The following is a 57,228-nucleotide window of genomic DNA, read 5'->3' on the forward strand; positions in this document are numbered from 1 at the left end:
GGGGGGGGGGGGGGGGGGGGGGGGGGGGGGGGGGGGGGGGGGGGGGGGGGGGGGGTGGGGGGGGGGGGGGGGGGGGGGGGGGGGGGGGGGGGGGGGGGGGGGGGGCCCCCAATGGTTTTCGCCCCCGCCGCCCCTACCCGTCCCGTCCCTGGGGGCTGCCGCCCCCGGGCCCCCGCTGTCGGCCCTGAAAGGGCCTCGTCCTCAAACGCCGGACGGGCTGGGTTTGCCTGGGCCGGCATCGAGAGGCGAAGCCTCCGGCGAGGGTGAGGACAAGCCCCTACGGCACGACCACGATCTTTCTGCCCACGCCCGCCGCGAACTGCTCCAGTGCCTCGGGGTACCGCTCCAGCGGGACGCGGTCGCTGATGAGGATCTCCGGGTCCAGGACACCGTTGGCGAAGAGTTCCGCGGCGCGTTCGAAGCTGTGCAGGACGGCCATGGAGCCGGTGATGGTGATCTCCTGGTTGTAGATGCGGTACGGGTCGATCGTGACCCGGGTCGCGTAGTCCGCCACGCCGAACTGGAGGAAGGTGCCGGCCTTCGCCACCCGGTCCAGGCCGTCCTGGATCGCCGCCGCGTTCCCCGTCGCGTCGACCACCACGTCCCAGCCCCGCGGACGGTCCAGCTCGTCCGCGTTCACCGCCGCCGCCGAGACCCCCAGGCGACGGGCCGTCTCCAGACGGGAGGGGTTCACGTCCACCACGTCCACGCTCGCCGCGCCGGTCCGCTTCGCCAGCTCCAGCATCATCAGGCCCATCGTCCCGGAGCCGTAGATCAGGACGTGCGCGCCGAGCCGGGAGCGCAGGACGTCGTAGCCGCGTACCGCGCAGGACAGGGGCTCCACCAGGGCCGCGTCCTGGGTGCGGACGTGCTCGGGGAGCCGTACGCAGTTCGCCACCGGCGCGACCGCGTACCGCGCCGCGCCCCCGGCGGTGGTCACGCCGATCGCGGCCCAGCGTTCGCAGAGGTTGTTGTGGCCGGTACGGCAGTGGCGGCACTCGTGGCAGTACAGGGACGGGTCGACGGCCACCCGGTCGCCCACCGACAGTTCCGTCACCTGGGTGCCGACGCCGACCACCTCGCCGGCGAACTCGTGTCCCGGCACGATCGGCAGCTCGGGCGCGAACTCGCCCTGGAGGATGTGCAGGTCGGTGCCGCACAGGCCGCAGGCCGCGACCTCCACCACCACCTCGCGCGGTCCGGGCGTCGGGTCCGGGACCTCGGTGACCACTGCCTTGCCGACGGACTCGATGACGGCGGCCTTCATTTCACGGCTCCCAAGGACAGGCCCTGGACGAGTTTGTCCTGGGCGGCGAACCCCGCGGCGAGCACCGGCAGGGAGATGACGAGCGACGCGGCGCACACCTTCGCCAGGAACAGGCCCTGGCTGGTGATGAAGCCGGTCAGGAAGACGGGGGCGGTCTCCGCGACGACCCCGGTCAGGACCCGGGCGAACAGCAGCTCGTTCCAGCTGAAGATGAAGCAGATCAGGGCGGTCGCCGCGATGCCGGGCAGGGCTATCGGGGCCACCACGCGCGCCAGGATCGTCGGCAGGCGCGCCCCGTCGACCCGGGCCGCCTCGATGATCGCCACCGGCACCTCGGCGAGGAAGGACTGCATCATCCACACCGCGATCGGCAGGTTCATGGAGGTGTAGAGGATGACCAGCAGCCAGATGTTGTCGAGCATCCCGGTGTTCTTGGCGAACAGGTAGATCGGCAGCAGGCCCGCCACCACCGGCAGCATCTTGGTCGACAGGAAGAAGAACAGCACGTCCGTCCACTTCCGCACCGGACGGATCGACAGCGCGTACGCCGCGGGCAGGGCCAGCAGCAGCACCAGCAGGGTCGACGCCACCGATGCCACCGTCGAGTTGATCAGCGCGGGCCAGGGGCTCGCGCCACCGCCCGTGCCGAAGAACTCGCGGTAGCCGTCGAGGGTCAGGGCGGCCCCGAAGGAGGGCGGGTTGGTCGCCGCGTCCGCCTCGGAGTGGAAGGACGTCAGGGCCATCCATGCGATGGGGAGGAAGAACACCACCCCCAGCAGCCAGGCCAACAGACCCAGGCCGATGCCCTTGCGGCGTGCGGTCGTCGCGCTCATGAGCGACCCGCCTCCTCACGGAACAGGGACGACACCACGCGCAGGGCGAAGGTCGCGATGACGATCGAGCCGATGACCACCAGGACGCCCGCGGCCGAGGCGAGACCGTTCTCGTGGGCCTGGTAGAAGCTCTGGTAGACGGTGTAGGGGAGGTTGGCGGTGCCCAGGCCGCCGGAGGTGATCGTGAAGACCGCGTCGAAGTTCTGGACGATGTAGATCGAGCCCAGCAGGGCGCCCAGTTCGAGATAGCGGCGCAGGTGGGGGAGGGTGAGGTGGCGGAAGATCTGCCAGTCGCTCGCGCCGTCCACCTTCGCCGCCTCGATCTGCTGGGGGTCGCGGCTCTGGAGCCCCGCCAGCAGGATCAGCATCATGAACGGGGTCCACTGCCAGACCAGCGAGGCCTCCACCGCCAGGAGCGGGGTGCGGGAGATCCAGTCGGGCTGTGGGCCGCCCACAGTGTGCGACAACCCGTTGAGCAGGCCGTATTCAGGGTTGTAGAGCACATGCTTCCAGAGCAGCGCCGCCGCCACGGGGACCACGAGGAAGGGGGCGATCAGGAGGGTGCGGACCACCCCACGGCCGCGGAAGCGGCGGTCCAGCAGGAGCGCGAGGACCAGGCCGAGGACCAGGCTGACCAGGACCACGGTCGCCGTCAGCAGGACGGTCGTCCACACGGAGTGGCGCAGGTCGGCGTCGGTGAGGACCTGGCGGTAGTTGTCGACGCCCGTGAAGCGGCGGGCGTCGGGGTAGAGGGCGTTCCAGTCGAAGAAGGAGATCACCAGCGTGGCCACGAACGGGAGCTGGGTGACCACGATCATGAAGATCAGGGCGGGCAGGAGCGGGGCGCGGGTGGCCCAGGCGCGCAGGCGGGCCGACGGTGGACGGGCGGTGCGCAGGGGGGTCGCGGCCACGGGGGCCGTCGTGGTCGCTGTCATCGTCCCTCGTACTCCTCGGAGATCTTCTCGGCGAGCCGCTGGGACTTCTCCAGCGCCGACTCCACGGACTGGCGGCCGGCGATGGCCGCGCTGATCTCCTGGGAGACCTTGGTGCCGAGATCGGTGAACTCGGGGATGCCGACGAACTGGATGCCGGGCGCGGGGCGCGGCTGCACCCCCGGGTTGTCGGGCCGTGCGCCCTCGATGGCCTCCCTGGTCATCTCCTGGAACGCGGCGGCTTCCTTGACGTAGGCGGGGTTGGCGTACGTCGACGCGCGCTTGCCGGCCGGGACGTTGGACCAGCCGATCTCGTCGCCGACCAGTTGCTCGTACTCCTTGCCGGAGGCCCAGGAGACGAACTTCCAGGCCTTGTCGGGGTTGCGGGAGGCGTCCTGGATGCCCCAGGCCCAGGTGTAGAGCCAGCCGGAGGACCTGGTCTCCTCGACGGGGGCGGGCGCGTAGCCGATCCTGCCCTTGACGGGGGAGCCCTTCGCCTCCAGGGAACCGGCGGCGCTCGTGGCGTCGTACCACATCGCGACCTTGCCCTGGGTCATGTTGTTGAGGCACTCGGCGAAGCCGGACTGGGGCGCTCCCGACTCGCCGTGCTCACGGACGAGGCCGACGTAGAACTCTGTCGCCCTCTGCCAGGCGGGGGAGTCGAGCCGGGCCTTCCAGTTCTTGTCGAACCAGGTACCGCCGAAGGTGTTCACGACGGTCGTCAGGGGGGCCATCACCTCGCCCCAACCGGGCAGTCCGCGCAGACAGATGCCCTTCATGCCGGGCTCGGCGCCGTCCAGCTTCGCGGCCAGGTCGGCGACCTGGGTCCAGGTGGGGTGGGCCGGCATTTTGAGACCGGCCTGGGCGAACACGTCCTTGCGGTACATCAGGAAGGACGACTCGCCGTAGAAGGGCTGGCCGTAGAGCTTGCCGTCGTCGCCGGTCAGGGACTGGCGCATGGGGCCCAGGACGTCCTGCTCGTCGTACGCCGGGTCCTTCGCGACGTAGGAGTCCATCTCGCGCAGCCAGCCGTTGCGGGCGTAGATCGGTATCTCGTAGTTGGACAGGGTGGCGACGTCGTACTGGCCCGCCTGGTTGGCGAAGTCCTGGCTGATCTTGTCGCGGACGTCGTTCTCGGGCAGCACGGTGAAGTTGACCTTGATGCCGGTCTCTTCGGTGAAGCGGGGGGCGAGCTTCTGCAGCTCGGTCATCTGAGGGTTGTTGACCATCAGGACGTTGATGGCGTCGCCGCCCGACCCCGCCCCGCCGGCCCCGGCCCAGCAGCCGGAGAGCAGCGGGGCGAGCAGCGTCCCTGCGGCGGCCAGGGCGAGCCTCGCTCGCAGTGGCCGTCGTCGGCTCTGGGTTCGCATGGATCGCTCCTGGACGTATGGGGAGATTCAGGGCGCCCGGCTGGCAAGGGGGTGCCCTCGGTTGGACTTCTGGACTTCGGGGGACCGGGTGGGTTGGAAAATCAGACTCGGATGACCTGGGGGCCGAGCAGGGAGTAGCGGTGTGCTTCCGCCGAGGGCAGCAGCGTGCTCGTGACGATCGTCTCCAGCACGCCGATCTCCGCGAACCGGCAGAAGCTGACCGCCCCGAACTTGGTGTGGACGCCCACGAACACCGTGCGGCGCGCGGCCCGGATCGCCTGCGCCTTCACCTCGCTGACCGCGGGGTCGGGCGTGGTGAGGCCGTGTTCGCGGGAGATGCCGTTGGCGCCGATGTAGGCGAGGTCGATGACGAAACCGGCCAGCATCTTCGTCGTCCAGTGGTCGACGGTGGCCAGGGTGCCCGAGCGGACCCGGCCGCCGAGGAGGAGGACGCTGGTGTTCGGGGCCTCGGCGAGGGCGCCCGCGACCGGCAGGGAGGCGGTGACCACGGTCAGGGGGCGGTCCCTGGGCAGGGCCTCGGCGATGAGCTGGGGGGTGAAGCCCTCGTCGACGAAGACCGTCTCGGCGTCCGCGAGCAACTCGGCCGCGGCGGTGGCGATCCGGCGTTTCTCGGGGACGTGGCTGGTGGCCCGGAAGGCGAGCGTCGTCTCGAAGCCGGCGCTCTCCACGGGGTAGGCGCCGCCGTGGGTGCGGCGGATCAGGCCGTGGTCCTCCAGGGCGCGCAGGTCGCGGCGCACGGTCTCCTTCGCGACGCCGAGCTGGGTGGCGAGCGTGTTGACGTCCACGGCGCCTGTGGTGCGGGCGGCCCGCACGATCTCCCGCTGGCGTTCTTCCGCGGTTCTGGTCATTCGGTCACCCGCCTTCCTGTCACGGTGCCCGTTCGGGCCGTACGCAGGAAGTTCTACAGCGGGTGCGGGATGGTGACCAGGTCTGTTGCGGGGGCGATCCTGTCCGTGTGTGCCCGTTCGGGCGGAGCGTGCCTACGAGCTCGGGGGGTGTGGTCGTGGGGCGGCCGCGGGTGGGTTCGGGCTGGTCGCGCAGTTCCCCGCGCCCCTGGATGTGCGCTGTCGCGCCACATCCAGGGGCGCCGCTCGATGCCCGGACATGCCTGCGGGCGGGCCCGTTCGGTGCCCGCCCGCCCTGTGCGCCGGTCAGTACGGCCAGATCGGCGGGTCGCTGACGAAGTGGCCGCCCAGGTGGGCGTGGGCGACGTCGTCGGGGTCCAGCTCGCCCTGTTCGGCGATCAGCTTCTCGGCGTAGGGCTCGGAGTCGTCCCGCGGGTCGTAGCCGAGCGCCCTGGCGGTGCTCAGGTCCCACCACAGGCGGGTGTTGGCGGAGGAGCCGTAGACGACGGTGTGCTGGACGTCCTCGGCGGTCAGTGCCGCGTGCAGGAGCCGGGCGCCGTCGGCGGGGCTCAGCCAGACCGACAGCATGCGCACGCTGGTGGGCTCCGGGAAGCAGGAGCCGATGCGCACCGACACCGTCTCCAGGCCGTGCTTGTCCCAGTAGAGCTGGGCCAGGTCCTCGCCGAAGCACTTGGACAGGCCGTAGAAGGTGTCCGGGCGGCGCGGGGTGTCGATCGGGATCAGCGGCTCGTCGCCCCGGGGGCGCGGGGTGAAGCCCACCGCGTGGTTGGAGGAGGCGAAGACGATCCGGGGCACGCCCTCCTCGCGGGCGGCCTCGTAGAGGTTGTAGGTGCCCTCGATGTTCGCCTTGAGGATCTTGTCGAAGGACGCTTCCAGGGAGATGCCCGCGAGGTGGATGATCGCGTCGACACCCCGTACGGCCTCGCGCACGGCCTCCCGGTCGGCGAGGTCGGCGACGATCGCGTCCGGCTCGCCCTCGACGGGGACCAGGTCGAGCAGGCGCAGCTCGTAGCCGTACGCGGGCAGCAGCTCCCGCATCAGGGTGCCGACCCCGCCGGCGGCGCCGGTGAGCAGAACGGTGCGGGGCGCTGGCATCCTCGGTTCTCCTTGGGCTGCGGGGGAGGGGCGGTGGCGATCGACGGGCAACCGATGGCCGCAAGGGCGCACGGCATTCACATTCATGGACAAGCTAAGGATCATCGCCTGTCCTCGTCAAGGGTGGTGCGACACCTGTTCATAACCATAAACTTCAATCAGAACCCCGTACGCTTGTGCTGTCCGCACGCTTCCGTTCCTCGTCCCAGGGAGAGCCCGTGACGTCTGCCGACCTCGCCACCCGACTCGGCATCCCCAGCGGCCCGTTGTTCTTCCCCGTCACCGCCTACGCCCCCGACGGCTCCGTCGACCTCGACGCCTACCGCGCGCACGTCCGGCGCGGCGTCGACGCCGGGGCCGCCGCGGTCTTCGCCTGCTGCGGCACCGGGGAGTTCCACGCGCTGGCGCCGGAGGAGTTCGAGGCCTGCGTCCAGGCGGCCGTGGCGGAGACGGCCGGGCGGGTGCCGGTCGTCGCGGGCGCCGGGTACGGCACCGCGCTCGCCGTGCGGTACGCGCGGCTGGCGGAGGCGGCCGGGGCGGACGGACTGCTCGCGCTGCCGCCGTACCTCGTGATCGCCGGGCAGGAGGGGCTGCTGCGGCACTACCGGGAGATCGCCGCCGCCACCGCGCTGCCCGTCATCGTCTACCAGCGCGACAACGCCGTGTTCACGCCTCGGACGGTGGTCGAGCTGGCCCGCACCGACAAGATCATCGGGCTCAAGGACGGCCTCGGCGACCTGGACCTCGTGCAGCGGATCGTCAGCGCCGTGCGCACCGACGTCCCGGGCGACTTCCTCTACTTCAACGGGCTCCCGACCGCCGAGCAGACCCAGCTCGCCTACCGTGCCGTCGGCGTCCCGCTCTACTCCTCCGCGGTGTTCTGCTTCGCCCCGGAGATCGCCCTCGCCTTCCACCGGGCGCTGGAGACGGGCGACACCGCGACCGCCGAGCGGCTCCTGGACGGCTTCTACCGCCCGTTCGTCGAACTGCGCGCCGAGGGCCGCGGGTACGCCGTCTCCCTGGTCAAGGCCGGTGTACGGCTGCGCGGGCTGGACGTGGGGGAGGTCCGGCCGCCGCTGCACGAGCCGACCGAGGACCATGTGAAGCAGCTCGCGGGGATCATCGAACGCGGTTACGCGTTGCTGGAGGAGGGCGCGCGGACGGCGCCGGGAGAAGAGGGCGCCCACCTGGGGGCGCCGTCGGGAGGCGGCGCCCGGACGGCGGCGCCGCTGGAGGAGGGCACCAAGTGAAGGCGTCGGCATTCGTCTACCCCTGGGACGTCAACGGGGACCCGGAGGCCGCCGCGCGCATCGCCTCCCTCGGTGTGCGGCAGGTGACGCTCGCCGCCGCCTACCACTCCACGCGCGCGTTGACGCCCCGCCACCCGCAGCGCCGCATCGTCACCGCCGAGCACGCGTCCGTGCTGTACCCCACCGACGACCGCTGGCGGGGACGGGAGCTGCGCCCCTACGCGGCCGGTGACTGGGCCCCGGGCGACGCGTTCGGCGAGGCGGCGGCGGCGCTGACGGAGGCGGGCCTGGAGGTGCACTCCTGGGTGGTCCTCGCCCACAACTCCCGCCTGGGCGCCGAACACCCGGACACCTCCGTCGTCAACGCCTACGGCGACCGCTACCCCTGGGCCCCCTGCATCGCCCAGCCCGCCACGCGCGCGTACCTCGTCGACCTGGCCGCCGAGGCGGCGGTGCGGCCGGGCGCGCGCGGCACCGAACTGGAGTCCCTCGGCTGGTACGGCCTTCAGCATCTGCACGCCCACGACAAGACCGGCGGCGTCGGTCTCGGCGACGCCGGGATGTACCTGATGGCGCTCTGCTTCTGCGCGGTCTGCCGCGAGGGATACGCCGCCCAGGGCCTGGACGCCGACGCGCTCGCGGCCGCCGTACGGCAGGCCCTGGAGCCGCTGTGGCAGGGCGCGCCGGACGACGGGGGCTGGGCCGGCGTCGAGAAGCTGCTGGGTTCGCGGAACGCGGCGGCCACGCGCGCGTGGCGCGACGAGACCGCCCGCACCCTCCAGGAGGCGGCGGTCGGGGCGGTGCGCGCGGCGGCCCCGGAGGGCTTCCAGGTCCTGCTGCACGCCGACCCGGTGACCTACCACGTCGGCGCCAACGCGGGCGTGGACCCCGCGCACATCCTGTCCGTGGCGGACGGCGTGGTCGTGCCGTGCGCGGGCGGACCGGGCCTGCTGACGCCGTTCGCCGAGCAGGGCCGCGAGGGCGCGGTGATCGCGGCCAACTTCGGCGTGGTCTCCGGGATGGGCGGCAGCCCCGGCACCCTCGCCGCGGACGCGGCACGCGCGCGTGAGCTGGGCGCCACCGAAATGCGGCTCTACCACGCGGGGCTGGCGTCGGACGGCGACCTGGAGAGGGTCCGCGAGGCTCTCGCCGAGCTCTGAGAGGGCGGCTCCAGGGGGCGCGCGGGGCCGACGGCTTCCCCTGCGCGTTCCCTCGCGGCTGCCCTGCGGCTTGCCCGCGGCTCCCTGCGCGTTCCCCGCGGCTTCCCCGCGGCGACGAGTTCTCCGTACGCCGATGAGTTCCGGGGTCGCCGTCGGTCCCTCTTCCGAAGGGCACCCACCCCGACGGGTGCCTGTCCCGGAGGAGCACGCATGACTCTCGACCTCGGCCCTCAGACCTGCATCGTGGCGCGCCTCGCGCTGGCCGTGCGGGACGAGCAGCTGGCGGACCCCACCCCCTGCCCGGACCTGGCGGTCCGCAATCTGCTGGGCCACCTGCTGGGCCTGACCGTCGCCTTCCGCGACGCCGCCCGCAAGGACCTCGGGCCGACGACCGACACCGACCCGGCGTCGGCCGTGCCGGACATCGGTCCCGGCTGGCGCGAGGAGCTGCCCAAGGTCCTCGACGAACTCGCCGAGGCCTGGCGTGCCCCGGCCGCGTGGACCGGGATGACCCGTGCGGGCGGGGTCGACCTGCCCGGCGAGGTCGCCGCCGCCGTCGCGGTCGACGAACTGGTCGTCCACGGCTGGGACCTGGCCCGCGCGACCGGCCTCCCGTACGAACCGGACCCGGCGGCCCTGGAGGCCGCGTACGACTTCCTCCTCGCGGCCACCAAGGACGACGCGCGCGGCGGCGGCATCTTCGGTCCCGTGGTGCCGGTGCCGGAGGGCGCGCCGCTGCTGGACCGGGCGATCGGGCTGAGCGGGCGCGACCCGGGGTGGCGGCGACCGTAGGCACAGGTCGTATGCGTAGGCGCCGCGGGGCGCCGGCGCCTACGCTCCCCGCATGTCTCTCACCCTCACCGTCCTCGGCACCGCCTCCCCGCACCCCGGCCCGGACACGCCCTCCTCCGGCTGTCTGCTGCGGGGCGGCGGCGCCGAGGTGTGGGTGGACGCCGGGTTCGGGACCTTCGCGGAGTTGCGGCGGCACACCGATCCGGCGGGGCTCAGCGCGATCTGGATCTCGCATCTGCACGCCGACCACAGCGCCGATCTGCTCGCCGCCTTCTACGGCTTGGCCCACGGAGGGCTCACCCCGCCGCGGCCCGTCCCCGTGTACGCGCCCGCCGGCTGCGACCGGCGTCTGGCCGGGTTCCTCGGGCGGCCCGACACCGGTTTCCTGAACGGCGTCCTGGACTTCCGGACCTTGTACGACGGCCACGTCGTCCGGCACGGCGATCTCACCCTCACCTCCCGTGCCGTCGTCCACGACGTCGAGGCGTACGCGCTGCGCGCCGAGAGCGCCGGCCGCGTCCTCGCGTACTCCGGGGACAGCGGGCCCTGCGCCGCCCTCACCGAACTCGCCCGCGACGCCGACCTGTTCCTGTGCGAGGCCGACATCGACGCACCTCGCGAAGGCGAACAGGTTCACCTCACCCCCGAGGACGCCGGTCGGACGGCCCGCCAGGCACGGGTCGGCCGCCTCCTCGTCACCCACGTCGGCCCCACCCTCACCCCCGAGGACGCCACCGTGCGCGCCGCCGCCGTCTTCGGCGGGCCCACCGCCACCGCCCGCGTCCGCGAGACGCACGCCGTCTGACGGCAACCTCAACTTCTTCTGTCAGAAGCATTGACGGAACACGGCCCCCCTCCTAGGTTCAACGCGTCGTACTTCGTACGTCATATATGAGACGCGATACGCGAGATCTCATACGCGAGATACGCCCGCGAAGATCCGAGAGGCGCGCATGACCTCTGTGCCCACGCCGATCCCCTCCCGCACGCAGTTCGTGCTGGAGGAGATCAAACGCCGCATCCTCACCGGCCAGTTGACGCCGGGGCAGGCCCTGGTCGAGACCGAGCTCGCCGCACAGTTCGGGGTGTCCAAGACCCCGGTGCGCGAGGCGCTCAAGACCCTGGCCGGCACCGGGCTCGTCGTGATGAACCAGTACAAGGGCGTCACGGTGCGCATGGTGGACGCGGACATGGCGCGCGAGGTCTACGACGTCCGGCTGCTCCTCGAACCCGAGGCCCTGAAGCGGGCGGTGAAGCGCGGCGCCACCCTCGACGAGGCCCGCGACGCGCTCACCCGCGCCGACGAGGCGACCGACACCGCCGAACGCTCCCTGGCCAACCGGGAGTTCCACCGCGCCCTGTACCTGCCGTGCGGCAACCCGCTGCTCGGCCGGATGCTCGACGAGGTCCGCGACCAGGCGGCGCTGGTCTCCGCGGTCGCCTGGGCGGCCTCGCCGTCCTGGGAGCGGGAGGCCGGTGAGCACCGGGAGATCCTGCGGCTCGCCCTCGCCGGTGACGCCGACGGCGCGGCCCGCGCCCTCCACGCGCACATCGCGTCGTTCGTGCAACGGGCCTTCCCGGACGCCGGGTCCGAGGCCCAGGGAGAGGACGGTCAGGCATGACAGCGACGTTCGAGACCCAGCGGGCGGCCCTGGCCGACGTGGTCGCGATCCCGGTGACCCCGTTCGCCGAGGACGGCACCGTCGACCAGGACACCCACCGGGCCCTGCTGCGTCGTCTCCTCGACGGTGGGATCACGACCCTCACCCCCAACGGCAACACCGGCGAGTTCTACGCCCTGACCCCCCAGGAACGGCAGCTCGTCACCGAGTTGACGATCGACGAGGCCGGCGACCGCGCCGCGATCCTCGTCGGGGTCGGCCACGACGTGCCGACGGCCGTCGCCACCGCCCGGCACGCCCGGGAGCTGGGCGCGCAGATGGTGATGGTCCACCAGCCCGTCCACCCGTACGTCTCCCAGGCCGGCTGGGTCGACTACCACCGCGCGATCGCCGAGGCCGTGCCCGAGCTGGGTGTCGTGCCGTACATCCGCAACGCGCAGCTCGTCGGTGCCCGCCTCGCCGAACTCGCCGACCACTGCCCGAACGTCATCGGCGTGAAGTACGCCGTGCCGGACGCCGCGCGGTTCGCCGCCTTCGCCCGGGACGCGGGCCTGGAGAGATTCGTCTGGGTCGCCGGGCTCGCCGAGCCCTACGCCCCCTCGTACTTCTCGGCGGGCGCCACCGGCTTCACCTCGGGGCTGGTGAACGTCGCCCCGGCCATCTCGCTGAACATGATCGAAGCGCTCCGGGCCGGGGACTTCGCGGCCGCCATGAAGGTCTGGGAGCAGATCCGCCGCTTCGAGGAGCTGCGCGCCGCCAACGGCTCCGCCAACAACGTCACCGTCGTCAAGGAGGCCCTCGCCTCCCTCGGCCTGTGCCGCCGCGACGTCCGCCCGCCCAGCAAGCCGCTGCCCGAGGACGAACGCGCCGAGGTCGCCGAGATAGCCGCCGGGTGGTCCCTGTGAGCGCACCGAGAAAACGCCCCGAGGAACTGCGCAGCCACCAGTGGTACGGCACCGAGGGCCAGTTGCGCACCTGGTCGCACAACGCCCGGATGCGCCAGCTCGGTTACGAGGCCGAGGAGTACCGGGGCCGCCCGGTGATCGCCGTCCTCAACACCTGGTCCGACATCAACCCCTGCCACGTCCACCTGCGCGAGCGCGCCGAGGCGGTCAAGCGGGGGGTGTGGCAGGCGGGTGGCTTCCCGCTGGAGTTCCCGGTCTCCACCCTCTCGGAGACCTACCAGAAGCCGACCCCGATGCTCTACCGCAACCTCCTCGCGATGGAGACCGAGGAGCTGCTGCGGTCGTACCCGATCGACGCGGCGGTCCTGCTCGGCGGTTGTGACAAGTCCACGCCCGCGCTGCTCATGGGCGCGGCCTCCGCCGACGTGGCCTCGATCTTCGTGCCCGCCGGTCCGATGCTGCCGGGACACTGGCGCGGGGAGACCCTCGGGTCCGGCACCGACATGTGGAAGTACTGGGACGAGCACCGCGCGGGCAACCTCACCGACTGCGAACTCAGGGAACTCCAGGGCGGGTTGGCGCGGTCCCCGGGGCACTGCATGACCATGGGGACCGCCTCCACGATGACCGCGGCGGCCGAGGTCCTCGGCATGACCCTGCCGGGCGCGTCCTCGATCCCGGCCGTGGACTCCGGGCACGAGCGGATGGCCGCCGCCTCCGGGCGCCGGGCCGTGGAGCTGGCCTGGACCGGCCTCAGGCCCTCGGAGATCCTCACCCGGGATGCCTTCGAGGACGCCGTCACCACGGTGCTCGGACTCGGTGGCTCCACCAACGCGGTGATCCATCTGATCGCGATGGCGGGTCGGGCCGGGACCACGCTCACCCTCGACGACTTCGACCGCGTCGCCCGCACCGTCCCGGTGCTGGCGAACGTACGGCCCGGCGGACAGACGTACCTCATGGAGGACTTCCACTTCGCCGGCGGTCTGCCCGCCTTCCTCTCGCGGATCACCGACCTGCTGCACCTGGACCGGCCGACCGTCAACGGCACGCTGGGCGAGCAGCTCGAAGGTGCCGTCGTGCACGACGACGACGTCATCCGCACCCGTGAGAACCCGGTGGCCGCCGAGGGCGGGGTCGCCGTCCTGCGCGGCAACCTCTGCCCGGACGGTGCCGTCATCAAGCACATCTCCGCCGAGCCGCACCTGCTCAAGCACACCGGTCCCGCCGTCGTCTTCGACGACTACAGGACCATGCAACGCACCATCAACGACGAGTCGTTGAACATCACCGCCGACAGTGTGCTGGTGCTGCGCAACGCGGGACCCAAGGGCGGCCCGGGCATGCCCGAGTACGGCATGCTGCCCATCCCCGACCATCTGCTCAAGCAGGGGGTGCGGGACATGGTCCGGATCTCCGACGCCCGGATGAGCGGCACGAGTTACGGCGCGTGTGTGCTGCACGTCGCCCCCGAGTCGTACGTCGGCGGACCGCTCGCGCTGGTGCGCACCGGCGACCGGATCACCCTGGACGTCGAGGCGCGCGCTCTCCATCTGCACGTGGACGACGCCGAGTTGGAGCGGCGCAGGGCCGAGTGGACGCCGCCGCCGGTCCGTTACGAACGGGGCTACGGCGCGCTCTACAACGAGCAGATCACGCAGGCCGACACCGGCTGCGACTTCGAGTTCCTCGCCCGCCCGGGCACCGTGGCGGACCCCAACGCGGGCTGAACCACAGCGAACGGCGCACCGGCACGACCAGCACTGCTCTGCATATCGAGAAAGCGCTTCCTGACGCCAGGAACGCGTCGAGAACGCACCCCGAACGCACCACGCAAGCCGTACGAGAACGGAGAACTGTCATGGCCCAAGCCGCAGCCGTGGCGAAACCGCCCGCGCCACCCCGGCGGCGCCGTGCCTCCGCCACCCCGCGCAGGCTTCCCTACCTGCTGATCGCCCCGGCCGCCCTGCTCATGCTGGGCTTCATCGCCTACCCGGTGATCAGCGTCTTCTACTACAGCCTGCAGAACTACAACCCCACCAAGCCCTGGCGGAACGGGTACGCGGGCTTCGACAACTTCGTCCACGCCTTCACCGAGGACCCGATCTTCTGGGACACGCTGGTCTTCAGCGCCAAATGGGTCTTCGTCGAGGTCGGTCTCCAGCTGCTGTTCGGCCTCGCGCTGGCGCTCATCGTCAACCAGACCTTCGTGGGCCGCTCGCTGGGCCGGGCCATGGTCTTCTCCCCGTGGGCCGTCTCGGGCGTGCTGACCTCCGCGATCTGGGTGCTCCTCTACAACTCCCAGACGGGCATCACCCGTTACCTCGCCGACCTGGGCATCGGCTCCTACGGCACCAGCTGGCTCTCGGACACCTCCACCGTGTTCCCGGCGGCGATCGTCGCCGACCTGTGGCGCGGCGTCCCCTTCTTCGCGATCCTCATCCTCGCCGACCTCCAGTCCGTCTCGAAGGACCTGTACGAGGCCGCCGAGGTCGACGGCGCCAGCAAGATCAAGCAGTTCTGGCACATCACCCTGCCGCACCTGAAGGACGCGATCATCCTGTCCACGCTGCTGCGCGCGGTCTGGGAGTTCAACAACGTCGACCTGCTCTACACCCTCACCGGCGGCGGACCCGCGGGCGAGACGACGACCCTGCCGCTCTACATCGCCAACACCTCCGTCGACGCGCACAACTTCGGCTACGCGTCGGCCCTGACCACGGTGGCGTTCGTGATCCTGCTCTTCTGCTCGATGGTCTACCTGCGCCTGAGCAAGTTCGGAGGCGACGACAAGTGATCACCAAGGAAGCCACCCCGCTCGCCCCCGCCCCGCAGGCGGCCGAGCCCGCGCCGCCCCGGCCGAAGAAGCACCAGCGTTCCTGGGACGAGGTCCCCCGCTGGCACATCTACCTGCCGCTGTCGATCTACCTGCTCTTCACCCTGATCCCGTTCTACTGGATCCTGCTCTTCGCCGTCCGCCCGGCCGGCTCGACCTCACTGGTGCCCTGGCCGATCACCTTCGACCACTTCGAGAAGGTCTGGACGGAACGGCAGTTCGGCACCTACTTCGAGAACAGCGTCTACGTCGGGCTCGCCACTCTCGTGATGACCACCCTCGTCGCGCTGGCCGGCGGGTACGCCCTCGCCCGGTTCAACTTCAAGGTCAAGCGGGCGTTCATGCTCGGCCTGCTGTGCTCCCAGTTCGTGCCGGGCGCGCTGCTGCTGGTGCCGCTGTTCGAGATCTTCGCCGAGCTGAAGATGATCAACTCGCTGACCAGTGTCATCATCGCCGAGACGGTCTTCCAGCTGCCGCTGTCGATCATCCTGATCAGCAACTTCATCAAGAACGTGCCGTACTCCCTGGAGGAGGCGGCCTGGGTGGACGGCTGCAACCGCTTCACCGCGTTCCGGATCGTCGTGCTGCCCCTGCTGCGGCCGGGTCTGATCGCCGTCGGCTCCTTCGCCTTCGTGCACTCCTGGAACCACTTCCTGTTCGCCCTCATGTTCCTCAACAACCAGGACAAGCAGACCATCCCGGTCGGCCTGAACACCCTGATGGGCGCCGACAGCGTCGACTACGGGGCGCTCGCCGCGGGCGGCATCATCGCGGCCGTACCCGTCGTGATCGTCTTCGCCTTCATCCAGAAGTGGCTGATCACCGGGTTCAGCGCGGGGGCGGTGAAGGGATGAGCCTGTGTCGCACGACCGTGGCAGGCGGCTTCTTCGGATCGCCGGGCGCCGGAATCCCTGCCGGAGCGGGCGCTGTCCGCCGCGGCACGGGGACGGCCGGACGGGCACGCGGTCACCGGGCTCGTCCGATCACCGACGCCCAGACAGGGACGGTGGCGTGATGATGAGAGTCCGTCAGATCGTCGCCACGGCAGGGGTGTTGGGGCTGCTGTGCATCCCCGCCCACGCCGAGGACCGGGACATCAGCCGCGACCCGCTGCCCGCGAACGACGGCTGGGCGGCCGAGGGCGCGGGCACCACCGGTGGCGCCGCCGCCGATGACGCCCATGTCTTCACCGTCACCGACCGCGCCGAACTGGCCGCCGCCCTCGACGGCGGCAGCGCCACCCCGAAGATCATCAAGGTCGCCGGGACCATCGACGCCAACACCGACGCCGACGGCGACCACCTGGACTGCGCGGACTACTCGACCGACGGCTACTCGCTCAAGAAGTACCTCGCCGCCTACGACCCCCGCACCTGGGGCTCCGCCAGGCCCAGCGGCCCGCAGGAGGAGGCCCGGCAGGCCTCCGCCGCCCGGCAGGCCGAGCGGGTCACCCTCCCGGTCGGCTCCAACACCACGATCGTCGGCCTCCGGGGCGCCGTCCTCAAGGGCGCGAACCTCCAGGTCAAGAACGCCTCCAACGTCATCATCCGCAACCTCGACCTGCGCGACGCCTACGACTGCTTCCCCGTCTGGCAGCCCAACACCGGCGGGCTCGGCGACTGGAAGACGGCGTACGACACCATCTGGCTGACCGGCTCGCACCACGTCTGGGTCGACCATGTCACCCTCAGCGACAAGGGCCACCCGGACGAGAAGGAGCCGACCCACTTCGGCCGCAACTACCTGCGCCACGACGGCCTGCTGGACATCACCGGCGGCTCCGATCTGGTCACCGTCTCCTGGAGCCGGTTCCTGAGCCACGACAAGGCGATGCTCATCGGCAACAGCGACTCGGCCACCGCGGACCGCGGGAAGCTCCGGGTCACCCTGCACCACAACGAGTTCGACTCCGTCGTCCAGCGCGCACCCCGTGTCCGCTTCGGCCAGGTGCACGTCTACAACAACCGGTACGTCGTGCCCACCGACGACTACCGCTACTCGCTCGGCGTGTCGACCGAGTCCGGCCTCTACGCCCAGAACAACGCCTTCACCACCCTGGGCCGCATCGAGGTCGCCGACCTGGTCAAGAGCTGGAACGGCACCGCCCTGCACGACGAGGGCACCCTCTTCAACGGCTTCCCGGTCGACCTGCTGCCGATCCACAACGCCTACAACTCCGGCAGCGAGCGCGACCTCACGGCCGACGTCGGCTGGACGCCTACCCTGCACACAAAGATCGACAGCGCCGAGGCGGCCGACCGAGAGGTGGCGCGCGGCGCGGGCGCAGGGAGGCTCCCATGAGCACCGTGGACATCGTCCTGGCGGGCGCGCGCGGCCACGGCCGCTGGCACCTGGAGAACATCCGCCGGCTCCAGGACAAGGGGATCGTACGGCTGGCAGGCATCTGCGAGCTGACCCCGCTGACCGCGAACGAGATCCCGGACGGCCTCGGCACGCCCGAGCAGTCCGCCGACTTCGGGGCGCTGCTGGACTCCACGGGCGCCCAGGTCGCGGTGATCTGCACGCCGATCCCCACCCACACGGACCTGGCGCTCGTCGCGGCGGCCCACGGGGTGCACATCCTGTTGGAGAAGCCCCCGGCGCCGTCCTACGCCGAGTACCGGCGCATGGCCGACGGGGTCGCCGCGGCCGGGGTGGTGTGCCAGATCGGCTTCCAGTCGCTGGGCTCGCACGCGGTGCCCGCGATCCGTCGGTTCATCGCGGACGGGGCGATCGGGGAGCTGGTCGGAGTCGGGGGCGCCGGTGCCTGGGCGCGTCCGGAGGCGTACTACACGCGGGCCCCCTGGGCGGGCAGGCGGCGCCTGAACGGCGTCGACGTGATCGACGGCGCCCTGACCAACCCGCTCGCGCACGCCGTCGCCACCGGTCTCGCCCTGAACGGCTCCACGCGCGCCGAGGACGTCACCGGCATCGAGACCGAGCTGCTGCGCGCCAACGACATCGAGTCCGACGACACCTCCTGCGTCCGCGTGAGCACCGCCCAGGGCCGCCCGGTCACCGTCGCCGCGACCCTGTGCGCCGAGCACCCGGACGACCCGTACGTCCTGGTGCACGGCACGCGCGGCCGGATCACCTTCTGGTACAAGCAGGACCGCGTCCTGCTCCAGCGCGCGGACCACGGCCCGCAGGAGTACGAGTACGGCCGCACCGACCTGCTGGAGAACCTGGCCGACCACCTGACCGACGGCACCGGCCTGCTCGTCCCGCCGGACGCCACCGGCGCCTTCATGAAGGTCGTCGAGGCGATCCGCACCGCCCCCGACCCGGCCCCGCTGCCCGAGAGCGCCTGGCACCGGGTGCCCGGCGAGGAGCGCAGGGTGGTGCCCGGTGTCGAGGGGCTCGTCGCGGCCTCCGCGGACACCCTCGCCCTCTACTCCGAACTCGGCACGCCCTGGGCCGTGGACGGCCCACCGAAAGAGGTGAGTACCTGATGACGACCACCGACTCCCTGGTCCTGCGCGTCGCGGGCCGCCCGGTCGGCCGCTACGTCACCCGGCCCGAGCTGCCCGCCCGGCTCTCCCCGCGCCCCTATCTCCACCCCGTCACCACCCTGGCCGGCACCGCTGTCACCGAACTCAGCCCCGCCGACCACCTCCACCACCTCGGCGTCGGTGTCGCCGTTCCCGACGTCGAGGGGTTCAACTTCTGGGGCGGCCGCACCTACGTCCGCGACCAGGGCCCCACCGAGCTCGACAACCACGGTGCCCAGCGCCACAGCTCCTTCCAGCTGAGCGACCCGGACGGCTTCGTCCAGGAGCTGCGCTGGGTGGCCGCGGGCGCGGAGCTGCTGCGTGAGCGGCGCACCGTCGCGGCCGCCGAACTCACGGACACCGCCTGGTCGTTGGACTTCACCTTCTCGCTGACCAACGTCACCCCCGACCCGCTGTCGATCGGCAGCCCGGCGACCAACGGCCGCCCGGGCGCCGCGTACGGGGGCTTCTTCTGGCGGGCCCGCAAGGAGGACCGGGCCCCGGACGTCTTCACCCCGGTGACCGAGGGCGAGGAGCAGGTCCACGGCCACCGCGCCGACTGGCTCGCCCTCGCCGGCTCCACCTGGACGCTCGTCCTCGCCGGGGCCACCGAGCAGACCCGCCGGGACCCGTGGTTCGTGCGCACCGCCGAGTACCCGGGTGTGGGCTCGTCGCTGGCCCACCAGGAGCGGGTGCCGATCGCCCCGGGCGACACCCTCGTCCGCCGGGTGGTCACGGTCGTCGCCGACGGCCGGCTCGACCGGGACGGCGCCGCCGCCCTGATCCGCAAGGCGGTGAGCCAGTGACCGCCGCGACCCGCGCGCAGACGGCCGGGACCTACACCAACCCGATCCTGAACGCCGACTGGTCCGACCCGGACGTGGTCCGCGTCGGCGACGACTTCTACCTCACCGCCTCCAGCTTCGGCCGCGCCCCTGGCCTGCCCCTGCTGCACTCCCGCGACCTCGTCCACTGGACCCTGGTCGGCCACGCGCTCGAACGCCTGGAGCCCGCCGCAGAGTTCAGGGCGCCCCGGCACGACTGCGGGGTCTGGGCACCGGCGTTGCGCCACCACGACGACCGGTTCTGGATCTTCTGGGGCGACCCCGACCAGGGCATCTTCCAGATCAACGCCCCCGCGATCAGGGGCCCTTGGAGCAGGCCTCACCTGCTGAAGGCCGGCAAGGGCCTGATCGACGCCTGCCCCCTGTGGGACGAGGAGACCGGCGAGGCCTATCTGGTGCACGCCTGGGCCAAGTCCCGCTCCGGCGTCAAGAACCGCCTCACCGGCCACCGGATGAACCCCGACGGCACCGAACTCCTCGACGACGGCAAGGTGATCGTCGACGGCGACCGGATCCCGGGATGGTTCACCCTGGAGGGCCCCAAGCTCTACCGGCACGAGGGGTGGTTCTGGATCCTGGCGCCCGCCGGGGGAGTGGAGACCGGCTGGCAGGGCGCCTTCCGCTCCCGCGACTTCTTCGGGCCGTACGAGGAGCGGATCGTCCTGGAACAGGGCGACACCGACGTCAACGGCCCCCACCAGGGCGGCTGGGTGCGCACCCCGTCCGGCGAGGACTGGTTCCTGCACTTCCAGCACAGGGGCGCCTACGGCAGGGTCGTCCACCTCCAGCCGATGCGCTGGGACCCCGACGGCTGGCCGGTGCTCGGGGACGAAGGCACCCCCGTCGCCGTCCACCGGGTCCCCGCGCTGCCACCGCAGCCGGACGCCGCGCCCGCCACCGACGACGACTTCCCCGGCGGGCGCCACGGCCGCCAGTGGAGCTGGACCGCCAACCCGCGCGACGGCTGGGCCACCCACCACTCCGGCGACGGGCTCCGGCTGACCTGCGTCCGCTCGGCCGACGCGCACGACCTGCGCAGACTGCCGAACGTGCTCACCCAGCGGCTGCCCGGCACGCCGTCCGCAGTCGAGGTGGAGCTGCGCCTGGACAGCGAGGCGCCCGGTGCCCGGGCCGGCCTCGCGGTGCTCGGCGACGCGTTCTGCTGGATCGGGCTCCAGCGGGGCGAGGACGGGACCGTGCGGGTCGTCCACCGGTTCGCCGAGTCGGTCGCCGAACGGGAGCGGGACGCCGCCCACCCCGTGCCCGCCCCCGAGGGCCGGGTCCGGCTGCGGATCGAGATCGGCGCGGGCGCGCGGTGCCGCTTCTCCTACGACGTCGGCGACGGCCCGCGTCCGTCCGGCCCTGTCTTCGCGGCCACCCCGTGGCGCTGGGTCGGCGCCCTGCTCGGTCTCGTCGCCCTCGCACCCCCCGGACAAGGGCACGCCGGCGCGGCAACCTTCACCCGGTTCAGGATCAACCAGCTGTAGCACACCCCTCCTCGTACGCCTGTTGGGAGCGCAATGACGCACCTCCATAGCAAGCGCTTGTTGGAACTCGGTCCCGGCAGGGTCCTGGCCACCGTCGTCAGTCTGCTGGCCGCCCTCGTGCTGGGGGCGGCCGGGGAGGCCGACGCCGCGGGCACCGGACCCGCGCCGGTGGCCGCCTCCCGCTGGACCGACCAGCCGCACGGCTTCGCCTCCCTCGCCGGCGGCACCACCGGCGGGGCGGGCGGCAAGGTCGTCACCGTCACCGACCAGGCCTCGCTGATGACGTACGCGGCGGCCGAGGAGCCGTACGTCATCCGGGTGTCGGGGTCGATAGCCGTCGAGCCCTTCGGCTCGGACGTCGTCGTCGCCTCGAACAAGACGATCATCGGCGTCGGCGACACCGGCGAGATCGTCCACGGCGAGCTGCACCTCAACCCCGGTACCAGCAACGTCATCATCCGCAACCTGACGATCCGGGACTCCTACGTCGAGGGCGACTGGGACGGCAAGACCACCGACTTCGACGCCATCCAGATGGACACCGCCGACCACGTCTGGATCGACCACAACCGCTTCACGCACATGGGCGACGGGCTGCTCGACATCCGCAAGGACAGCCGGTACGTCACCGTCTCCTACAACCAGTTCACCCACCACAACAAGGCGTTCGGGATCGGCTGGACCACCAACGCCCTCACCGAGATCACGATCGACCACAACTGGTTCACCGGCACCAAGCAGCGCAATCCGTCGGCGGACAACTGCGCCTACGCCCACCTCTACAACAACTACCTGTCGGCCCAGGTCGCCGACGGCGACCCGACGTGGACGTACGGGAACTGGGCGCGTGGCCGGACCAGGATGGTCATCGAGAACAGCTACTACGACGGCGTCCAGCACCCCTACCAGGCCGACGCCACGGCCGAGTTGGTGCAGCGCGGCTCGATCCTCAGGCACACCGGAGGACGAACCGACGCCTGGGGCACGGCCTTCGACCCCCGGGAGTTCTACGCCTACCGGCTGGACCCGGCCGCCGCCGTCCCGGCGCTGGTCAAGCGGCTCTCCGGACCGCAGCGGCGGATCGGGGTGACCCTGCACGTCCCGGCCGCCTACCCGACCGTGCAGGCCGCCGTGGACGCCGTGCCGGACGGCAACAGCGTGCCCGTGACGATCGCCGTTGCACCGGGCACGTACCGCGCCAAGGTTTTCGTCCCCGCGACCAAGCCGAACATCGTGCTGCAGGGGACTGGACACGATCGGTCCGACACCGTCATCGTCTACGACACGCCCGCCGAGTACGGCGGTTCGACCGGCAGCGCCACCGTGCGGATCGCCGCGAACGACGTCACGGCGCGGCACCTCACCTTCAGCAACGACTTCGACGAGGCCGCGGTCGAGCTGAAGGGCGAGCAGGCGCTCGCGATGAAGACGACCGGCGACCGGATCGTCTTCGAGGACACCGCCTTCCTGGGCAACCAGGACACCCTGATGACCGACAGCCCCAAGCTGACCACCCTCAGCCGGGTCTATGTCCGCGACTCGTACATCGAGGGCGACGTCGACTTCGTCTACGGCCGGGCGACGACCGTGATCGAGCGGTCGGTCATCAAGGCGCTGAGCCGGGGTTCGGCGACCAACAACGGCTACATCACGGCCGCCTCGACGTGGACCGGGAACCCGTACGGCTTCCTGATCACCCGCTCGAGGATCGTGAGCGACGCCCCGGCCGGGAGCTTCCACCTCGGCCGGCCCTGGCACCCGGGCGGGGAGCCGGAGGCGGTCGCCCAGGTCCTGATCCGCGACACCGAGCTGCCCGCCGCGATCAAGGCCTCCCCGTGGACCGACATGAGCGGCTTCTCGTGGAGGGACGCCCGCTTCACCGAGTACCGCAACTACGGCCCCGGTGCCCAAGTCACTGCGGACCGGCCGCAGATGAGCGCCGCGGACGCCCGCTCCCACACCGTCGCCGACTACCTCCAGGGCACGGACGGCTGGGCGCCGTACGCCCGCACCTGACCCCCACAACTTCATATCCCGTGTGTGATCCAGAAGAGAGAGCCGACCAATGAAGATCAGCATCCGCAGAAGCAGGCGCGCCGCCGTGGCCGTCGCCCTGGGCTCCGTCCTCGCGCTGACCGCCACCGCCTGCGGTGACGACGGCAGCGGCAGCGCGGACAAGGGCGACGAGGGCAGCGGCAAGGGCAAGATCGTCTTCTGGGACAACAACGGCGGTGTCCGCACCGACATCTGGAAGGAGATCATCGCCGACTTCGAGAAGGCGAACCCGGACATCAAGGTCGAGTACGTCGGCATCGCCGCCACCGACTACCAGTCCAAGGTCGACACCGCCATCCAGGCCGACAGCCTCCCCGACGTCGGTGGCGTCGGCGCGGCGATGCTCGCCTCCTTCTCCGCGCAGGGCGCCCTGGAGCCGCTGGACAGCCGGCTCGCCAAGTCCTCCCTGAACGGCAAGCTCAACGAGGACATGGTGGAGTCGCTGACCGCCGCGGGCGGTGGCGACGGACGGCTGTACTCGGTGCCGACCTCCGCGAACAACGGTGTGCTGTACTACCGCACCGACCTGTTCAAGAAGGCCGGCCTGGACGAGCCGAGCACCTGGGAGAAGTTCTACGAGGCGGCGGACAAGCTCACCGACGCCCAGAAGAACGAGTTCGGTTACACGATCCGCGGCGGTGCCGGTTCCATCGCGCAGGCGCTGGACGCGATGTACGGGCAGTCCGGGATCACGTCGTTCTGGAACGGCGACAAGACCACGGTCAACGACCCGAAGAACGTCGACGCGCTGGAGAAGTACGCCGCGCTCTACAAGAAGGTCACGCCGTCCGCCGACCTCAACAACGACTTCACCAAGATGGTCGCGCAGTGGGACTCCGGCACCATCGGCATGCTGAACCACAACCTGGGCTCCTACCAGGACCACGTGAAGGCGCTGGGCGTGGAGAAGTTCCGGGGCATCCCGCAGCCGACGGGCCCCGACGGCAAGCGGGTCCAGGTCTCCAACCCGGTGGACGGCGTCGGCCTGTTCAAGAGCTCCAAGAACAAGGACGCCGCCTGGAAGTTCATCGAGTTCGCCGTCTCGCACGCGGAGAACTCGAAGTTCAACGAGTCCGCCGGGCAGGTGCCCGCGAACAACGAGGCCGCGCAGGACGCGTGGATCTCCAAGGCCGAGCCCACCAAGCTGGCCGCGGCGGCACTGAGCGACGGCTCCACGACCATCGTCCAGCTGCCCTACTACCTGCCTGACTGGGGCACCATCTCGAAGGCCGACAACGAGCCGAACTTCCAGAAGGTGCTGCTCGGGAAGATGAGCGCGAAGGACTTCCTGGACACGCTGGCCGAGCAGCTGAACGAGGCGCAGGCCGAGTGGAAGTCGCAGAACGGCTGAGCACTCGGGTGCATCGGGTGGTGGGGAACTGCGGGTCCGTCGGGGCCGGTCACGCAGTTCCCCGCGCCCCCGGGTCCGTCAACGAAAGGCTTTGCTGTGTCCCTTACCCGCAGACAGCTCACCTCGGCGGCCCTCGCCGCCGTCCCACTCACCTTCGCGGCCACCGGCACCGCCTCCGCCGGCACCCGCCGCCCCCGCACCCTCTACATCGCCGGTGACTCCACCGCCGCCCAGAAGTACGCCGACGCCGCTCCCGAGACCGGGTGGGGCATGGCACTGCCGTTCTTTCTCCACAAGGACCGACCCGTCGCCAACCACGCGGTGAACGGGCGGAGTTCGAAGAGCTTCGTCGACGAGGGCCGCCTCGACGTCATCCTCGGTGCGATCAGACCCGGCGACTTCCTCCTCGTCCAGTTCGGGCACAACGACGAGAAGGTCGCCGATCCGACCCGCTACACCGAGCCCTGGACCACGTACCAGGAGCACCTGCGCCTCTACATCGACGGCGCCCGCGCCCGGGGTGCCCGGCCGGTGCTCGCGACCTCCGTGGAGCGCAGGAAGTTCGACGCGAGCGGCAACGCCCTGCCGACCCACGGCGACTACCCGGCGGCGATGAGGGCGCTCGCCGAGGAGGAGCGGGTCGCGCTGCTCGACATCCAGGCGCTGTCCCTCGCCCTGTGGCAGAAGCTCGGGGTGGAGGAGACGAAGACCTACTTCAACTGGACGGCGACCGAGCAGGACAACACGCACTTCAACCCGCCGGGCGCGATCGCCGTGGCGCGGCTCGTCGCCCGGGAACTGCTGCGGACACGGGTGCTGCGCCCGCAGGACGTACGACGGATCGACGAGGTGATCCCCGCCTCGTGGATCACCTGGCCCGAGGCCACGACCGCTTAGACACCCCCTGGATTCGGAAGAGAGCCGCACCATGAGCACACAGAAATGGCATGGGCATGACATAGCGACGAGGGTGGCGCGTGCCGCCGTCGTCGTCGGCTGCACCGGGCTCGTCCTGGCCGTGACCGGCCCCGGCGCCCAGGCGGGCGGCCGGGACGTCGCCCGGCAGACGCTTCCGGCGAACGACGGCTGGGCCTCGTACGGGACGGGGACCACCGGCGGTGCCGACGCCGACGCCGCGCACGTCCACACCGTCAGCACCTGGGCCCAGTTCAAGGCCGCCCTCGCCGCCGGAGGTGACGCACCGAAGATCATCAAGGTCAGGGGGACCATCGACGCCGTCTCCGAGGGCTGCGACGCCTTCGCCGCCCCCGGGTACGACTTCGACGCCTACCTCGCCAAGTACGCGCCGGAGACCTGGGGGCTCGACACCGACCTCAGCGCCGAGCCCGACGACAGCCCCGAGGGCCTGCGCCGCGCCTCCGCCGCCAACCAGGACCAGGCCATCAAGGCGAGCATCCCCTCCAACACCACGATCATCGGCATCGGCAGGAACGCCGGCATCAAGGGCGCCAGCCTCCAGATCAAGGCCGTCGACAACGTCATCATCCGCAACCTCGCCTTCGAGAGCCCCATCGACTGCTTCCCGCAGTGGGACCCGACCGACGGCGCCAAGGGCAACTGGAACTCCGAGTACGACACCGCCGTCGTCTACGGCTCCACCCATGTGTGGATGGACCACAACACCTTCACCGACGGCAGCCACCCCGACAGTGCCGCGCCGACCTACTTCGGCATGCTCTACCAGCAGCACGACGGCGAGCTGGACATCGTGCGCGGCTCGAACTACGTCACCGCCTCCTGGAACGTCTTCACCGAGCACGACAAGACGATCCTGATCGGCAACAGCGACAGCGAGTCCACGGCGGCGGGGGACCGGGGCAAGCTCAAGGTCACCTTCCACCACAACCTGTTCTCGAACCTCGTCGAGCGCGCCCCGCGCGTCCGCTTCGGGCAGGTCGACTCCTACAACAACCACTTCGTGGCGAACGGCGACTACTCCTACAGCTTCGGCATCGGCAAGGAGTCCCAACTGGTCGCCGAGCACAACGCGTTCACGCTGCCGGAGGGGATCAGCGCGGCCAAGGTGCTCAAGCGGTGGAACGTGTCGCCGGTGACCGCCGCCGACAACACCGTCAACGGCAAGGTCACCGACCTGATCGCCGTCCACAACGCCGAGATCCCCGCCGAGACCCTGCCGTCCGGCGCCGGCTGGACCCCGACCCTGCGCACCAAGGTCGACCCGGTGCGGGCGGTCCCGGCGATCGTCGACCACCGCGCGGGCGCCGGCCGCATCTGCTGACACCGCTCCCGAACGGCCGGGGCGGACCACACCCTGGGTGCGCCTCCCGAACGGCCGGGGCGGACCGACCGCACTCTGGGTGCGCCCCCCGAACGGCCGGGGCGACCGCATCCGTACTGCGCTCCCGAACGGCCGGGGCGACCGCACCCGGAGTGCGCCCCGCCCCGGCCCTCACCCCCCACGGCGAGGAAGTCCCCCGAGCACACCGCTGAAGAGCCGCACCTCCAAGGAGCATCACCATGCCCTCGCCCCACCCCCGACTCCCCCTGTCCCGCAGGGGATTCCTCATCGCGGGCACCGGCGCCGCCGCCGCGCTCGGACTGGCCGCCGCGCCCGCCTCGGCCGGGAACCGGCGCCCCTTCGGCCGGTTCGGGTCACCGGCCGCCCGCCTCACCCCGACCACCCTCTACGTCGACACCCGGGGCCGCGGCGACTTCACCAGCGTCCAGGCGGCCGTGAGCACGGTCACCGGCGCCGGGTACACGCTCGTGATCGCGCCGGGCGAGTACCGCGAGACGGTCGCCGTCCCCGCCATGGCCACCGAGCTGACCTGGATCGGCGCGAGCGAGGACCCCCGTGACGTCGTCGTCGTGTACGACAACGCGGCCGGCACCCCCAAGCCCGACGGCTCCGGCACCTACGGCACCACCGGCTCGGCCACCACCCTGATCCGCCCCGACGGCTTCACCGCCCGATGGATCACCTTCGCCAACGACTGGTTGCGCGCCGACCACCCCGGCGTGTCCGGCACCCAGGCCGTCGCCGTCAAGGTTCTCGGCGACCGCTCCGCGTTCCACCACTGCCGCTTCCTCGGCCACCAGGACACCCTGTACGCGGACTCCTCCGCACTGACCGTCTTCGCCCGCCAGTACTTCGCGCACTGCTACGTCGTGGGCGACGTCGACTTCGTCTTCGGCCGAGGCACCGCCGTGTTCGAGCACTGCCACTTCCGCACCCTGACCCGCACCGACCTGTCCTCCGCCCCGTACGGGTTCGTCTTCGCCCCCTCCACGGCCGGCGCCAACCCGCTTGGCTACCTCGTGACGAGAAGCCGCATCAGCAGCGAGGCCCCCGACAGCTATTACAAGCTGGCCCGTCCCTGGGTGCCCAGCTCCGACCCCACCGCCAGGCCGAGCCTCGTCGTCCGTCAGACGCACCTCGGCGCGGGCATCGACGCGGTCGCCCCCTACGCGAACATGTCCGACTCCTTCCCGTGGCAGAACCAGCGCTTCGCCGAGTACCGCAACACCGGCCCCGGCGCCCGGATCACCGTCCCGGAGAACCGTCCCCAACTCACCAGCGCCGAGGTCGAGTCGGCGACGCCCGCCGCCTACCTCGGTGACTGGAAGCCGTGGCGGGAGGGGTGCTGAGATGCGCAGACGCACCCTGCTGACCGGCATCGCCGGGGGCGTCCTCGCCACCGGCGCCACCCCGGCCCTCGCGAGCGGCGCCCGCCGCGTCCTGCACGTCCGCCCCGGCGGCTCCGTCCAGGCCGCGGTGGACGCGGTGACCGGGCCCGGCTGGACGATCGTCGTGCACCCGGGGACCTATCGCGAGGTCGTGAACGTCCCCGCCCAGGCAGCGGAGTTGACCCTGCGCGGCGCCTCCCGCGACCCGCGCGACGCGGTCCTCGTGTACGACAACGCGAACGGCACGAAGAAGCCCGACGGGACCACCTACGGCACCGCGGGCTCCGCCACCTTCACCTCGGCCGCCCCCGGTCTCACCGTCCGCGACCTGACGATCGCCAACGACTGGCTGCGCGCCGACCACCCCGACATCACCGGCACCCAGGCGGTCGCCGCGTACACCTACGGCGACCGCACCCACTTCGACAACGTCCGGCTCCTCGCCCACCAGGACACCCTCTTCGTCGAGACGACCGCGCTCACCTCCTTCGACCGGCAGTACTTCCACCGCTGCCACATCGAGGGCGACGTCGACTTCGTCTTCGGCCGGGCCACCGCCGTCTTCGAGGACTGCCACTTCCACACCCTCCAGCGGGACGTCGGCTTCACCCCGAAGGGCATGGTCTTCGCCCCGTCCACCGCCCGCGCCAACCCCCACGGCATCCTCGCCGTCCGCTGCCGCATCACCTCCGGCGCCGAGGACGCGGCGTACAAGCTGGCGCGGCCGTGGGTCCCGTCGTACGAGACGACCGCCTGGCCGTCCCTCGTCGTGCGGGACACCCGGATCGGGCCCGGCATCGACCCGATGACGCCGTACACGAACATGCGCGAGCAGTACCCCTGGCAGACCATGCGCTTTCGGGAGTACCGCAACTGCGGTCCGGGCGCGGTGATCCCAGTCCCGGAGAACCGGCCCCGACTGAGCGCCGAGGAGGCCGGATCGCACACCAAGGCGACCTACCTCGGCGACTGGCGCCCCCGTGCGTAGGGCGGCCGCCACCCTGGCCTGCGCGGGCCTTGGCTGGACGCCGCGGGCCACCGCGGCCGAACACGGCCCGGTCGGCCGGGCGTCCCCGCTCATCGGCTCCGGCGACGGCCGCGGCGAGCGCAACGTCTGTGGCCACGACCCGAGTCGAGGCCTCACCGTCCACGGCGGCGAGCACGTCCACGACACCGGATCCTGGGCCGACGGCCGCCCGGCCCGACCGGGCGAGGTGGCGGCCGGTCTCGGACTGGGCGACGACGTCGGCTGGGACCCGGCCGACCTCCACGAGCACCGGCCGTTCAGGTCCACCGCGGCGGTGGAGCGTCACGTCCTGACCCACGCCGGCGCGGGGAGGCCGTATGGCCGGCCCTGACAGCCTGTACCCGGCGCTGAGGAAGGAGCTCGACTTCCCGCTCGCCTGGGGCACCTCACCCATCCGTGACTTCCCCGCCTGGCGCATGGCGGCCCGGAGCAAGGTCGAGGACCACCTTCTGGTGGACCGGGAGGACCGGACGCCGTACGCGCCCGAGTACAGCGACACCGCCCAAGCCGATGGCTACACGCGGGAGTTGGTCACCCTCTCCCTCACCCGGTACGAGCGGGTGCGCGGCGTCCTCCTCACCCCGCACGGCCACGGGCCCTTCCCCGCGGTCCTGCTGCTCCACGACCACGGGGCCGAGTTCGGCATCGGCAAGGAGAAGCTCGTACGCCCCTGGTACGACGACACCCGCCTCGCACCCGCCCAGGCGTGGGCCGACCGGTGCTACGACGGCCGGTTCGTGGGCGACGAACTGGCCCGGCGCGGTCATGTCGTGCTGTGCCTGGACGCCCCCGGCTGGGGCGATCGCGGACCGATCACCTACGAGCAACAGCAGGCGTTGGCAGGCACCTTCTACCAGCTCGGTGCCTCGCTCGCCGGGCTCATGGCCCGCGAGGACGCCCGCGCCGCCGGGTTCCTCGCCGGCCTCCCGCGTGTGGACCCCCGCCGGATCGCGGCCCTCGGGTTCTCCATGGGCGCCTTCCGCGCCTGGCAGACCGCCGCGCTGACCGACGCCGTCTCCGCCACCGCCGCCGTCTGCTGGATGACCGGCCTCAAGGACATGATGGTGCCCGGCAACAACGCGCTGCGCGGGCAGTCCGCTTACTACATGCTCCACCCCGGGCTCGCCCGGTTCCTCGACTTCCCCGACGTGGCGAGCATCGCCGCCCCCAGGCCGATGCTGTTCTTCGACGGCGGGCTCGACCCGCTGTTCACCGCCGAAGGTGTCCGGGCCGCACACGACAAGCTGCGCGCCGTCTGGCACTCCCGTCACGCCGAGGAGCGGTTGTCCTTGAGGACCTGGCCCGAGTTCGGCCATGTCTTCGCCGACCGCATGCAGGACGAGGTCTTCCGCTGGCTCGACAGCGTCCTGTGACCCTCCCCCCACCCGCGAGAAAGGACCGCACTCCATGTCTCGTCGTACCGCTCTGATCGCGGCGACGGCCCTGGCCCTCGGCTCGGGCATCGCCGTCCTCCCCGGCCAGGCCCAGGCCGCGACCGTCGTCGTCAGCAACTCCACCGACCTGTCGGCCGCCCTCAAGAACGCCACCGCAGGGACCGTCATCCAGGTCCGCGGCGGCACCTACTACCCGACGGCCACCCTCCAGTCCACGGCCAACGGCACCTCGTCCTCGCCGATCCAGCTCACCGCGTACGGCTCCGAGACCGTGAAGATCGACGGCTCGAAGCTGCCGGACGGCGACTGGATCTTCAAGCTGACCGCGGACTACTGGAACGTCTCGAACATCACCTTCCAGAACTCCCCGGACAGCGCGGTCGTCTGCCAGTCCTGCACCGGCACGGTCTGGAACAACATCAGGACCATCAACGGCGGCGACTCCGGCTTCACGCTCACCGGCGACGGGACCGTCAACAACACGGTCAGGAACATCGACTCCTACGGCCACTACGACGCCGCGAACCACGGCGAGAACGCCGACGGCATCGCCGTGAAGTTCGGCTCCGGCACCGGCAACCTGATCACCGGCGCCCGCCTCTACAACAACGCGGATGACGGTCTGGACTTCTGGTCCTTCTCCTCACCCGTCACCGTCGAGCACACCTGGGCCATGGGCAACGGCGTCAACCGCTGGTCCGACTCGGCCTTCGCGGGCGACGGCAACGGCTACAAGCTGGGCGGCGACGGCGAGGTCGTCGCGCACGTCGTCAACAACTCGGCGGCCTGGGGCAACGCCGGCAACGGCTTCACCGAGAACTCCAACAAAGGCGCCATCGTCATCAACCGCACCACCGCCTACGCCAACAGCAAGTGGGGCTACTACTTCGCCACCGGCGCCGCCAAGCTCGGCAAGAACCTCGCCGTGAGCAACAGCGGCGGCTCCGTCAGCAAGGGCTCCTCGGTCACCTCCTCCGGCAACAACTGGGACTCCGGTGTCTCGACGCCGGCCTTCCGCTCCACGGACGCCTCGACGACGTACAACGCCCGCGGCTCCAGCGGCACCCTGCCGGCCACGACCTTCCTCACCACGGGCTCGACGACCATCGGCGCCACGATGAACTGACCTTCCGGGGTGCTTGACCCGTTTTTTGCCCGGCGGGTCTCGCGCCCACCCGGGTGACGCGCGTAGAACGTCTGTCATGCATAAGCCACTGCGTATCGCGGCGATCGCCGCAGCGTGTGCCGTCGCCGGTGCCGGTCTCTACGGCGCCGGCGCGGCCACGGCCGGCCAGTCCACCGCGAACAGCACCCACGAGCCGTACAACATCGGGCTCCTGGTCAAGGACATCGACACCTACTACGGCACGACGCTGGACGCGAACGGCGTCTACCAGGCGTCGGCCGACAGCCAGTACGCCAAGGACCTCGCGGCCATCGACAAGGCCGCCAGGAAGCAGATCGACAAGGCCGCGAAGAAGGCCTCGAAGAAGAAGGGCGACAAGCCCGCGGTCGTCTTCGACATCGACGACACGCTGCTGCTCAGCCTCGACTACGAGAAGAAGACCAACTACACCTACAACGCCGCCACCTGGGCCGACTACGTGAACCGGGCCGACCGCCCGGCCGTCTTCGGCAGCCCCGAGCTGGTCCGGTACGCCGAGTCCAGGGGCGTCGAGGTCTTCTACAACTCCGGTCTCTCCGAGGCGCAGCGCTCCGCCGCCGTCGAGAACCTGAAGAGGATCGGCGCCGATGTGAACCTCGACGCCGACCACGTGTTCCTCAAGGACAAGGCGAACCCGCCGGCCTACCTCAGCTCCTGCGCGACCCCGGGCACCTGGACCTGCACCACCGTGCAGTACAAGTCCGGTACCCGCAGGCACATCGAGCAGGACCTCGGGTACGACATCGTCGCCAACCTCGGCGACCAGTACTCGGACCTCGAGGGCGGGTACGCCGACCGGACGTACAAGCTCCCGAACCCGACGTACTACGTCAGCTGAGCCTGTTCACCGGCGCACGGGCCTGATCCCCTCCAGGGTCGGCACCACCGGCAGGATCGATCCGTCGGCCGCGAACCTCATGCGGTCGACGGTCGTCTCGCGGTGCATGCCGTCCCCGCCCGCCTTGCCCGGCCCGTTCAGCGCGAACCGGTGGTAGACGATGTACCAGTCGTCCGTGCCGGGGGCCCGCACCACGGAGTGGTGACCGGTGGCGAGGATGCCGTACTCGGGACGCTTGGACAGGATCGTCCCCTTCTTGGTCCACGGGCCGAGCGGGGACGGTCCCGTCGCGTAGGCGACGTGGTAGTTCTCGCTGCGGGTGTCGTCCTCGGACCACATGAAGTAGTAGGTGCCCTCGCGCTTGACCACGAAGGACCCCTCGCGGAAGTCGTCCGGGGTGATGTCCGCGATCCTCGCCGGGTCGTACGAGGTCATGTCGTCGTTCAACGGCACGACGTACCCGTGCCCGTTGCCCCAGTACAGATACGACGTCCCGTCGTCGTCCGTGAAGACGGCCGGGTCGATCATCTGGCCCTTGAGCGCCCCGCCCTTGGCCACCAGCGGCTTGCCCAGCGCGTCCTCGAAGGGGCCGGCGGGGGAGTCGGCCACCGCGACGCCGATCTGCTGCTCGGCGCAGAAGTAGAAGTAGTACCTGCCGTCCCGCTCGGCGATGGCCGGTGCCCAGGCGTACGTGTCCGCCCAGGCGACGTCCGGACCGAGGTCCAGGATCACCCCGTGGTCCTTCCAGTGGACGAGGTCCTTCGACGAGTACGCCTTGAACCGCGTCCCGCCCCAGCCCTGGAACCCGTCGGTGGTCGGGTAGATCCAGTACTCGCCGTTCAGGAAGTGCACGTCCGGGTCGGCGTTGAGCCCTGGCAGGACGGGACTTCCGGTCGGTACCGCCTCGACCGTCCAGGTGCGCCTCGTACCGTCGGCGGCCGTGACGGTGTACGTCTGCGGCGTGCGGAAGTCGCGTCGGGTACCGGACCTCGGGCTCACCGAGGCGCCCTCACCGACCCGCACCCGAGGGGCGAGCCGCTTGAGGTCCGTGCCCGGCCGCATCGGCAGCACGACCTTCGAGGCGGCCTCCGTGACGACGGCGTACCCCTTCTGGTCCTTCGCGGTGACGTCCACGACCGAGGCGGGGGTCGCCGGGTAGGCCGCGAGCAGCCGGTCGTACTCGGCCTGCGTCACCGGAAGTACCGTGCCGTGCCGGGGACTTGCCGGGAGCTGGTAGTTCGCGGACGGTGTCCACCTGCCCGAGTCCAGGTCGGTGGTCTCGAAGGGCACGTAGCCGCGACCGCCGTACTCGTCGATGAACAGGTACCACTTCTCCTCGGTGTTGGACTTGAACACCGTCGGACCCTCGCCGCGGTCCATCGCGCCGCTGCCGACGCAGTCCGCCACGACGTCGTAGTCGGTCGCGGTCAGGGACGTCGACTTCTCCGCGGTGATGAACTTCGAGCAGGGGCTGGAGGAGCTGGGGTCCCGCTCGTCCTTGGTGTAGCGGTAGTAGGTGCCCCGGTGCTTCACCACCGTCGAGTCGATGACCGAGTAGCCGGGGTCGTGCCAGACCTTCGGCTCGCTGAAGGTGCGGAAGTCCTTCGTGGTGGCGTACAGCATCTTGTTGTACGTCGAGCCCGTGTGGCCGGGGTCGTCGTCGGCGTACAGCTTCGACGCCCAGAAGACGACGAACTCGCCCAGGGAGTCGTCCCAGTAGGCCTCCGGCGCCCAGGTGTTGCCGGCGTTGTCGGGAGCGACCCGCGCCAGGCGCTGGTCGGTCCAGTGGACCAGGTCGGTGGACTCCCAGACCATGATCGACTTGCTGCCGTGCCGCTGGACCTGGTCCCAACTGCCGCTGCTGCTCCGGTACATGCGCAGGTCGGTGGCGATCATGTAGAACCTGTCGCCCTCGGGGGAACGGATCACGAACGGGTCGCGCAGCCCCTTCTCCCCGATGGTGGAGCTGAGGACCGGCTTGCCCTGGTTCAGCTCACGCCAGTGCAGCGGGTCGTTGCCGCGGCTGAGGGCATAGCGGATCTGCTCGCCGTCCGCGGTGCCCTCGCCGGTGAAGTAGGCGAAGAGATAACCGGCGTACTGGGGCTTGTGCACGGGTGGCGCTCCGGGGTTCGCGGTACTGGGCGGGGCCGACAGCAGGCCGAGGAGGAGGGCCAGGAGGGGTATCAGGAGCGTGCGGACGGTGCGGGGGCGCATGACACATCCTGTGTGAGTGTGGGGGGTTGTGTTCGATCGGAGTGTCATCGGTGCGGCGAGACGCGTCAATCGGTGCGCGGGGGAAACGGCGGGATCGAAACTTTCGCCCCTCTTCGGGGCCCGGCAACCTTTGTCCGCGTCGGCGGCGACCTGGTGTCAGAAACGGGCCGGGGCGGCCCCTCCGGCCCGTTTCACCCTCATCGCCTAGGAAAGGAACGCCCCGTGCGTCAGAGCACCGGACGCCACCGCAGGACCCGCACGCTCTCCATCGCCGCCGCAGTGGCCGTCGCCTCGGGGGCGGGCGGCGTCTACCTCGGACTGTCGAACGACGGCGCCCGGGCCGCGTCCGCCACGGTGACCGTGACGAACGCCGCGGAGCTCCAGTCGGCGGTGAAGAACGCGGCGGCCGGTACCACCATCCAGCTGCGCGCCGGCACCTACTATCCGACGGCCACCCTCAAGTCGACGGCGAACGGCACGAGTTCGGCGCGCATCACGCTCACGGCGTACGGCAGCGAGAAGGTGCGGATCGACGGCTCCAAGCTGCCCGACGGCTCCTGGCTGGCCGGGATCCACGGCGACCACTGGACCGTGCAGAACCTCACCTTCCAGAACTCCCCGGCCCAGGGCTTGGTCGTGACCTCGTCCGTGGGGGGTGTCTTCAGGAACCTCGTCACCGCGAACAACGGCGACTCCGGGTTCACCCTGCGCGGCGACGGCACCACCGGCAACCTGGTGCAGAACCTGGACAGCCACGGCAACTACGACCCGGCCGGCCACGGGCAGAACGCCGACGGGATCGCCGTCAAGTTCGGCTCCGGCACCGGCAACCGGATCACCGGCGCCCGCCTGTACAACAACTCGGATGACGGGCTCGACCTGTGGCAGTTCTCCTCACCGGTCACCATCGAGCACTCCTGGGCCTTCGGCAACGGCAAGAACCGCTGGAACGACTCCGCCTTCGAGGGCAACGGCAACGGCTACAAGCTGGGCGGCGGGGGCGTCACCGTCGCGCACCTGGTGAACCACAACGCGGCCTGGGACAACACGCTCCACGGGTTCACCGAGAACTCCAACCGGGGCGCGATCGTCCTGAACCGCAACACGTCCTACTCCAACGCCGAGGCGGGCTTCTACTTCGCCACCGGCAAGGCCCGCCTCGCCCGGAACCTCGCGGTGGGCGACAAGGGCGGGCGGTCCAAACTGGGGCCGTCGACGGTCTCGGCCGCCAACAACTGGGACAGCGGCGTCGCCACGCCCGCCTTCAGGTCGAAGGACGCGACGACGGCGTACGGCCCCCGGAAGGCGGACGGCTCGCTTCCGGCCACGACCTTCCTCACGACCGGCTCCACCGCCATCGGCTCGGCGATGAACTGAACCCCCGGAACAAGAGCCGCCCCGCAGGTCGTCACCTGCGGGGCGTTCTTGTCGCCGGCCCGAGGGGGGCTCCAGCCGGCGGCTGCTGACCGAGGGGGGCTCGAGTCAGCAGGTCTGTGCGGTCCAGGTCTTCGTCCGTCGCTCACTACTAGGGACGTCGAAGGTGGCCGAAAGGTTGTTCCCCACCCGCGAACTCGTGTGACGAGAACGGCGGTTGGGGCGCGCGGGACCCGTCAGGAGCGAAGGCCCTCCCTCGTGCGCGAGGTCGGAGGCGGTGCACCCGATCGCCGCCCCTGTGACGCCGAGGGCCGAGGCACCGGCGATCTCCGCCCGGCGCCGGGTGACCCGGCGGCGGTGGTGGACGCCCTGTTCGGCTCGTGCGGTCATGCCCGTTCCTTGCGTGGGAGAAGTACCTTGCGTCTCCTGGTCGCCACGGGAGGGGAAAAGGTTGCCGCCCATCCAGAAGTTTTTTCACCAGTCCCGGCGGACGGTTCGGGCCAGTCCCCGGCGGAGGGTTCTACGAGTCCCCTCCGGAGGGTTCTACGAGTCCCCGCCGGAGGAGGCGTCGTCGTCGGAATGGGCCGCGAAGTCTCCCTGCACCGCGAGCCGTTCGCCGCCCGCCGTACCGGTCGCCGAGTAGCTGTCGTCGGCCGCGTCCCGGCCGCCGCGCTCATGGTCGTACTGCCCCGCGAACACCCACTCGCCCTTGGGGGCCTTGCGGCCCTCCTTGAGGGTCCAGGTGTAGACGACGAAGCCGTCCCTCTCCTCGGTGGTCAGCGTGAAGTCGTCCTCCGGCAGCGAACGCCAGGCGCCGGCCGGGCGCACCCCGCCGGTCTGCGCGATCCGCAACTGCACGGTGAGGGCGGTCAGTTCCTCGGAGGTCTTCAGGGTGATATTGCTCTGCGCCCAGAAGTCGTTGCTGTGCGGGTCGACCGAGCCGTCCGACCAGAGCGGTCCGTCCTCCTCGTCGACGGCGGTGACGGGGGGCTGGGCGGTGGGGGTCGCCGAGGGGCGCTGCGACGAGGGCGTGGCGCTGGGTTCCCTCGTCTCCGGGGTCTCGCCCGGTGACGGGTCGGCCGGCTCGATCGGCGCCCGGCTCGTCGCGTCCGGCGAGGGCTCGGGCGTCGCCGTGGTCGCCACGGTCTGCTGCGGGGCGTCGTCCTTCACGGCCGAGGCGACCGCGTAGCCGCCGATGCCGAGCACGCACGCGACCGCCGCCGTGGCGCCGGCCACCCGCACCCAGCCGAACACCGGCGGGCGGGTGGCCCGGTGGTCGGGGCGCCTCTCCTCGGCCATGCCGCGCTCGATCCGGGCCAGGATGCGCGCGCGGTCCGGTTCGTGCTGTCCGGCCGCCTCGTGCAGTCGGGCGCGCAGCTCGTCGTGCACGTCCTGCTGCCTCATCGGGTCCGTCCTCCGCTCTCGCCGCCGCGCGCCATGGCCGCCGCCATCCTCTGGGGAACGCCCTGGGAGCCGAGCAACCGCTGGAGTTCGGCCATCCCCTTGGACGTCTGGGACTTAACCGTACCCACGGAAACACCGAGGGCCAGAGCGGTGTCCTTCTCCGACAGGTCGAACGCGTGCCGCAGCACCACGCACGCGCGCTTGCGGAACGGCAGCCTGCGCAACGCGTCCTGGACGTCGACGACCCCCGCGATGTCCGGGTTCTCGACCTTCTCCTCGCGCTGCGACCAGAACAGGGCGATCCGCCGGCGCTCCCGGACCGCGCTGCGGATCCGGGTGCGGGCCATGTTGGCGACGACGCCACGGGCGTACGCGGCCGGATGGTCGGCCGCGCGCACCCGGTCCCAGCGGTTCCACAGTGCGAGCAGCGCGTCCGCCGCGAGATCGTCGGCGGCGTCCGACTCACCGGTCAGCAGATACGCCAGCCGGGACAGTTCGGCGTAGTGCCGCTCGAAGAAGGCATGGAACTCCACGGAGGCTGCGTCGTCGACGACCGTGCCCACGGGCGAAACCTCCCTGTGCCTGTCATGTGAATGACATGTGATCATCCGGAGGCGGCCGGATGAGATCCGGAAGCGTAGCAGTGATCAACCAAGTGGTTCGTACGGGGCTTCGAACACAGTCTGATCCCCCGACCCCGATTCCGTAACACGGGGAAAACCTGAAGCGCGTTCAACACAGGAACAATCCAGCCAGCATCCGCACACTGATCCATCAGGCACCGAGGAGCGTCACCATGCCCGCGACCGAGAAGACGGAAGACCGGCCAGGCACCGCGCCACCCGTCACGAACAGCGTCGACCGGTTCTTCCGGATCTCCGAACGAGGCTCCACCTTCGCCCGGGAGATACGCGGCGGCCTCGCCACGTTCTTCACGATGGCCTACATCCTTGTCCTGAACCCCATCATCCTGGGCAGCGCCAAGGACAAGTTCGGCGACACCCTCGACCCCGTCCAACTCACCACCGCCACCGCCCTGGTGGCCGCGGTGATGACGATCATCATGGGGGTCGGCGGCAACCTCCCGCTCGCGCTCGCCGCCGGACTCGGCCTGAACGCGGTGGTCGCCTTCCAGATCGCCCCGTTGATGAGCTGGGACGACGCGATGGGTCTGGTGGTCCTCGAAGGACTGCTGATCTGCGTGCTGGTGGTGACCGGGCTGCGCGAGGCCGTCATGCACGCCATCCCGCAGCCGCTCAAGCAGGCGATCAGCGTCGGCATCGGCCTGTTCATCGCCTTCATCGGCTTCGTCGACGCCGGCTTCGTCAGCCGCATCCCGGACGCCGCGAACACCACCGTACCGGTACAACTCGGCGGTACCGGCACCCTCTCCGGGTGGCCGATTCTCGTCTTCTGTCTCGGCGTGCTGCTGACCATCGGACTGCTCGCCCGCAAGGTCAAGGGCGCCATCCTGATCAGCATCGTGACCATGACGGTCCTCGCGATGATCATCAACTCGGCGGCCGACATCAAGAGCTGGGGTCTGACCACGCCCGCCTGGCCCGACAAGGTCGTCGACACCCCGGACTTCGGACTGCTCGGCCAGTTCAGCCTCTTCGGCGCGTTCAGCGCGTCCGACGTCGGTGTCATCACCGTCGTCCTGCTGATCTTCACGCTGATCCTGTCCGACTTCTTCGACACCATGGGCACGGTCGTCGGCATCAGCGCCGAGGCCGGGCTGCTCGACGAGGAGGGCAAGGTCCCGAACCTCGGCCGGGTGCTGCTCATCGACGGTGCCGCGGCGGTCGCGGGCGGCGCGGCGTCGGCGTCCTCCGCCACCTCGTACATCGAGTCGGCGGCGGGGGTCGGCGAGGGCTCGCGCACCGGCTTCTCGAACCTGGTCACCGGCGGGCTCTTCGGCCTCGCCCTTTTCCTGACCCCGTTGCTCACCATCGTCCCGCTCCAGGCGGCCGCGCCCGCGCTGGTCGCCGTCGGCTTCCTGATGATGACCCAGGTCAAGCACATCGACTGGGACAGGTACGAGATCGCCATCCCGGCGTTCCTCACCATCGCGGTGATGCCGTTCACGTACTCGATCACCAACGGGATCGGGGCCGGGTTCGTCGCGTACGTCGTCATCAAGACGGTGCTCGGGAAGGCGAAGGAGATCCACTGGCTGCTGTGGGGGACCTCGGCGCTGTTCCTGGTGTACTTCGCGATCGACCCGATCGAGCAGCTCCTCGGCGCGAAGTGAGGTGAGGGGTGGCTCCCGGACCGGAGCCACCCCCCGACGCTCACTTCTTCAGGGCCGCCTCCATCATCGCCTTCGCGACCGGCGCCGCCAGCCCGTTGCCGCTGACCTCGGAGCGGGCCGCGTCCGACTGCTCCACCAGGACCGCGACGGCGACCTCCTTGCCGTCGGCCTTGGCGTAGGAGGTGAACCAGGCGTACGGCGACTTGCTGTTGTTCTCGCCGCGCTGGGCGGTACCCGTCTTGCCGCCGACAGTCGCCCCGTCGATCCGCGCGTTGGTACCGGTGCCGTCCTGGACGACCGTCTGCATCGCCGACTGGAGCTGCTCGGCGGTCTTGGAGCTGACCACCTCGGTCGTGGACGTCTCGTCGTCGTAGTTCTCCAGGACATCGCCACCGCTGTCGGTGATCTGAGCCACCATGTGCGGGGAGACCAGCTTGCCGCCGTTGGCGATGGCCGCCGACACCATGGCCATCTGGAGCGGGGTCGCGGTGACGTCGAACTGGCCGATACCGGTCTGGGCCGTCGAGGAGTCGTCCATGCCCGAGGGGTAGACGCTGGTGTACGCCCGCACGGGCACGTCCTGCGACGCGTCGTTGAAGCCGAACTTCTCCGCCATCGCCCGCAGCTTGTCCTGGCCGAGGTCGAACGCCATCTTCGCGAACACGTTGTTGCAGGAGTACCGGAGCGCGGTGCGGATCGAGGCGTTCTCGCACGGCGCCGACCTGTTCTCGTTCTCCAGCACGGTGACCGTGCCCGGCAGTGTGTACGGGTCCGGGCTGTCGGTGTTCTCGTCCACCGACGAGTACAGCCCGTCCTCCAGCGCGGCCGCCGCCACGACCAGTTTGAACGTCGAACCGGGCGCCACCGGCTGCCGCAGCGCGCGGTTGACCAGCGGCTTGTCGGCGTCCTTGGTGAGCTTCCGCCACGCCGTACCGGCCGTGTTGGCGTCGGTCAGCGAGGACGGGTCGTACGACGGCGTCGAGGCGACCGCCAGGATCCTGCCGGTCCCCGGGTCGATCGCGACGGCCGCGCCCAGCTTGTCGCCGAGCGCCTCGTAGGCGGCCTTCTGGACGGCGGGGTCGATCGTCGTCACCACGTTGCCCGGCTCGGCGCGCTGGTTGGTGACCGTGTCCATCACGGACTTCAGCCGGCTGTCGGTGCCGTTGAGCAGGTCGGCGTAGATGCCCTCGAGCTGGGTCGGCGCGTACGCCTGCGAGGCGTAACCCGTCACCGCGGCGTACAGCTCGCCGTGCTTGTAGGTGCGCTTGTACCTGAGGTCGCTGCCCTTCGTCTGCGCGGAACCGGTGATCGACTCACCGGCCACGATGATGTTCCCCAGCGGCGACGAGTACGTCTCGATCGCGTTCCGCCGGTTGTCGCTGTCGTCCGCGAGCGCCTGGCCGTCGTAGAACTGCACCCAGGTCGCCCGCAGCAGCAGAGCGAACACCAGGAGCAGCGTGAAGACCGAAGCGCGCCTGATCGTCTTGTTCATCCCACCGAGGTAGACGAGCGGGACGAAGGCAATCGTTCCCCGCGCCCCGGCATTCTCATGGGACGTTCATGGAGCGGCGTCAGCCCTCCAGCGTCAGCACGACCTCGTCGATCTCCTCGCCGCGGGCGCCCGCGTACCCGCGCGCGTGGGCCGTCACCCGGAACCCGCACTTCTCCAGCACCCGCCGCGAACCGGCGTTGTCCGCCGCCGCCCGGGCGTACAGCGGGCGCTCCGGCACCAGGTCCAGCAGCCCGCGCAGGGCGGCCGTGGCGATGCCGCGCCCCCAGTACGCGCGGTCGATCCAGTACGTCACCTCGCGCTCGCCCGGGTCCCCGTACACCGCGGCGGTGCCGACCACGTCCCCGTCGGCCAGCACGGTCCGGGTCAGGGCGTCGGAGGCCCGGATCCGCTTCCAGTGGGCCTCGAAGGCGTCCCAGTCGGCCGGATCCCGGGCGACGAAGGCCGCCATGCGCGCGGCCTCCGGGTCGTTCGTCTGCCGGAAGAACACCGGCAGATCGCTGTCGTGGACCTCGCGGAGTACGACGTTCATGGGCTCAGAGCCTACGGGTCGCCAGGGTCAGCCGGTCCCGTGCGTCGAACAGCGCGTCCTTCACCATCTGCTCGTGCGCGGGCGTGAGCCGCGCCACCGGCACCGAGCAGCTGATCGCGTCCCGCGCGGGGGTGCGGTAGGGGATCGCCACACCGAAGCAGCGCAGGCCCAGCGTGTTCTCCTCGCGGTCCACGGCGAAGCCCTGCTCCCGCACCAGGTGCAGCTCCTCGATGAGCTTTTCCCGGTCGGTGATCGTGTTCTCGGTCAGCGCGGGCAGCGTCTCCGGGAGCATCTTGCGGACCTGCTCGTCGCTGTAGGTGCTCAGCAGCGCCTTGCCGAGGGAGGTGGAGTGGGCCGGGAGGCGGCGGCCGACCCGGGTGAAGGGGCGCAGGTAGTGCTGGGACTGCCGGGTGGCGAGGTAGACGACGTTGGTGCCGTCCAGGCGGGCGAGGTGGATGGTCTCGGTGGTGTCGTCCGAGAGCCGGTCCAGCGTCGGCCGGGCGGCCGCGACCACCTCGTCGCCGTCGATGTACGAGGTGCCCACCAACAGCGCCCGCACCCCGATGCCGTAGCGCGTGCCCGTGGCGTCCGTCTCCACCCAGCCCAGCTCCACCAGGGTGCGCAACAACATGTAGAGGCTGGACTTGGGATAGCCGACGGCCTCCTGGACCGCCGCGAGGGAGTGCATGCCGGGGCGTCCGGCGAAGTACTCGAGCAGTTCAACCGTCCGTACCGCGGACTTGACCTGCGCCCCGCCGCCCGTCTCGCCTGCCGACATCGCCCTTGACCCCTTCGTTGGACGGGAAATAGTCTCCAACAGCATATTCATCATCAGAGACAGCGTTCAGTATATCGAACAGCCCTGGTGAATGACCAAGAAAAACTGTGTGGAGGGACCCGCGGTGGCAGCAGCACCAGTCTGGAGTGTCGACCCCCGAACCGGGAAGCCGCGTGAGCAGGTTGCGGTGGAGGCTACCGCCCAGGAGGTGGACGCCACCGTCCGGGCGGCCCATGACGCCCGCGGCTCGCTCGCCGACCGCACGGTCCGCGCCGCGTTCCTGCGCACCGCCGCCGACAAGCTGACGGCGGCCAAGGACCAGCTCGTGGAGGCCGCCGACGCGGAGACCGCGCTCGGCCCGGTCCGGCTCACCGGAGAACTCGCCCGCACCTGCTACCAGCTGCGGGCCTTCGCCGACATCGTCGACGAGGGCGCCTTCCTCGACGTCGTCATCAACCACCCCGACGACACCGCGACCCCGCCGATCCCGGACCTGCGCCGCTACAAGGTGCCGCTCGGTGTCGTCGCCGTCTACTCGGCCTCGAACTTCCCCTTCGCCTTCTCCGTCGCCGGTGGCGACACCGCGAGCGCGCTGGGCGCCGGCTGCCCCGTCGTCGTCAAGGCGCACCCCGACCACCCGGGCCTGTCCGAGCTGGTCGCGGCCGTCCTGCGGCGGGCCGCCGCCGAGCACGGCATCCCTGACGGCGTCATCGGCCTCGTCCACGGCTTCGAGGCGGGCATCGAGCTGATCAAGCACCCGCTGGTCGCCGCGGCGGGCTTCACCGGCTCCATCCGCGGTGGCCGCGCCCTCTTCGACGCGGCGGCCGCCCGCCCGGTCCCGATCCCCTTCCACGGCGAGCTGGGCTCCCTGAACCCCGTCGTCGTCACCGAGGCCGCCGCCGCCGAACGCGCCGAGGCCATCGGTACGGGGCTCGCGGGCTCCATGACGCTGGGCGTCGGCCAGTTCTGCGTGAAGCCGGGCCTGGTGCTGGTGCCCTCCGGCGAGGCGGGCGACGGACTGGTGAAGTCCCTGACCGACGCCGTCAGCGACACCGACGCGGGCGTCCTCCTCGACCACCGCATGCGGGACAACTTCATCGCCGGGGTCGCCGAGCGCGCCAAGCTGGCCGACGTGGAGACCCCGGTCACGCCGGGCTCGGGCGGCGAACACACGGTGAGCGCGGGCTTCCTCACCGTGCCGGCGCAGAAGCTGGCCGCGGAGGGCGAGCACGACCTGCTCCTCGAGGAGTGCTTCGGCCCGGTGACGGTCGTGGCGCGCTACGACGACGACGCGCAGGCCCGCGCGGTGCTCTCCCGGCTGCCGGGCAACCTCACCGCGACGGTGCACCTGTCCACCGAGGAGACCGAGGGCAAGGGACGCGGTACGGAGATCCTCGCGGAGCTGACGCCGCTGGCGGGCCGTGTGCTCGTCAATGGGTGGCCCACGGGGGTCGCCGTGGCGGCGGCCCAGCATCACGGCGGTCCGTACCCGGCCACGACGTCGACGTCCACGTCGGTCGGTGGTACCGCCATCGAGCGGTGGATGCGGCCGGTGGTGTATCAGACGACGCCTGAGGCACTGCTGCCGGCGGAGCTGCGGGACGACAACCCGCTGGGGCTGCCCCGTCGGTTCAACGGACAGCTGGAGCGATAGCGCCGCAGGGGTGCGGGAGTTCCGCGGGCGCGGCGCCCCTCGTGGCGTGCCGTGCCCGCGCGGCGGAGCCGCAGATCGACGCGGCCCCGCGCCCCTGAGTTTTTCGACCCGCCCTGAGACAGTTGGCTGATGGACATCGAGCTTCCCGAACTGCCCTTCCGGCTCCGCACCTATGGCCCTGACGGCCACTGGTCCTACGAGGACGGTGTGCTCGCCGGGTGGGCCGGACCGCGGCAGGACCGGTTCGTGCCGCCCACCGCGGAAGGGCTCGACCCCGCTTCCGACGCGCCCCGTCTGCTCGGCGCTCCGGAAGGGGACTTCCAGCTCGTCGCCCGGGTCACCGTGGGGTTCAACGCCTCCTTCGACGCGGGGGTGTTGTACGTCCATGTCGGCGAGCGGGCCTGGGCCAAGCTGTGTCTGGAGTACTCCCCGGACGTGGCCACCATCTGCACGGTGGTCACCCGGGGGCACTCCGACGACGCCAACTCCTTCACGGTGGACGGCACGTCGGTCTGGCTCCGGGTGAGCCGGACCGGGCGGGCCTTCGCCTTCCACGCCTCGCGGGACGGCGAACACTGGATATTCGTCCGGCTGTTCACGCTCGGCGACGAGAAGGAGAGCGACGCCGCGCTGGTGGGCTTCATGACGCAGTCACCGATGGGGGAGGGCTGCGTCGTGACGTACGACCACATCGAGTTCCGCCCCGAGTGGCCGAAGGACCTCAGAGACGGCAGCTGACGACCGTCCCCCTTGCTCGCGTCCGGATCCGGGGCGCGGTCGACCGGGAACCGGGGCCGCCGAGGTCACGTCCTCCGTTGCGTGATCGCTGACAGAGACGTGGCGGCCCGGGTGATCAGGACCGCCGTACCCGCCGAGGCGGAGGCCCTCACCGCGCTGCACGCCCGCGCCCGGGCGACGTACCACCCCGGCGTCCCCGAGGACGGCACCGACTGGCTCGCCGCCTGGCGGACCGCCGTCGCCCGGCGTGACGGACACGTCCTGTGCGCCGTGGCGGACGGGCGGATCGTTGCCCTCGCCTCCTTCCGGACCCCCGAGGGGGCCCCGGCGGACACGGTGAAGCTGTACCAGTTCCACGTCGACCCCGAGCGCTGGCGCTCCGGCGTCGGCACGTCCCTGCACGCGGCCTGCGTCGAGCAGTGGCGGGCCGACGGCAAGCGGGCGGCCGTCCTGGAGGTGCGGACCGACAACCTGCGGGCGCAGGCGTTCTACGCCCGGCTCGGCTGGGCCGCGCAGCCGACGGGACCCGGGGCGCGGCACCTGCGGATGACCTTCGCGCCGACCGGGGAATGAACCCTGGTCCTTGAATGTTCACCCATTAACCGGAGGGAGTCTCCGTACCCGTTCGACCTGGAGAGAGCCGAGACATGCGCGTCGAGATCTGGAGCGACATCGCCTGCCCCTGGTGCTACGTGGGCAAGGCCCGCTTCGAGAAGGCGCTCGCGGCCTTCCCGCACCGTGAGCAGGTCGAGGTCGTGCACCGCTCCTTCGAGCTGGACCCGGGCCGCGCCAAGGGCGACGTCCAGCCGGTGATCAAGATGCTGACCAAGAAGTACGGCATGAGCGAGGCGCAGGCCCAGGCCGGCGAGGAGAACCTCGGCACGCAGGCCGCCGCGGAGGGGCTGGAGTACCGCACCCGGGACCGTGACCACGGCAACACCTTCGACATGCACCGCCTGCTCCACCTCGCCAAGGCGCGGGGCCGGCAGGACGAGCTCATCCAGATCCTCTACCGGGCCAACTTCGCCGAGGAGCGGTCCGTCTTCTCCGAGGGCGACGAGCGGCTCGTGGAACTCGCCGTCGCCGCCGGCCTGGACGCGGACGACGCCCGCGCGGTCCTCGCCGACCCCACCGCCTACGCCGACGACGTCCGCGCCGACGAGCGGGAGGCCGCCGAACTCGGCGCGAACGGCGTGCCGTTCTTCGTCCTCGACCGCAAGTACGGCGTCTCCGGCGCCCAGCCCGCCGAGGTCTTCACCCAGGCGCTGACCCAGGCCTGGGGCGAGCGCCCGCCCCTGCGGCTCATCCAGGACGGCGACGCCGAGGCCTGCGGCCCCGACGGGTGCGCGGTGCCCCAGCAGCACTGACCACGCAGGTCGGGACCGAACTATAAGAACTCCTTGGGGAAGTCACGTAAAACTCGGCAATGGACTAATGCTTGGAGCGCCTCCACAGTGGGATCCATGGAGACCATGGACACCTTCGAGAGCCTCGTCCGAGCCGAGTTCGCCCCGAGGAACACCTATCTGAACACCGCGAGCAGTGGTCTGTTGCCCGCCCGCGCCGTCGCCGCCTTGTCCGCGGCGGCCCGCCTGCGGGCCGAGGGGCTGCCGCTGGACCCGCTGTTCGAGGACGTGGAGGCGGCCCGCGCCGCCTTCGCCCGGCTGGCCGGGGTGCCGGCGAGCCGGGTCGCGGCCGGCCCCTCCGTCTCGGTCCACAGCGGGCTGATCGCCGCCGCGCTGCCCGCGGGCGCCGAAGTCCTCACCGCCGAGGGGGAGTTCACCTCCGTCGTGCAGCCCTTCCACGCCCGCGGCGACCTCAAGGTCCGCACCGTCGCCCTGGACCGGCTGGCGGACTCCGTCCGCCCGGGCACCGCGCTGATCGCGGTCAGCGCCGCCCAGTCCGCGGACGGCCGTGTCGCCGCCCTGTCCGCGGTGCGGGAGGTGGCGCGCACGCACGGCGCCCGCACCTACGTCGACTTCTCCCAGGCCGGCGGCTGGCTGCCGATCGACGCCGGGTCCTACGACTACACCGTCTGTACCGGCTTCAAGTGGCTGCTGGGCCCGCACGGCGCCGCCTTCCTGGTGGTCCCGGAGGAGGCGGCGGACTTCGGCGGGCTGACCCCGCTGCTGGCCGGCTGGGTCGCGGGCGAGGACCCCTGGGCCAGCTGCTACGGCCCGATCGCCGAACTCGCCCACTCCGCACGCCGGTTCGACCTCGGCTACGCGCTCTTCAGCTACGCCGGTCTGCGCGCCTCCCTCTCCCTCATCGAGGAACTCGGCGTCCAGGCCGTCCACGCCCACGACCTCGCCCTCGCCGACCGCTTCCGCGCGGGCCTCGCCACCCTCGGCCACGAACCCGTCCCGGCGCCGGGCTCCGCGATCGTCTCCGTGCCCGGACTCGGCGCGAGGCAGCCGGAGTTGAGCGCGGCCGGCATCGAGGTCTCGAACCGCGCGGGCCACTTGCGGGCCTCGTTCCACCTCTACAACACCCCCGCCGACGTCGACCGGCTCCTGGACGCCCTGGCGACCTGACCCACGGCTCGTGGACCGTCGTCGCCGCGCCCTCGGCCCGGCCCCGGGCACCGATGCCGAGCCGGGGCGAGGTGCCCCGCGCAACCACGAGCGACGCGGCCGCCGTACGGAACGTACTGGAGCGGGCCGCGTCGCTGATGTGGCTGTGAGGTGCGGGACACCTCACAGGGGCGGAGGTCACCTCACCGAAAGGTCACCCCACAGGAGCGGAGGTCACCTCACCGGGGTGAAGTCCCTCGCGCCGATGAACTCCGGTCGGCGGATGGGCGCCGCGAAGGGCTCCACCGCGGCGTTCTCCACGCTGTTGAACACGATGAAGACGTTGCTGCGCGGGAACGGGGTGATGTTGTCGCCGGAGCCGTGCATGGCGTTGCAGTCGAACCAGGTCGCCGAACCGGCCTTGCCGGTGAACAGCTTGATGCCGTACTCCGACGCCATCGCCGTCAGCGCCTCGTCCGAGGGCGTGCCCGCGTCCTGCATCTGGAGGGACTTCTTGTAGTTGTCCTTGGGCGTGGCACCCGCGCACCCGAGGAAGGTCTTGTGCGAACCCGGCATGATCATGAGCCCGCCATTGGTGTCGTAGTTCTCGGTCAGCGCGATCGAGACGGACACCGTGCGCATGTTCGGCAGGCCGTCCTCGGCGTGCCAGGTCTCGAAGTCGGAGTGCCAGTAGAAGCCGCTGGCCCCGAAACCGGGCTTGACGTTGATCCGCGACTGGTGGACGTAGACGTCCGAGCCGAGGATCTGCCGGGCCCGGCCGACGACCCGCTCGTCGCGCACCAGGTTCGCGAACACCTCGCTGATCCGGTGCACCTCGAAGACCGAGCGGATCTCCTTGGACTGCGGCTCGACGATGGACCGCTCGTCCGCGCGAATCGCCGGATCGGCCACGAGCCGCTCCAACTCGGCGCGGTAGAGCGCCACCTCGTCCTCGCCGATGAGCTCGTCGATGGCGAGGAAGCCGTCCCGCTCGTAGGAGTGGAGCTCGTCGACGGAGACCGGCCCGGGCGTGCCGGGCGCGCTCCAGACGACCGGGTCCTGACGCGGGACGGCGATCTCGGCGGCCCCGCGGCTCGGGTACAGGTCGGTGACCGGGGCCGCGCCGTCCGTGTGGGTCGTGTGGGTCGTGGTGGTGGTCATGATGGTCAGCCCTCCTCCGTCAGCAGCGGATAGACGCCGTTCTCGTCGTGGTCCTCCCGTCCGGTCACGGGCGGGTTGAAGACGCACAGGCAGCGGAAGTCCTCCTTCACCCGCAGCGTGTGCCGCTCGTGCCCGTCGAGGAGGTACATGGTCCCGGGCGTGATCGTGTGGCTCAGCCCGGTCTCGTGGTCGGTGAGTTCGGCCTCGCCCTCGACGCACACGACGGCCTCGACGTGGTTGGCGTACCACATCGACGTCTCCGTACCCGCGTACAGGATCGTCTCGTGCAGCGAGAAGCCGACGCGCTCCTTGGCGAGCACGATCCGTTTGCTCTCCCAGGTCCCGGATGCCGCCTTCACATGCCGGTCGGTTCCTTCGATGTCCTTGAACGAGCGGACGATCACGGTGGTGCGATGCCTCCTAGATAGACGGTGTCCGACGGGGTCAGACGGTTTCCCGGACGGCGCGGGCGAGGATGCTGAGGCCCTCGTCCAGCTCGTCGGGGGTGATGGTGAGAGCCGGCAGCAGCTTGACGACCTCGCTCTCGGGGCCGGACGTCTCGATGAGCAGCCCGAGTTCGAAGGCGCGCTTGGCGACCCGCCCGGCGCGCGCCTTCTCGTGGAACTCCAGCCCCCATACCAGTCCGCGGCCCCGGTACTCCTTGATGTCGGCGAGGTTCTCCTCGGTGATGGAGATGAGCCCCTGCTCGACCTGCTCCCCGCGCGTGCGGGTCTGCTTCTCCATCGCGGCCCCGTCCGCCCAGTACGTCTCCAGGGCGGCGGTGGCGGTGACGAACGCCGGGTTGTTGCCGCGGAAGGTGCCGTTGTGCTCGCCCGGCTCCCAGATGTCCAGCTCGGGCTTGAACAGGCACAGGGACATGGGCAGTCCGTAGCCGCTGATCGACTTGGACACCGTGACGATGTCCGGCGTGATGCCGGCCTCCTCGAAGGAGAAGAAGGCCCCGGTCCGGCCGCACCCCATCTGGATGTCGTCGACGATGAGCAGCATGTCCTGCCGCTCGCACAGCTCGGCCAGCGCCCGCAGCCACTCGATCCGCGCGACGTTGATGCCGCCCTCGCCCTGCACCGTCTCGACGATCACCGCGGCCGGCTTGTTCAGCCCGGACCCCTGGTCCTCGAGGAGCCGCTCGAACCACAGGAAGTCCTCGACGGTGCCGTCGAAGTAGTTGTCGAACGGCATCGGCGTGCCGTGCACCAGCGGTATGCCGGCCCCGGCCCGCTTGAAGGCGTTGCCGGTCACGGCGAGGGACCCGAGGGACATGCCGTGGAAGGCGTTGGTGAACGACACGATCGCCTCGCGCCCCTTCACCTTCCGGGCCAGCTTCAGGGCGGACTCCACGGCGTTGGTGCCGGTCGGGCCCGGGAACATGACCTTGTACGGCAGGTCGCGCGGCCGCAAGACCAGGTTCTGGAAGCTCTCCAGGAACGCGCGCTTGGCGGTGGTCGACATGTCGAGCCCGTGCGTGACGCCGTCCCGCTCCAGGTAGTCGATCAACGCGCGTTTCAGGACCGGGTTGTTGTGCCCGTAGTTGAGGGAGCCGGCACCCGCGAAGAAGTCCAGGTACTCATGGCCGTCCTCGTCGTACATACGGCTGCCGTGCGCACGGTCGAAGACGGTGGGCCAGCCGCGGCAGTAGCTGCGCACCTCGGACTCGAGGGTCTCGAAGACGCTGAGGTCGGGCTGGGTGATGGTCACGACGAATTGCTCCTCTGTGCAGGGGGGAGTGCGAGGGGGAGGGGAGTGCGAGGGGAGTGCGAGGGAGGAAGGTCAGAGGGAGAGAGGGCCGATGCGGTAGAGCACCTCGGGCTCGTGCGGCCCGTCGGGGAACAGGCCGCCGTCGAACAGCACCTCACGCTCCAGACCGGCGTCATGGCGCTCGGCGAACGCGCCGAAGAGCCGCTCGGAAGCGGTGTTGCCGGGAGTGATGGTGGTCTCCACAGCGGTGATCCGGTGCTCGGCCGAGACCCGCGCGACGAGGCTGTCGAGCAGTGCTCCGGCGAGTCCGCGGCCACGCTGGGCCTCGTCCACCGCCACCTGCCAGACGAGCAGGGTGCGCGGACGGTCCGGCCGCAGGTAACCGGTGACGAAGCCGACCGGCTCCCCGCGCTCGTCGCGAGCGACGGCCGAGGTGGCGGCGAAGTCACGGCACCACAGCAGATAGCTGTACGACGAGTTCAGGTCGAGGACCTTCGAATCCCTCGCAATCCGCCACAGCGCGGCGCCGTCGGCCACGGACGGACGGTCGATCTGTAGTTCTGCTGTCGTGTCTGCTTGTGCGGCAGTCATGCAGATTGAATTTACCGATGGAAATAGAAAAATGCATCGCCGTCGGGGGTTACATGGCGGCGATGCATGTGTTATTGCGCGAGCGCGGGCGACCGCGTGGGGGTGAGAACTATGGTCGGTTTTGCCCTGGGTAAAAGCCGCAAATCGCACCACCTGTGTAACGCGTCACAACCATGTATCCCTCACGGGATCCGCCCGAATTCCCCCGGTCGGCGTTCGCAGAATCTTTGCGTTTAGGGCTGGGAAAAGCGGGCAGAAGAATACGGGAAGCTACCTCCGGATTGCATTCCGGAATTCCCTCGGAATTAGGCGCCGGTCACCCCGTCGATTCGTTCCCGCAAGATATCGGCGTGGCCGTTGTGCCGCGCGTACTCCTCGATCATGTGAATGAGCACCCAGCGCACACTGACCTCCATCCCGGGTACCGGTCCCTCCATGACCCGTCCGACGGAGTCGAGCGACCGCCCGGCGACGATCTCCCGCCCTCGCGCGATCTCGCGACGCCAGACACCGAGGGCTTCGTCGAGCGCGCGCTCGGCGCGCAGGGCGTACCCGGTCACCTCCTCGTACACCGGCGGCACATCGAGCCCGCCGATCACCCGCTGGAACCAGTTCCGCTCGACCTCGGCGAGGTGCTGCACCAGTCCGAGCAGGGTCAGCGCGGAGGGCGCGGCGGCGGTCCGCCGCACCTGCTCGTCGTCCAGCCCCGCGCACTTGAGCTCCAGCGTGGCGCGGTGGAAGTCCAACCAGCTCTGGAGCATGGGCATTTCCTCACCGGTGGTGAGGGGGACGGGCCGGCCGTCGGGAAGCGTGAGGGGAGAGTCGGTGGTCATGGGGGGAGCATGGCACGGGCGTACGACATTGGGGCCGGGGCCGTGTCTCCCGCCCCGCGCCCCTCGGCGCCCCGCCCCGGGGTCGTGTCTCGCGGCCCGCGTCCCTCGGCACCCCGCCCCGGGGTCGTATCTCCCGCCCCACGTCCCCCGGCGGCCCGCCCCGGACCCGCGTCCCCCGGCCCCGCCCCGCGTCCCCCCGCGCCCCGCCCCGGAATCCCTACCGCCAGCCCTCCTCGGCCGCCCGCAGCGCCCCCTCGACGTCCACCGCGAGCCCCTGCTCGCCCAGTGCGGCTCCCAGTGCCGCGAGGCTCGCCCGGACCGCCCCCGGCGTCGCGTCGGCGCCGTAGTGGTTGACCCGGATCATCTCCTTGGCCAGGGTCCCGCCGCCCGCGGCCAGCGGCAGCGCGGGGTCCGAGGACAGCGCCCGGGCGACCAGTTCCGAGGCCACCGTGCCGGCCGGCGCCCGCAGGGTCGTGGCGACCGGGGCGGCGTCGCGGGCCTCGTGGACGTACGGTTCGAGACCGCCGCCCAGGGCCGTGGCGCCCGCCCGGGTCGCCGCGGCGGCCGAGGCGTGCTGGGCCATCACCGTGTCCAGGCCCACCGACTCGATCCGCTCGACGCAGGCCTCCAGTGCCAGCATCTCCAGCTGGGCCGGCGCGTGCAGCAGCGCCTTGCGGCCGCCGTCGACCCACCGCTCCTTCCAGTCCAGCAGCGACAGGTACGAGCGCCGGGGCGCGTGCGGGTTCGCCGCCATCCGGGCCCAGGCCCGCTCGCTGACGGACACCGCCGAGACCCCGGCCGGACCGCCCATCGCCTTCTGCGCCCCGATCACGCACAGGTCGACGCCCCACGCGTCCGGCAGCACCGGCTCGGCGCCGACCGAGGCGACGGCGTCCAGGTAGAACAGGGCGCCGTGCTCCCGTACCACCTCGCCGATCTCCGCGACCGGGTTGGTGTTGCCCGTGGCCGCCTCCGCGTGCACCAGCGACACGAAGTCGATCGAGGGGTGCTCGGCGAGGGCCTCCCGGATCTGCCGCGCGGTCACCGCCGTGTGGAACGGCACCGCCAGATCGATCACCGTCGCTCCGCAGTCCCGCAGCCAGTCCCCGAAGGTCTGCCCGTAGGGCCCGGTGATCACGTTCAGCGCCACCGTGCCCGGGCCCGCAGTGGCCCGGATCGCCCCCTCCAGCGGCAGCAAGGCCTCGCCCTGCATGATCACGACATCCTGCGAGGTGCTCAGCAGCCGCGCCACGCGGTCCTCGATCGACGCGAAGTGCGCCGCGCCGAGCGGGGCCAGGTTCAGGAAGGGGTGCGTCACGGAAGTGCTCTTTTCACTCACGAGGTTCGTCGGCCATGAGCGTAACCGCCGCCCGGGCACCCCCTGGCACTACCGACTTCTTAGGTCAGACGGCTGTATAGCCATCGGTTTGATTTGAGGGTCTCAAACTTCTCCTTATAATCGGAACCCGATATCCGGAACAGACAGTTCCCTCACTGGAGGCTTCCCCGTGCAGACGATCCTCGGGCGCAGGGCCCGCATCCTGGCCGCCACCACCGCGACGGCCGGGCTCGTGCTCGTGGCCGGCTGCTCCTCGGACGACGACGGCGGCAGCGGCACCAAGACCGCCGCCGGCGGTGTCGAGCTCGTCAAGGCGGGGCAGCTCACCACCTGCACCCACCTGCCCTACCCGCCCTTCCAGTCGGAGATCGACGGCAAGGTCCAGGGCTTCGACGTGTCGCTCATCGACCTCGTCGCCAAGGACCTCGGCGTGAAGCAGGAGATCCTCGACACCCCGTTCGAGAACTTCAAGACCGGCGCGTTCCTCAACTCCGGCGAGTGCGACCTCGCCGCCGCCGGCATGACCATCACCGACGAGCGCAAGAAGAACGTCGACTTCTCGGACCCCTACTTCGAGGCCACCCAGGCCCTGCTCGTCGACAAGGGCAGCGGCGTCACCTCGCTCGCCGACGTCAAGTCCAAGAAGGTCGCGCTCGGCGCCCAGGCCCAGACCACCGGCGAGGACTACGCCAAGAGCCAGGGCTTCGACCCGGTCTCCTTCGAGTCCTCCGACGCCGTCCTCAACGGCCTGCGCTCCGGCCAGGTCAAGGCCGTCGTCATCGACTACCCGGTCGTCCAGGGCTGGCTGAAGACCAAGGCCAACGCCGACGCCTTCCAGGTCGCCGAGCAGATCAACACCGGTGAGGAGTACGGCTTCACGGTGAAGAAGGGCAACGCCAAGCTGCTCGCCGCGATCAACAAGGCGCTCGCCGACGCCAAGGCCGACGGCACGTACAAGACGCTGTACGAGAAGTGGATCGGCCCCTACGACGAGTCCGCGGCCTCCGCCTCCCCGTCCGCCTCATGACGAACGCGGACACACAACTCCAGCCTCGCAAGAAGGGCCTGACCCGGAGTCAGAAGCGCACGCTGTCGCGCGGCGCCCAGTACGTCGTCTTCGTCGCGGCCGTGATCGCCTTCGCGGCCGCGGCCGACTGGGACCGGCTGAAGAACCAGTTCGCCCAGTGGGACATCGCCCGGGAGATGTTCCCGGACGTCATCACGCTGGCGCTGAAGAACACCGTGCTGTACACGCTGTCCGGCTTCGCGTTCGGGCTCGTCCTCGGCATGGTCATCGCGCTGATGAGGCTGTCGCCGGTGGGGCCGTACCGCTGGTTCGCCGGTGTCTACATCGAGATCTTCCGCGGTCTGCCGGCCCTGCTGATCTTCATCTTCATCGGGGTCGCGGTGCCGCTGGCCTTCCCGGGCACCGAGATCCCCGGCGGCACCTACGGCAAGGTCGCCCTCGCCCTCGGTCTGGTGGCGGCCGCGTACATGGCCGAGACGATCCGCGCGGGCATCCAGGCGGTGCCCAAGGGGCAGTTGGAGGCGGCCCGTTCGCTGGGCTTCTCCCCGGCGCGGGCGATGGTCTCGATCATCCTCCCGCAGGCGTTCCGGATCATCCTCCCGCCGCTCACCAACGAACTCGTCCTGCTCTTCAAGGACTCCTCGCTGGTGCTCTTCCTCGGCGTCACCCTGGAGGAGCGCGAACTGTCCAAGTACGGCCGCGACCTGGCCAGTACGACCGCCAACTCCACCCCGATCCTCGTCGCGGGGCTGTGCTACCTGCTGGTGACGATCCCGCTCGGCTTCGTCGTGCGCCGCATGGAGGCGAAGGCCCAGGAGGCCGTGAAATGACCCGTCCCGAGATCGAAGTGCGCGGTCTGCACAAGGCGTTCGGCGACAACGAGGTCCTCAAGGGCATCGACCTGGAGATCGGCCAGGGCGAGGTCGTGTGCGTCATCGGGCCCTCGGGGTCGGGCAAGTCCACGCTGCTGCGGTGCGTGAACCTGCTGGAGGAACCCACCAAGGGCCAGGTCTTCGTCGGCGGCACCGAACTCACCGACCCCGATGTCGACATCGACGCCGTACGCCGCCGTATCGGCATGGTCTTCCAGCAGTTCAACCTCTTCCCGCACCTGACGGTGACCGAGAACCTCACGCTGCCGCAGCGCAGGGTGCTCAGGCGGGACAAGGCCGAGGCGGCGAAGGTGGCCGCCCAGAACCTGGAACGGGTGGGCCTGACCGAGAAGGCGAACGCCTACCCGGCCTCGCTCTCCGGCGGCCAGCAGCAGCGCGTCGCGATCGCCCGCGCGCTGTCGATGGGCCCCGAGGTGATGCTCTTCGACGAGCCGACGTCGGCGCTCGACCCGGAGCTGGTCGGGGACGTCCTGGCGGTCATGCGCATGCTCGCCCAGGAGGGCATGACGATGATGGTCGTCACGCACGAGATGTCCTTCGCCCGCGAGGTCGCCGACCGGGTCGTCTTCATGGACGGCGGGGTGATCGTCGAGGACGGCACCCCGGACCGGGTCATCGGCAGCCCGCGCCACGAGCGGACCCGCCACTTCCTGTCCCGGCTGCTGGACCCGGCGATGGCGCAGGTGGAGGAGGAGACCTCGGACCAGGTGGGCGGCAAGGACTGACTTAGGGTGCAGCCATGAGCGATCAGCCGGTGCTGCACGTGAAGGGCAGGGTCCTCGTCGGACCCGAGGACGTCCGCGACGAACTGTGGGTCGTCGACGGCCGGATCTCCTACGACCGTCCCGTCGGCGCCCAGGACGTCCGCACGGTCGAGGGCTGGGTCCTGCCCGGCCTCGTCGACGCGCACTGCCACGTCGGCCTGGGGCCGCACGGCCCGGTCCCCGAGGACGTCGCGGAGAAGCAGGCCCTGGCCGACCGCGAGGCCGGCACCCTGCTGATCCGCGACGCCGGCTCGCCCTCCGACACCCGCTGGACCGACGCCCGCGACGACCTCCCGAAGATCATCCGGGCCGGTCGCCACATCGCCCGCACCCGCCGCTACCTCCGCGGCTACGCCCACGAGATCGAACCGGACGACCTGGTCGCGTATGTCGCCCAGGAGGCCCGCCGCGGCGACGGCTGGGTGAAGCTGGTCGGCGACTGGATCGACCGCGACCTGGGCGACCTGGCCCCCAGCTGGCCGCGTGAGGCGGCCGAGGCGGCGATCGCGGAGGCCCACCGGCTGGGCGCGCGGGTCACCGCCCACTGCTTCGCCGAGTCCTCCCTGCGCGATCTCGTCGAGGCCGGCATCGACTGCGTCGAACACGCCACCGGCCTCACCGACGAGCTGATCCCCCTCTTCGCCGACCGCGGCGTGGCGATCGTCCCGACCCTGGTCAACATCGCCACGTTCCCGAAGCTGGCCGAGGGCGGCGAGTCCAAGTTCCCCCGCTGGTCGGCCCACATCCGCCGCCTCCACGAACGCCGCTACGACACCGTCCGCTCCGCCTACGACGCCGGCATCCCGGTCTACGTCGGCACCGACGCGGGCGGCACCCTGCCCCACGGCCTGGTCGCGGCCGAGGTCGCGGAGCTGACCCAGGCGGGCATCCCGCCGGTCGAGGCCCTCGCGGCGACCACCTGGAAGGCCCGCGCCTTCCTCGGCCGGCCGGGCCTGGAGGAGGGCGCCCCGGCCGACCTCGTGGTGTACGAGGGGGATCCGCGGGCGGACGTACGGGTACTGGGGGCGCCCCGCCGGGTGGTACTCAACGGGCGGGTACGGGGCTGACCGAGTGACGCTGGAGAACGTGCGTGCCCAGTGATTCGAAGACATGCACGGAAATGTCACTTTGGAGTGAACCCGCGTCAGCTTGCTGACCGCCGCGCCGGGGTGCGTAATTCTTGCCGGGTCCCGAGCATGTCTCCTCTGAGGGGTCCCCACCTTGAACGGCAACAACTTCCGCATGCCCGCACGCCGTCTCGCGACCGTCGCGGCGGCCACGGCCCTGGCCGCAGGTCCCGCGGTCCTGGCCGGCGCGGGCTCCGCGCACGCGACCGGTGAGCAGGGGCGGGCGAGCGCCGCCGTCCTGCGCACCGGGCTCGACGTGTCGCTGCTCGACAAGACCGTGAACGTCCCGCTCGCGGTCTCCCTGAACGACGTACAGGCGCCGCAGAGCGCCGAGAAGACCACGCTGAGCGCGAAGCTGGAAGGCGTCGACGGCGGCCGGCCCTTCAGCGTGCTCGACGCGCAGGTGGCCTCCGCCAAGGCGAACGTCACCGCCACCAGGGCCGAGGCGTCCACCACCCTCGCTCACGCCAGGCTCCACGTCCCCGGCCTGCCCCTGCTGTCCCTCGTCGAGCTCGGCACGGTCACCTCCCGGGCC

General features: G+C 70.8%; 53 protein-coding genes (1 of these 53 only partly in view). 35 read left to right on the forward strand and 18 right to left on the reverse strand.

What is annotated here, in order from left to right; genetic code table 11:
* Positions 1-277 precede the first annotated feature (277 nt).
* From ACH41F_RS38270 to ACH41F_RS38295, 6 genes are all read right to left on the reverse strand, one after another.
* The gene (locus ACH41F_RS38270; RefSeq protein WP_391230353.1) at positions 278-1,267 is read right to left on the reverse strand and encodes an alcohol dehydrogenase catalytic domain-containing protein; all 990 of its coding nucleotides are present in this window, start codon (positions 1,265-1,267) and stop codon (positions 278-280) included.
* Entirely contained in the window at positions 1,264-2,100 is an 837-nt protein-coding gene (locus tag ACH41F_RS38275; protein WP_391230355.1) for an ABC transporter permease subunit, read from the reverse strand. The genes ACH41F_RS38270 and ACH41F_RS38275 overlap by 4 nt, the downstream gene beginning before the upstream one ends.
* Positions 2,097-3,035, reverse strand: coding sequence for an ABC transporter permease subunit (locus tag ACH41F_RS38280; RefSeq protein ID WP_391230356.1), 939 nt, complete (start codon positions 3,033-3,035; stop codon positions 2,097-2,099). Before ACH41F_RS38280 ends, ACH41F_RS38275 begins: the two co-directional genes overlap by 4 nt.
* Complete coding sequence (locus tag ACH41F_RS38285) at positions 3,032-4,402, reverse strand: extracellular solute-binding protein (RefSeq protein WP_391230357.1); 1,371 nt, start codon at positions 4,400-4,402, stop codon at positions 3,032-3,034. The genes ACH41F_RS38280 and ACH41F_RS38285 overlap by 4 nt, the downstream gene beginning before the upstream one ends.
* Before the next feature lie 101 nt (positions 4,403-4,503).
* The gene (locus ACH41F_RS38290) at positions 4,504-5,271 is read right to left on the reverse strand and encodes a DeoR family transcriptional regulator (RefSeq protein ID WP_391230358.1); all 768 of its coding nucleotides are present in this window, start codon (positions 5,269-5,271) and stop codon (positions 4,504-4,506) included.
* Between the two features lie 303 nt (positions 5,272-5,574).
* Positions 5,575-6,384, reverse strand: coding sequence for an NAD-dependent epimerase/dehydratase family protein (locus ACH41F_RS38295; RefSeq protein WP_398839595.1), 810 nt, complete (start codon positions 6,382-6,384; stop codon positions 5,575-5,577).
* Positions 6,385-6,602: 218 nt separating this feature from the next.
* Here ACH41F_RS38295 and ACH41F_RS38300 point away from each other — a divergent pair, with 218 nt between their 5' ends.
* The 23 genes from ACH41F_RS38300 (at position 6,603) to ACH41F_RS38410 (ending at position 32,271) form a co-directional block, all read left to right on the forward strand.
* The gene (locus ACH41F_RS38300; RefSeq protein WP_398839596.1) at positions 6,603-7,634 is read left to right on the forward strand and encodes a 5-dehydro-4-deoxyglucarate dehydratase; all 1,032 of its coding nucleotides are present in this window, start codon (positions 6,603-6,605) and stop codon (positions 7,632-7,634) included.
* Entirely contained in the window at positions 7,631-8,794 is a 1,164-nt protein-coding gene (locus ACH41F_RS38305) for a hypothetical protein (RefSeq protein ID WP_391230361.1), read from the forward strand. Before ACH41F_RS38300 ends, ACH41F_RS38305 begins: the two co-directional genes overlap by 4 nt.
* Before the next feature lie 210 nt (positions 8,795-9,004).
* Positions 9,005-9,586 carry a TIGR03086 family metal-binding protein gene (locus ACH41F_RS38310; protein ID WP_398839597.1) on the forward strand — a complete coding sequence of 194 codons (582 nt, stop codon included), beginning with the start codon at positions 9,005-9,007 and terminating at the stop codon, positions 9,584-9,586.
* A 52-nt stretch (positions 9,587-9,638) separates the two neighbouring features.
* The gene (locus tag ACH41F_RS38315) at positions 9,639-10,391 is read left to right on the forward strand and encodes an MBL fold metallo-hydrolase (protein ID WP_391230363.1); all 753 of its coding nucleotides are present in this window, start codon (positions 9,639-9,641) and stop codon (positions 10,389-10,391) included.
* A 148-nt stretch (positions 10,392-10,539) separates the two neighbouring features.
* Positions 10,540-11,208 carry an FCD domain-containing protein gene (locus ACH41F_RS38320; protein ID WP_391230364.1) on the forward strand — a complete coding sequence of 223 codons (669 nt, stop codon included), beginning with the start codon at positions 10,540-10,542 and terminating at the stop codon, positions 11,206-11,208.
* On the forward strand, positions 11,205-12,113 hold the full coding sequence (locus ACH41F_RS38325; protein WP_398839598.1) for a dihydrodipicolinate synthase family protein: 909 nt from the start codon (positions 11,205-11,207) through the stop codon (positions 12,111-12,113). The genes ACH41F_RS38320 and ACH41F_RS38325 overlap by 4 nt, the downstream gene beginning before the upstream one ends.
* The gene (gene araD / locus ACH41F_RS38330) at positions 12,110-13,843 is read left to right on the forward strand and encodes an L-arabinonate dehydratase (RefSeq protein WP_398839599.1); all 1,734 of its coding nucleotides are present in this window, start codon (positions 12,110-12,112) and stop codon (positions 13,841-13,843) included. The genes ACH41F_RS38325 and araD overlap by 4 nt, the downstream gene beginning before the upstream one ends.
* A 131-nt stretch (positions 13,844-13,974) precedes the next feature.
* Positions 13,975-14,910 carry an ABC transporter permease subunit gene (locus ACH41F_RS38335; protein ID WP_391230367.1) on the forward strand — a complete coding sequence of 312 codons (936 nt, stop codon included), beginning with the start codon at positions 13,975-13,977 and terminating at the stop codon, positions 14,908-14,910.
* Complete coding sequence (locus ACH41F_RS38340; protein WP_391230368.1) at positions 14,907-15,803, forward strand: ABC transporter permease subunit; 897 nt, start codon at positions 14,907-14,909, stop codon at positions 15,801-15,803. The genes ACH41F_RS38335 and ACH41F_RS38340 overlap by 4 nt, the downstream gene beginning before the upstream one ends.
* A gap of 163 nt (positions 15,804-15,966) precedes the next feature.
* Positions 15,967-17,250, forward strand: a complete 1,284-nt coding sequence (locus tag ACH41F_RS38345) for a polysaccharide lyase family 1 protein (protein ID WP_398839631.1) — start codon at positions 15,967-15,969, stop codon at positions 17,248-17,250.
* On the forward strand, positions 17,247-18,401 hold the full coding sequence (locus tag ACH41F_RS38350) for a Gfo/Idh/MocA family oxidoreductase (protein ID WP_391230369.1): 1,155 nt from the start codon (positions 17,247-17,249) through the stop codon (positions 18,399-18,401). The genes ACH41F_RS38345 and ACH41F_RS38350 overlap by 4 nt, the downstream gene beginning before the upstream one ends.
* A complete protein-coding gene (locus tag ACH41F_RS38355; RefSeq protein ID WP_391230370.1) occupies positions 18,401-19,246 on the forward strand; it encodes a DUF6807 family protein in 846 nt (281 codons plus the stop codon). Before ACH41F_RS38350 ends, ACH41F_RS38355 begins: the two co-directional genes overlap by 1 nt.
* Positions 19,243-20,772: a family 43 glycosylhydrolase gene (locus tag ACH41F_RS38360; protein WP_398839600.1), complete on the forward strand. Its 1,530-nt coding sequence runs from the start codon at positions 19,243-19,245 to the stop codon at positions 20,770-20,772. The genes ACH41F_RS38355 and ACH41F_RS38360 overlap by 4 nt, the downstream gene beginning before the upstream one ends.
* Positions 20,773-20,805: 33 nt before the next feature.
* Positions 20,806-22,788, forward strand: coding sequence for a pectinesterase family protein (locus tag ACH41F_RS38365; RefSeq protein ID WP_398839601.1), 1,983 nt, complete (start codon positions 20,806-20,808; stop codon positions 22,786-22,788).
* A gap of 49 nt (positions 22,789-22,837) precedes the next feature.
* Entirely contained in the window at positions 22,838-24,178 is a 1,341-nt protein-coding gene (locus ACH41F_RS38370; RefSeq protein ID WP_391230373.1) for an extracellular solute-binding protein, read from the forward strand.
* 96 nt (positions 24,179-24,274) lie between these two features.
* Positions 24,275-25,075 carry a rhamnogalacturonan acetylesterase gene (locus tag ACH41F_RS38375; protein ID WP_398839602.1) on the forward strand — a complete coding sequence of 267 codons (801 nt, stop codon included), beginning with the start codon at positions 24,275-24,277 and terminating at the stop codon, positions 25,073-25,075.
* 31 nt (positions 25,076-25,106) lie between these two features.
* Positions 25,107-26,438: a polysaccharide lyase family 1 protein gene (locus tag ACH41F_RS38380; protein ID WP_391230376.1), complete on the forward strand. Its 1,332-nt coding sequence runs from the start codon at positions 25,107-25,109 to the stop codon at positions 26,436-26,438.
* A gap of 239 nt (positions 26,439-26,677) precedes the next feature.
* The gene (locus tag ACH41F_RS38385; protein ID WP_398839603.1) at positions 26,678-27,808 is read left to right on the forward strand and encodes a pectinesterase family protein; all 1,131 of its coding nucleotides are present in this window, start codon (positions 26,678-26,680) and stop codon (positions 27,806-27,808) included.
* A 1-nt stretch (position 27,809) separates the two neighbouring features.
* Positions 27,810-28,835: a pectinesterase family protein gene (locus ACH41F_RS38390; RefSeq protein ID WP_398839604.1), complete on the forward strand. Its 1,026-nt coding sequence runs from the start codon at positions 27,810-27,812 to the stop codon at positions 28,833-28,835.
* Positions 28,828-29,205, forward strand: coding sequence for a hypothetical protein (locus tag ACH41F_RS38395; RefSeq protein ID WP_398839605.1), 378 nt, complete (start codon positions 28,828-28,830; stop codon positions 29,203-29,205). Before ACH41F_RS38390 ends, ACH41F_RS38395 begins: the two co-directional genes overlap by 8 nt.
* The gene (locus tag ACH41F_RS38400; protein ID WP_391230381.1) at positions 29,192-30,247 is read left to right on the forward strand and encodes an alpha/beta hydrolase family protein; all 1,056 of its coding nucleotides are present in this window, start codon (positions 29,192-29,194) and stop codon (positions 30,245-30,247) included. The genes ACH41F_RS38395 and ACH41F_RS38400 overlap by 14 nt, the downstream gene beginning before the upstream one ends.
* Before the next feature lie 34 nt (positions 30,248-30,281).
* Positions 30,282-31,394: a chondroitinase-B domain-containing protein gene (locus ACH41F_RS38405; RefSeq protein ID WP_391230382.1), complete on the forward strand. Its 1,113-nt coding sequence runs from the start codon at positions 30,282-30,284 to the stop codon at positions 31,392-31,394.
* A gap of 76 nt (positions 31,395-31,470) precedes the next feature.
* Positions 31,471-32,271, forward strand: a complete 801-nt coding sequence (locus ACH41F_RS38410) for an HAD family acid phosphatase (protein WP_391230383.1) — start codon at positions 31,471-31,473, stop codon at positions 32,269-32,271.
* Positions 32,272-32,277: 6 nt separating this feature from the next.
* On the opposite strand, the gene ACH41F_RS38415 is transcribed toward ACH41F_RS38410, so the two are convergent.
* Positions 32,278-34,485, reverse strand: coding sequence for a family 43 glycosylhydrolase (locus ACH41F_RS38415; protein ID WP_398839606.1), 2,208 nt, complete (start codon positions 34,483-34,485; stop codon positions 32,278-32,280).
* A 222-nt stretch (positions 34,486-34,707) separates the two neighbouring features.
* On the opposite strand from ACH41F_RS38415, the gene ACH41F_RS38420 reads away from it, so the two are divergent.
* Positions 34,708-35,862: a right-handed parallel beta-helix repeat-containing protein gene (locus ACH41F_RS38420; RefSeq protein ID WP_398839607.1), complete on the forward strand. Its 1,155-nt coding sequence runs from the start codon at positions 34,708-34,710 to the stop codon at positions 35,860-35,862.
* A gap of 540 nt (positions 35,863-36,402) precedes the next feature.
* Here the strand turns inward: ACH41F_RS38420 and ACH41F_RS38425 are convergent.
* On the reverse strand, positions 36,403-37,263 hold the full coding sequence (locus ACH41F_RS38425; protein ID WP_398839608.1) for a hypothetical protein: 861 nt from the start codon (positions 37,261-37,263) through the stop codon (positions 36,403-36,405).
* The gene (locus ACH41F_RS38430; protein WP_398839609.1) at positions 37,260-37,826 is read right to left on the reverse strand and encodes a SigE family RNA polymerase sigma factor; all 567 of its coding nucleotides are present in this window, start codon (positions 37,824-37,826) and stop codon (positions 37,260-37,262) included. Before ACH41F_RS38430 ends, ACH41F_RS38425 begins: the two co-directional genes overlap by 4 nt.
* Positions 37,827-38,059: 233 nt before the next feature.
* Between ACH41F_RS38430 and ACH41F_RS38435 the strand changes: the two genes are divergently transcribed.
* Positions 38,060-39,517: a solute carrier family 23 protein gene (locus tag ACH41F_RS38435; protein ID WP_391230391.1), complete on the forward strand. Its 1,458-nt coding sequence runs from the start codon at positions 38,060-38,062 to the stop codon at positions 39,515-39,517.
* 40 nt (positions 39,518-39,557) lie between these two features.
* Here the strand turns inward: ACH41F_RS38435 and ACH41F_RS38440 are convergent, their stop codons facing one another.
* From ACH41F_RS38440 to ACH41F_RS38450, 3 genes are all read right to left on the reverse strand, one after another.
* Positions 39,558-41,009, reverse strand: a complete 1,452-nt coding sequence (locus ACH41F_RS38440; protein WP_391230392.1) for a penicillin-binding transpeptidase domain-containing protein — start codon at positions 41,007-41,009, stop codon at positions 39,558-39,560.
* Between the two features lie 79 nt (positions 41,010-41,088).
* A complete protein-coding gene (locus ACH41F_RS38445; protein WP_391230393.1) occupies positions 41,089-41,559 on the reverse strand; it encodes a GNAT family N-acetyltransferase in 471 nt (156 codons plus the stop codon).
* A gap of 4 nt (positions 41,560-41,563) precedes the next feature.
* A complete protein-coding gene (locus ACH41F_RS38450; protein ID WP_190161842.1) occupies positions 41,564-42,337 on the reverse strand; it encodes an IclR family transcriptional regulator in 774 nt (257 codons plus the stop codon).
* 124 nt (positions 42,338-42,461) lie between these two features.
* Here ACH41F_RS38450 and ACH41F_RS38455 point away from each other — a divergent pair, with 124 nt between their 5' ends.
* The 5 genes from ACH41F_RS38455 to ACH41F_RS38475 all read left to right on the forward strand — a co-directional run bounded on the left by ACH41F_RS38455 (position 42,462) and on the right by ACH41F_RS38475 (position 47,263).
* The gene (locus tag ACH41F_RS38455) at positions 42,462-43,991 is read left to right on the forward strand and encodes an aldehyde dehydrogenase family protein (protein WP_391230395.1); all 1,530 of its coding nucleotides are present in this window, start codon (positions 42,462-42,464) and stop codon (positions 43,989-43,991) included.
* 129 nt (positions 43,992-44,120) lie between these two features.
* A complete protein-coding gene (locus ACH41F_RS38460) occupies positions 44,121-44,729 on the forward strand; it encodes a DUF1349 domain-containing protein (RefSeq protein WP_391230396.1) in 609 nt (202 codons plus the stop codon).
* 81 nt (positions 44,730-44,810) lie between these two features.
* On the forward strand, positions 44,811-45,302 hold the full coding sequence (locus ACH41F_RS38465; RefSeq protein WP_391230398.1) for a GNAT family N-acetyltransferase: 492 nt from the start codon (positions 44,811-44,813) through the stop codon (positions 45,300-45,302).
* Positions 45,303-45,376: 74 nt separating this feature from the next.
* Entirely contained in the window at positions 45,377-46,096 is a 720-nt protein-coding gene (locus tag ACH41F_RS38470; protein WP_391230399.1) for a DsbA family protein, read from the forward strand.
* Between the two features lie 105 nt (positions 46,097-46,201).
* The gene (locus tag ACH41F_RS38475; RefSeq protein ID WP_398839632.1) at positions 46,202-47,263 is read left to right on the forward strand and encodes an aminotransferase class V-fold PLP-dependent enzyme; all 1,062 of its coding nucleotides are present in this window, start codon (positions 46,202-46,204) and stop codon (positions 47,261-47,263) included.
* A 213-nt stretch (positions 47,264-47,476) separates the two neighbouring features.
* Here the strand turns inward: ACH41F_RS38475 and thpD are convergent, their stop codons facing one another.
* From thpD to ACH41F_RS38505, 6 genes are all read right to left on the reverse strand, one after another.
* Positions 47,477-48,403 carry an ectoine hydroxylase gene (thpD, locus tag ACH41F_RS38480; RefSeq protein WP_391230401.1) on the reverse strand — a complete coding sequence of 309 codons (927 nt, stop codon included), beginning with the start codon at positions 48,401-48,403 and terminating at the stop codon, positions 47,477-47,479.
* A gap of 5 nt (positions 48,404-48,408) precedes the next feature.
* The gene (locus ACH41F_RS38485; RefSeq protein ID WP_391230403.1) at positions 48,409-48,807 is read right to left on the reverse strand and encodes an ectoine synthase; all 399 of its coding nucleotides are present in this window, start codon (positions 48,805-48,807) and stop codon (positions 48,409-48,411) included.
* 40 nt (positions 48,808-48,847) lie between these two features.
* Positions 48,848-50,119 carry a diaminobutyrate--2-oxoglutarate transaminase gene (gene ectB / locus ACH41F_RS38490; protein ID WP_391230404.1) on the reverse strand — a complete coding sequence of 424 codons (1,272 nt, stop codon included), beginning with the start codon at positions 50,117-50,119 and terminating at the stop codon, positions 48,848-48,850.
* A 72-nt stretch (positions 50,120-50,191) separates the two neighbouring features.
* Positions 50,192-50,710 carry a diaminobutyrate acetyltransferase gene (ectA, locus tag ACH41F_RS38495; RefSeq protein ID WP_391230405.1) on the reverse strand — a complete coding sequence of 173 codons (519 nt, stop codon included), beginning with the start codon at positions 50,708-50,710 and terminating at the stop codon, positions 50,192-50,194.
* 305 nt (positions 50,711-51,015) lie between these two features.
* A complete protein-coding gene (locus ACH41F_RS38500; protein ID WP_391230406.1) occupies positions 51,016-51,543 on the reverse strand; it encodes a DUF664 domain-containing protein in 528 nt (175 codons plus the stop codon).
* A gap of 217 nt (positions 51,544-51,760) precedes the next feature.
* Positions 51,761-52,861, reverse strand: a complete 1,101-nt coding sequence (locus tag ACH41F_RS38505; protein WP_391230407.1) for an aminotransferase class V-fold PLP-dependent enzyme — start codon at positions 52,859-52,861, stop codon at positions 51,761-51,763.
* A gap of 190 nt (positions 52,862-53,051) precedes the next feature.
* On the opposite strand from ACH41F_RS38505, the gene ACH41F_RS38510 reads away from it, so the two are divergent.
* The 5 genes from ACH41F_RS38510 to ACH41F_RS38530 form a co-directional block, all read left to right on the forward strand.
* A complete protein-coding gene (locus ACH41F_RS38510; protein WP_391230409.1) occupies positions 53,052-53,909 on the forward strand; it encodes a transporter substrate-binding domain-containing protein in 858 nt (285 codons plus the stop codon).
* Complete coding sequence (locus tag ACH41F_RS38515) at positions 53,906-54,739, forward strand: ABC transporter permease subunit (protein WP_391230410.1); 834 nt, start codon at positions 53,906-53,908, stop codon at positions 54,737-54,739. The genes ACH41F_RS38510 and ACH41F_RS38515 overlap by 4 nt, the downstream gene beginning before the upstream one ends.
* Complete coding sequence (locus ACH41F_RS38520) at positions 54,736-55,527, forward strand: ATP-binding cassette domain-containing protein (RefSeq protein WP_391230411.1); 792 nt, start codon at positions 54,736-54,738, stop codon at positions 55,525-55,527. Before ACH41F_RS38515 ends, ACH41F_RS38520 begins: the two co-directional genes overlap by 4 nt.
* A gap of 14 nt (positions 55,528-55,541) precedes the next feature.
* On the forward strand, positions 55,542-56,633 hold the full coding sequence (locus ACH41F_RS38525) for an amidohydrolase family protein (RefSeq protein WP_391230412.1): 1,092 nt from the start codon (positions 55,542-55,544) through the stop codon (positions 56,631-56,633).
* Between the two features lie 154 nt (positions 56,634-56,787).
* A protein-coding gene (locus tag ACH41F_RS38530) for an SCO1860 family LAETG-anchored protein (protein ID WP_391230413.1) crosses the window boundary here: on the forward strand, positions 56,788-57,228 show its beginning. Its footprint extends 462 nt past the window's final position; 441 of the gene's 903 nt are visible here — the first part of the coding sequence; its start codon is at positions 56,788-56,790; its stop codon lies off the right edge, out of view.

This window comes from Streptomyces sp. NPDC020489 (assembly GCF_044386545.1).
In the GTDB taxonomy this organism is placed as follows: Bacteria; Actinomycetota; Actinomycetes; order Streptomycetales; family Streptomycetaceae; genus Streptomyces.

Bases quoted from the DNA above. Each gene is read 5' to 3' on its own strand.
- ACH41F_RS38270 (WP_391230353.1), bottom strand. From the start codon at position 1,267: ATGAAGGCCGCCGTCATCGAGTCCGTCGGCAAGGCAGTGGTCACCGAG.
- ACH41F_RS38275 (WP_391230355.1), bottom strand. From the start codon at position 2,100: ATGAGCGCGACGACCGCACGCCGCAAGGGCATCGGCCTGGGTCTGTTG.
- ACH41F_RS38280 (WP_391230356.1), bottom strand. From the start codon at position 3,035: ATGACAGCGACCACGACGGCCCCCGTGGCCGCGACCCCCCTGCGCACC.
- ACH41F_RS38285 (WP_391230357.1), bottom strand. From the start codon at position 4,402: ATGCGAACCCAGAGCCGACGACGGCCACTGCGAGCGAGGCTCGCCCTG.
- ACH41F_RS38290 (WP_391230358.1), bottom strand. From the start codon at position 5,271: ATGACCAGAACCGCGGAAGAACGCCAGCGGGAGATCGTGCGGGCCGCC.
- ACH41F_RS38295 (WP_398839595.1), bottom strand. From the start codon at position 6,384: ATGCCAGCGCCCCGCACCGTTCTGCTCACCGGCGCCGCCGGCGGGGTC.
- ACH41F_RS38310 (WP_398839597.1), top strand. From the start codon at position 9,005: ATGACTCTCGACCTCGGCCCTCAGACCTGCATCGTGGCGCGCCTCGCG.
- ACH41F_RS38315 (WP_391230363.1), top strand. From the start codon at position 9,639: ATGTCTCTCACCCTCACCGTCCTCGGCACCGCCTCCCCGCACCCCGGC.
- ACH41F_RS38320 (WP_391230364.1), top strand. From the start codon at position 10,540: ATGACCTCTGTGCCCACGCCGATCCCCTCCCGCACGCAGTTCGTGCTG.
- ACH41F_RS38325 (WP_398839598.1), top strand. From the start codon at position 11,205: ATGACAGCGACGTTCGAGACCCAGCGGGCGGCCCTGGCCGACGTGGTC.
- ACH41F_RS38335 (WP_391230367.1), top strand. From the start codon at position 13,975: ATGGCCCAAGCCGCAGCCGTGGCGAAACCGCCCGCGCCACCCCGGCGG.
- ACH41F_RS38345 (WP_398839631.1), top strand. From the start codon at position 15,967: ATGAGAGTCCGTCAGATCGTCGCCACGGCAGGGGTGTTGGGGCTGCTG.
- ACH41F_RS38350 (WP_391230369.1), top strand. From the start codon at position 17,247: ATGAGCACCGTGGACATCGTCCTGGCGGGCGCGCGCGGCCACGGCCGC.
- ACH41F_RS38355 (WP_391230370.1), top strand. From the start codon at position 18,401: ATGACGACCACCGACTCCCTGGTCCTGCGCGTCGCGGGCCGCCCGGTC.
- ACH41F_RS38365 (WP_398839601.1), top strand. From the start codon at position 20,806: ATGACGCACCTCCATAGCAAGCGCTTGTTGGAACTCGGTCCCGGCAGG.
- ACH41F_RS38370 (WP_391230373.1), top strand. From the start codon at position 22,838: ATGAAGATCAGCATCCGCAGAAGCAGGCGCGCCGCCGTGGCCGTCGCC.
- ACH41F_RS38380 (WP_391230376.1), top strand. From the start codon at position 25,107: ATGAGCACACAGAAATGGCATGGGCATGACATAGCGACGAGGGTGGCG.
- ACH41F_RS38385 (WP_398839603.1), top strand. From the start codon at position 26,678: ATGCCCTCGCCCCACCCCCGACTCCCCCTGTCCCGCAGGGGATTCCTC.
- ACH41F_RS38390 (WP_398839604.1), top strand. From the start codon at position 27,810: ATGCGCAGACGCACCCTGCTGACCGGCATCGCCGGGGGCGTCCTCGCC.
- ACH41F_RS38400 (WP_391230381.1), top strand. From the start codon at position 29,192: ATGGCCGGCCCTGACAGCCTGTACCCGGCGCTGAGGAAGGAGCTCGAC.
- ACH41F_RS38405 (WP_391230382.1), top strand. From the start codon at position 30,282: ATGTCTCGTCGTACCGCTCTGATCGCGGCGACGGCCCTGGCCCTCGGC.
- ACH41F_RS38410 (WP_391230383.1), top strand. From the start codon at position 31,471: ATGCATAAGCCACTGCGTATCGCGGCGATCGCCGCAGCGTGTGCCGTC.
- ACH41F_RS38415 (WP_398839606.1), bottom strand. From the start codon at position 34,485: ATGCGCCCCCGCACCGTCCGCACGCTCCTGATACCCCTCCTGGCCCTC.
- ACH41F_RS38425 (WP_398839608.1), bottom strand. From the start codon at position 37,263: ATGAGGCAGCAGGACGTGCACGACGAGCTGCGCGCCCGACTGCACGAG.
- ACH41F_RS38435 (WP_391230391.1), top strand. From the start codon at position 38,060: ATGCCCGCGACCGAGAAGACGGAAGACCGGCCAGGCACCGCGCCACCC.
- ACH41F_RS38440 (WP_391230392.1), bottom strand. From the start codon at position 41,009: ATGAACAAGACGATCAGGCGCGCTTCGGTCTTCACGCTGCTCCTGGTG.
- ACH41F_RS38445 (WP_391230393.1), bottom strand. From the start codon at position 41,559: ATGAACGTCGTACTCCGCGAGGTCCACGACAGCGATCTGCCGGTGTTC.
- ACH41F_RS38450 (WP_190161842.1), bottom strand. From the start codon at position 42,337: ATGTCGGCAGGCGAGACGGGCGGCGGGGCGCAGGTCAAGTCCGCGGTA.
- ACH41F_RS38460 (WP_391230396.1), top strand. From the start codon at position 44,121: ATGGACATCGAGCTTCCCGAACTGCCCTTCCGGCTCCGCACCTATGGC.
- ACH41F_RS38470 (WP_391230399.1), top strand. From the start codon at position 45,377: ATGCGCGTCGAGATCTGGAGCGACATCGCCTGCCCCTGGTGCTACGTG.
- ACH41F_RS38475 (WP_398839632.1), top strand. From the start codon at position 46,202: ATGGACACCTTCGAGAGCCTCGTCCGAGCCGAGTTCGCCCCGAGGAAC.
- thpD (WP_391230401.1), bottom strand. From the start codon at position 48,403: ATGACCACCACCACGACCCACACGACCCACACGGACGGCGCGGCCCCG.
- ectA (WP_391230405.1), bottom strand. From the start codon at position 50,710: ATGACTGCCGCACAAGCAGACACGACAGCAGAACTACAGATCGACCGT.
- ACH41F_RS38500 (WP_391230406.1), bottom strand. From the start codon at position 51,543: ATGACCACCGACTCTCCCCTCACGCTTCCCGACGGCCGGCCCGTCCCC.
- ACH41F_RS38515 (WP_391230410.1), top strand. From the start codon at position 53,906: ATGACGAACGCGGACACACAACTCCAGCCTCGCAAGAAGGGCCTGACC.
- ACH41F_RS38520 (WP_391230411.1), top strand. From the start codon at position 54,736: ATGACCCGTCCCGAGATCGAAGTGCGCGGTCTGCACAAGGCGTTCGGC.
- ACH41F_RS38525 (WP_391230412.1), top strand. From the start codon at position 55,542: ATGAGCGATCAGCCGGTGCTGCACGTGAAGGGCAGGGTCCTCGTCGGA.